This is a genomic window from Paraburkholderia sp. RL18-101-BIB-B, from assembly GCF_046026985.1.
Classification (GTDB): domain Bacteria; phylum Pseudomonadota; class Gammaproteobacteria; order Burkholderiales; family Burkholderiaceae; genus Paraburkholderia.
Genome location: NZ_JARESV010000030.1, coordinates 1 through 57671, shown reverse-complemented (window position 1 = coordinate 57671; position 57671 = coordinate 1). Strand labels below are relative to the sequence as shown.

Below are 57671 nucleotides of genomic sequence, written 5' to 3'. Positions count from 1 at the left end.
CGGTCAAAGAACCGCACGTCGTGCTTGCGCGTCACGTTCACCACGTTGCCGTCGGCGTTCACGATGAACTGGTCAGCGGTGCCGTTGAACTTGTAAAAGCGGCCCTTCTGCTCGCCCGAGCCCATGTGGGCCACATCCGACACCTTCACGTTGCCAACGGTGTCGGCAAACTTGAAGTAAGTCGATCCTTCCTTGTCGAATACGCTTTCAAGGCCCGCGCTGTTTTTCGGCTCGAAGGTGTAGACGAGGCCTGCAACACGTGCGACTTCGACGCTGTCCGTGCCGTTGGACACAACAAAGCGCTCTGCGCGGTTGAATGTCACGACGTTGCTCGAGTCGTCCCATTTTGGCTTGAGCGAATGACCTTCCATGTCCCGAAAGACGATCTCTTTTGACGGCCTTTGCGAAAAGCGGATCTGGATGTGCGTGTCGTCGCCATCGCGAATGGCAAGCGCGCCGAACTTTGCCGCCAGTCCACCGTCCTGCGATTGGAGCTTGTCGCTATCGCTCGACGCTTTTGCCGCCTCCGGTGACGACGTTGCAACCGTCGGTGCGGATACCGTTGCGTCAGCGGGCGCGGCGCTCGCCACATAGTTCACGCCAGTAGACTTGACGGCTGCGCGACGCAGCGTCACGTGATGCGCGTTGAAATCGACGTCCGCGTACAGATCAACCGTCCCAAGCAGCCGGTCGAGGGATTGCATCCAGTTTTCCCCCTCGCGCGTGGCGAAGCTTTGCGCGCTGGTCAGATCTACGTCTTTCTGTGCAGATCCCGTCCAGCCCTGTGGCACCAGCGATTTGACCATCTGTGATAGCGGAAGGGTCGCGCTCATCGGACGCGTCGTCTCAAGCCGGGGGCGTGGGCCGATCAGAGCCAGACGATTCGAAAATCCAGCAAACCCGACAGGCATGTCTCCGTTGCGGTTGCTCGCTTCAGTTGTAAACGTGTTCGCCTTCTTCCATCGCGCTGTAGCGCCTGATCCACCAACTGAGAAGGAGATTGCCTCCGGGGTGCCTGACACTACGATGTAGGGACCTTCCGCATGGCCGCCTTCAACCTTGAGATTCTGGCCCGCGCGCGGCTGCAGATAGGTGTCCGTTCCGTCGTTGAAGATCAGCGCGGGTCGCTCGGTCATGTTGCCGTTGACCTGATAGTCGAAGTCGAGCGGATCGGTGCTCGCTGCCGACGCTGACAACGAGAAAACTGCCAGCGCGATGAGGGTTAGCGTTTGCTTCATAGACCGCGGTCGATTTGAGAAAGATGCTGGATGAAGCGCACGAGGTATTCGCGGCCTGGCTGCGGGTTCGCGCTGTGGTAATACGCCACGGCTTTCACCGCCGAGTTTGTCTTGCGATAGTTCTCGTTGAGAATGTCTTCAGCCACGCGGATATTCGTTGCGGGCGCAAGGGCATCCCACGGCGACGCAAAGCGCTGCCGGTGATAGCACCAGTTCACCTGCAAAATGCCTACATCGAAATCGCACCGACCATTCGAGATCAGAAACCGGACGGCCTTGTACGCATCGGCTCGTGTGCGAAAAAAGAAGCCTCGTCCCGCGACGTTTAACGTCCACGGCCACGCTCGCCCGTTGTAGGCCGATTCGTTAAGCGCGATGCCCGCAAGAATTTTTGCGTCGACACTCGTGTGCATCACATCGAAGGGTGCCTGTGCCGTTGCACACGCCCAGCCACCCCGACGCTCAGTCATCGCGGCTTGCGCGTCGTCGTCAAGGACCGCAGGTAGCAGCCAGCCGCTTCGGACCAGCAGACTCTGGATACTTTCCGGCGCGCCATCAACGAGCACGGATGCGAAGCCGCGTGGTCCAGGAGTGATGCTTTGCCCCTTCAGAGGTTGCGCCCAAGCGAGGAAACGCTGCAGGCCGCACGCGTAGACAGGCTTACCAGGAAGCTCCAGCACGGAGCGCGCGCCGTTTTCATCAACCACGAAGCGAGTCGGACTGATGACGGTGTCGATCACCGCCGCTCCGGCCGACGAGCACACTGCCGTCAGAAGTAACGCGGCGACGGCGCGCCTAGTCATGGTAGGGCTCCATGACAATGTCCTGCGTGACCTGAACGAGGAACTGCTGGCCCGGTGGTACCGTGATCGTCGGAGGAATGTTCTGGTTGCGTTGAAGCACGGCCTGCGCAGTCGTCGCGGCGACCTGCCCCGCTGTGCTTCCTGTGGTCGTAATACCTATGGGGCTTGCCGTCGTGGATGTAGTGGCGCCATTGTCGAAACTCTTCAGCAGGACTGCGGTAATGAAGCCCGCGCCAAAGATCGCCAGGAAGTGGTTGTTGACATCGCCTGAAAAGCCGCTGTACCCATTCTGGTCGGCGCCCTGCATGCCGTTCATCGGCACGCTCTTTCCGTTGGGAAGCCGCAGGCTGGTCGACGCAACCAGCAGACGCTCCTGACCGACCTTCACGTCAGCACTGTATGCGCCGTTGATGAACGAGCCCTTCGGAATCATCAGGCAGTCGCCGCGAAGGCTGTCGTACACATCCTCATCGACCATCAACGCGACGCGACCCGGCTTGTCCGAGTTCAACCCTTCAACCGTTTTGACGTGAATGTTGTGCGGAGGCGTCAAGGTGCAGCCGCCGGCCTGGCCGTTGAACGTGGTCCGCTCGATGCCGCCCTGCCCTGCTGTTTCCTTCAGGAACGCCTTATCGCGGTCCTCCGGTGCCTGCCCCTGCCTGGCGAGCGCGAGAGCCATCCCGTCCGTCGGGTTCTGGGCACCTGCCGTCGCCGCTGCACGGGCTGCGCGGAAATCGTCGAGCGAGGGTACGCCCCCTGGCATCGTCGTCGACTGCTGGCTGGCGTTGCGGGAAGCTCCGGACTGCTTGAACACGGACGACGTATAGATCGCGTCCTGCTTGTTGCTCACGGCAAGCGCGCTCGTGTCACCGCCAGCAGCCCCCACCTCACGCTGGAAGTCATTGCCCGTCAACACCGGCTTGACGCCTGGCCGCTGCGCGGCAGACGCTTCGGACGCGGCACGGGCTGCCGCATCAGCCGCGGCAGCCTCCTGCTGCTGTCTGATCATCTTCTCGATGTCTGAAGTGCCTGCAGCAGGTACCTCGGTGCTGGACTTGAGGGCCGACGCCTTTTTCAGACGCGCTTCCTCTGCCGCCTGATCGCTCGCCTTCAGCTCATAGTAGAAGCCGAGCGCGCCGATGATCAGCGCGGCCAGCAGGCCAATGCTCATGATGGCATTGCGGGGCGTCTTGCCCTTGACGATCGCGGCCTGCTCGGCGTTGGCTGTGGCCTGTTCGGTCTTTTTGGCCACGGTCAGAACACTCCGAACACGCGCCGGCGACCATGCGTTACCGTCACCTCATCCTTGCCGGACACGAGAACAATTTCGTCGGCCAGGCGCTGGAAAACGAGAAAGTCGCCACGACGGATGAAATTGCCGACGACGCGATCGCCGTGATCCTTGTACATCGGCACCGGCCACGTTTGCGCTTTGGCGGGCATACGCATCCAGATCGAGTGACCGTCATCGAAGACGACCTCTGGCTTGAACTCGGCGTTGCCGGCGACCGAGTAGTCCCAGTTGAGCTTGTCAGGCGCCACGCTGATTGCACCCGAATCGCCGCCACGCTCCCCACCGGTTGCGCCCGTCCCCGCCCCGCTGCCTTCATCGCGGGCGTTCACCCTGGCCATCGGGGCGCGCGGGTACTGGAACCGTACGGTTTGGTAGAAGAACCCGCCTGCCGGCGAGGCTATCAGCGTGAAGTCGTACTCCCGCCGGTTCGTCGTCAGGTGCAGCGTATTGACGATGTCCGCCTTGTGCGGCTTGATGAACACATGGTTCATCTTGTCGTCGTCAACTTCCCACTGGATGCTGTCGCCCATTGCAGGATCGGCAATCAGCTTCTCGCCCGGCTCGAGCTCGATGGTCGTGAGCTTTAACGGCGCTGTGAGCACCCGGAAAATCTGGTCGCGGCTGTAGGGAAAGACGCCGATGCGGGCGTCGCCCGGCATCGTGAGCGGATCCGAACCGCTGTTGAACGGGTTGACCGGGCTCATCGGGTCACCCGCTATCATCGCGGCATTAAACGAACCGTTGTCGGTCGGCTTTTTGGCCTTCGCCGCAGTCATCGGCAATGCCGTCGCCGCGAGCAGAAAAAGAAGGCCGAGCGCCGGCCGCTGAGGTCTGGAGATCATGCTGGTCAGGCTCCACCGGTCCGCTCAAGGCGGAAGAACGGGATATAGATGCCGAAGGGATTGGCGGTAAGTGCAGCGTCGGCGGTCGGCGCGACGATCTGGTAGCGTAGGGTCAGCGCATACGACTTCACGTCAGGCTGGCCGGTCGCGCCGGCCTGAGACGTTGTCGTTGTAAATTCGACGAGGACTGTCTGGTCTTCCAGCAGCGCGATGTTGCGGACGGCCACTTCGCGGATCAGCTTGGGATTCGCGGAGATCTGCTGAAACGGTGCGTCGTCGCGCAACCAGCTTTTGAACTGGTCGGCTGCCGCACCAATCATCTGCGCCTTCACTGAATTGATGTTCAGCGACATGCGCGATGTCGTCAGACTGTCAGTCAGGACCGGCTCGATCGTGAACCAGCGCACGGCCATATCGCGCATGCTCGTACGCAGTGCCTGCGAGTCGGGCTTATAGGCGACGAGTTCTGTCACGACCGGATGACCGCTTACGTCGGCCGACACTCCGACCACGCGCGTGACAGATGGAGGCGGCTGACGCGTCCAGACGGCTCCGGCCGCGACCGCCGCACACGCGAACGCGATGAGCATCCAGCGATTGCTCTCAACCTTGAGCCGCGTGCTCGTCTCGAAAATAACTTTCGCTGGATCGTCTTCCTCGGCATACATGCCGGGGGCCGTAGATAGCGCGGCCTGCCGCTTGTTCCTGAAAATGCGCATGGCAACCCTTGATGAATGGCTACCATTGAAACAATTTCTAACAGGCGGTTTGAGGCAAAAGGCACAGAGTTTCTGCCGCCTTTTCGGTGCGGTTCTACCCTTCGTCGTTCGTCGATCTGTGACCTGCCGTGTAACGCGTTACGGGGGTAGACCCGGAAAGACCACCTAAATCTGGGCCCTTTCGAGTACCCAAACGCTGAAAAACGTGACTGGCTTGGACACGTAACGCGTCGTTTATCTGTCTGGTCTATAAACGACGCGGTCGCGCGGCGGTACGGGCTCGTTACAAATCAATAACCTAGACAATGTCGACGAGGGGCTCGCCTTTAACGCCGTTATACGTGTCCACGCAAACTTTCTGAGCTTAAGAACGTGTCTCAACCGGGTAAGTGCTTGTCTCGCAGACTCTGCCCGGAGCGCACGCGTTTCGGCCGCCTTCGATAATGTCGTTCCGGGCTCCGCGATCGTCTGCTCGGCCCGGGAGGCTGTCCACCGACCTGTCACGATTGCCTCAGCCACTTCTTTCGCGAGCGGGTGAGGCACCGAAGCCTTATGACCGATTGCAGTTTGTTTCGACAAAAAATTGGTCTTCGACGGTCCAAATGTCGCCTTGTGGCGACGTGAAGCTCTTGCCGATCCTCGGAACCGAGCCGGACAACCGGGCAGGCGGTCGCCCGCGGGCAGGCCCAGCGATCAGGCGGTGTTGCCGAATTCCCACACGGTCGAAGAAATCGTTTCGGTGCTAACCACTGGAAGAGAAGTTTTGCCGGGAGGCGTGAAGGTGAGGATGGTGCCCGGGCGGAAGTATTTCCGCCTCGATGTACCAAACTTCGACCAGATGATCCCGCGAATAGCGGAACTGGAAGCGGTCGTGGACGCGGTGCTAGCGACCTACAACAGCACGCATTTGTTGGGGATTCTTCCTGCAACCAGAAAAGCAGCCCTTCCGCGCACGGAGGGAAAGTCGGAGAACGCCAAAATCCGACTATCGCGGAAAACTTAGACTCGCTCGTCGTTATTTGGCAATGCCCATGTCGGGCTTATGCCGGCCCTGAGGGTGATTTCGCAGGGCGCAGTTCTATGAAACGGTGAGCGTTGATGCGCCGAAGACTCCTAAGTTTCTGCGATCTTAGCCCTCAGCCAAGACGTGTAAGCGGTTCTCTCCAAGGCATTTTTGAACGTTCCTTTTTCGTGCTGATAGGTGTTCCCTTTCCCGCCTGAATTCATATATTCGGCGGCGAATTGCTGCTTCTCCTCGAGCGACAATGCCTTTATTTTGTCTGATGTCCGACGCGCCCTTTCATCGGCCGCCTCCTCCTCCACTTCTTTCGTCGAGAGTTTAGGTTCGGGTGTTGTGTTACTCGGTGCGAGCTCAATCCGCTCGCCTTTTTCGAAGACCGTCCTCGCATAGCCGCCTGCATTACCGCGAATTTGTTTTCGCTTGGCGCGCTCTTCCACATAGAGCGCCGTTTGTAATGCCCTATCGGGCTCTTGTTGAATCCAGCTGATGGCGAGTCGGTCACCAACACCTAGCTTCGTCAGTTTTTTGAATGCGTCAGAGTCCCGAATCGCCTTCTGTCCTTCATCCTCTTCGTCGTCAAGCATCGACCGCTGAGGATTGTCCTCTACAAGAAATCGAATCTGCACCACCCGTCTCGCCTCTCGTTTGTACTCTGGCGTGACAATGATGTTGGAGACTTGGTTGATTTCCTTTACCGCTTTTTTTATTACTTCACTCGAGAAATGCTTGAATTCGTCGTACATGCTCGCGTCTGCCCCCAGGAGGCGTCGCCAAGTATCGACGGAAATCCAGCCGGTCGAGCCGGTTCTCTTAAAACGAAGGCAATTCTCGTACAAAGCGAGGGCGTATCCGCCGCTGAACTGGCGTTGAACATTGATGTTGATAAGGGTGTAAATATCAGGATTGGCCAATTTTTCCGCGAGCCAATCACTGTATTCGTAAGCACATGTGCCGCTCTTGATACTGGCGTACGCAATTAGCGGTGACGCTTCCCAGTCTGGTTTGCTGCCATCTTGTAGCAGGTCGAAAGAGATTGGCGTCGACATGACCTTGAGCAGGGCACGCTTGAGAGCGTCGTGATTTTTGCTGTCGAATCCGAGCATCGTGCAGAGAATGCCGACGGGCAACGTATGGCGCTTTTTAGTGAGGAGCTCGTCGTATGCGTTCAAAAGCAGCACGTTTACGATTTTCCGCTCGAGCAATGAGAGTTCCCCACTCACGTGGACGGTTGCCACATGTTTCTTTAGTTCGTTCGGGGGCAGGTTGAGCGGCTTTAGGTTCGGCATGAAATCTCCATCTCTGGCGAGATTTTATGAGGAGAAGGTCATGCCGGCAACCGATTTCATTCTGACCTTTGGGGTCGAGCGGCCCGAGGCTAAGAAGGGATGCCCCATAGACCATGACTTTTAAAGCCATTTTTAGAGATGATTGCGAGGGCGTAGCCGAACGAGGTGCAGTTTTGGGGAAATCTCTCGGAGGAACAACGCCTGTTTGTTGTTTCTTTTAAAAAACAAACCACTTTAAAAGCGTTTACAGATGCAAGATCCTTATCTGTCAGGGCTTTCCGGGCGATTAGGTCATGGTCTGTGGGGCGAAAGGTCAGGGTTTGAGGGAAAGTTGCTCGGTTAAGGTCATGTTCTATGGGGCATAAGGTCGGGCTTTATGGGGAAAGTCAGGGTTTATGGGCCGACGGCAGCAAGAGCGCGCAACCCGTTGATTCGCAGGGTAATTCGAGTTTGAACAAAAGCGATAGGTCAGGGTTCGTGGGGACCGGAGCCCCTGGGCATTGATGGGCCGGACCCTTTCCCCACAAACCATTACCTTTGCCGGCTTTCGCGACTGGCTCTGTGGAGTGGTCGACAGCATCTGTCGTCTGTAGGGGGCTCCCGACGGTTCTAGTGCCAGCGGCCAACTTGGACGCACGAGGTTTCAGGCTCGAAGATCACCGATCGGTGGCCGATTTGGGCAGGAACCTATATCGCCCCTTAAACCACTACCTTTCCGAGTACGGATTCAATAGCGCCCCACAAACCATGACCTTTCGCCGAGGCGTCGGCGAAAAGCTCCCCACAAACCCTGACCTTTCGTTTCTGCAGATCCACGGGGGAGAGGTGTTTGTTGACCGTTTGAGAGGAAGCGGGCTCCCTTTTCTCCGGTGCACGCGTCGACAGCCCACAGCCCGACGCAACTCGTGTCGTGCAATTGAGCGATGTTGGCAAATTTTCTTGCACGTCTGCAATTTCATCACTAAGCTTTCGCGGAATTCAACACAAATTGCGGCTTTTTGCTTTCTGTGTTGAAACCATCACGCTGCGCTCAATGACCAGGCATTACCAAAATCTGGAGCCTTTGATGAATACAACAGCGCGTGCGCGCTCTGAGAAGCCAAAAATGTCGATCCAATTAAAACATGCCCCAAAGCCGATGCCGTTGTCGGCAATCAAAGCCATAGCAGAGAACGCGAGCGGGATGCTTGTGGACGTTCGCGAAAGCATGCTTGCTCCGCATCCGCGTAAGAATCCTCCAGTTTTCACAACGGCACAAGTTGGGGATCTCTGCAGGATCGATCGCCAGCGGATGAATTATCTCTCGCGATCCGACTCGAATCTGCCGCAAGGAACACTTCGCCACAGCCGAAGCCGAGAATTTACTCTTGAGGAAACTCGCATTTGGATCGATCAGATCGGTCCGTTTGCGAGGCGGCCGGCTGGAGTCAAAGGAAAGAAAATTGCGATCGGGAATTTTAAGGGTGGCGTCAGCAAGACGACGACTGCTATGACCTTGGCGCAAGGACTATCGTTGTTCGGTCGGCGGGTGCTGCTCGTTGATCTTGACCCACAAGCTTCTTTGTCGGCACTCAACGGGATACTGGCGGATAGCGAAGTCTCCGATGAGGAAACCGTCCTTCCGTTAATTTACGGTGATGTGGACGATTTGCAGTACGCCGTCCAATCTACCTACTGGGATGGTGTCGATCTCATTCCCGCGAGTGCAGCTTTGTTCGGGGCGGAATTCTTCCTCCCCTTCAAACAGTCGAAGGACCAGACATTTCAGTTTTGGAACGTGTTGAACAAGGGGCTCGCCCCCCTTCTGGACGAGTATGACGTAGTCATCATCGACACCCCCCCTGCCCTCTCCTATCTCACGATCAATGCATTCATGGCGGCGGACGGCCTAATCGTGCCGACTCCACCGAGTGCGTTGGACTACGCCTCGTCAACTCAATTCTGGAGTTTGTTTTCGGATCTTTCAGAAAGTATGACGCAGGTGGCGCCCGAGCTTGTAAAGAGCTTCGATTTTATTCACGTGTTGCTTGCGAAGGTCGACCAAAGTCAGGCCGCCACCCCGATCGTTCGTGATTGGATTAACAAAACATATGAAGGCCTTGTGCTTCCGATTGAGATCCCAACGACTGCGGTGACGCAGACGGCTGCAGCCGAGTTCGGAACTGTCTACGATATTTCGCGATATCAGGGGAGCCTCAAGACATATCAGCGTGCGCGTGAAGCCTACGATCGTTTCGCCGAGATTATTGATCAGCAACTGGTAGCGTTGTGGAACGTGAACAAGGAGGCCAAATGAGCATTAAAGACCGACTTGCGGCAAAGGCCGCTTCGATAGGCACGTCCCCACGTCCCCAGAAAGTCAGTGATGATCAGGTGGGACGCCCTAAAACTGCGCCAGGTCAATTGATGGCATCCTTCCCGCTGCTCGCTGAAAAGGAGCGTGAACTTCAGACGGCGATGAGGCGGATCGAGGAACTCGAATCTAGCACTGGGACGGTGGCTGAAGAGGTTGAGATATCAACGCTCGTTGAGGTGCCTGGAAGACGTCGAATTTTATCCAACCAGGAGTATGGCGAGCTACGCGCTAACTTGGAGGCTAACCCTCTGGTCCATCCGATCGTTTATCGACCGCTCGGCGATGGTCGGAACGAGATCATTTCTGGAAATAACCGAGTCGCGATTTATCGTGATGACCTGAAGCGGGCGAAGATTCGCGGCGTACCGTTTGAAGGCACAGACACAGAGGTTGAGCTGGGCGCAGCGTTTTCGAACCTGCTAGCCCCGGCATTGCCCGATTTCGAAAAATATCGGCAATTTCAGAGAATCCAACAGAACTTGGGGTTGAGTCAGGCGGACATAATACGAACATCCGGGTTAGCGCAAAGCCATGTGGCCCGAATCCTGTCGTTCGACCACCTTCCGCCGGAGGCCAAGCAAGTTCTCGCTACCAACCCGCATCGCCTTGGTGGCACCGCCGCGGCGAAGTTTGCTGCTTTGGCGGAGCAAGGGCATGGAAGTCAAGTAACGGAAGCCATCAAGCTACTGGTTGAATCGGATCAAATGACACAGGAGCGGGCGCTAACACTCGCGACACCGTCTCGGCCAAAACTTGCGCGACCCGCAGTGAAAACGATCACGGTCGGGAAACGAAAATTCTGTGACGTCTCCGTACGAAACGGGGTGATAGGTCTGCGATTCGGGGGTAAAGATGGCGAGGCAAAAGCCGAAGAATGGAGCGAGCGGATCGCGCAATTCATTGAGAGCGAACTTGGTGGGCAAGATATCTCATAGTCATCCAATTTGGATATTCAATAAAAACAAAGACTTAGCTAAATGAAGGCTGGTATCGGCGAAGTTATCCAAGTTGGAAGTCGATAAAAATCAATAACTTAGAATGCAAAGGGCGGGCGTCCTTAGTGTTCCCGCGGAGCCTGCGCAGGAGGGAGAGCGTATCGTACACACGGTCTTTCATCTTCGAGATTGCGACAAGAGATCCGATTGAGCTCGGCTTCTGCGCGCGCCGAGTGGACCAAATTACTGGGGAAAAGAGAGGGCGGTCAATCGCCAATGGCATGCCGTCAGGAACCGATACATCGCTCAACGGACGCTCAAGTAGTCTATCTCGCTGCGGCATCCATCGCGGCGTCAAAAAACCGCTCCACCGCCCGGTACTGGCGCACCGCGTCGCCCTTGGTGTAAAGGGTCGTCGTGCCGAGGCTGGCGTGGCCAAGGCCGGTCTGCACGTCCCGCAGGTCACCGCCGGCATCGAGCGCGTGGTTCGCATGGGTGTGCCGCAGCCAGTGCGTGCTCGCGCGCTCCAGATCCGCCGCGGCGCCTGGGTAGGCGGGCCGGAGCAGGGCGGCGGCCCGCGTGAAAATGGCCTTGTAAAGCCGCGCGAGCGCATCGGGCGACAGCGGCCGGCCGGTTTTCAGGTGGGCGATCAACGGCGTGTTGCCGGGCGCGGTCTCGAGCGTGCACGGCACAGGCCTGAGCTGCAGACAGGCGGCCAGCTCATCCATCAGCCGCGGCGGCATCGGCACCCGCCGCTCGCGCCGGCCTTTGCCCATCACCTTCAGGGTCCAGGCGTCCCCTAGCGCGGCATCGAGCGCCTTGCGCGACAGGGCGCCGGTCGTGGCGCCGGCGAGTTCGGCGCGGCGCAGCCCCGTGGCGTACGCGAAGAGCAGGGCGAAGTAGTCGCGCTGCTGGGCCGGCGTGAAGCCGGGTACGTCGAGGGGCCGGCGGGCGGCCTGCAGCACGAACCGCCACTGGGCATGCGTGAGCGTGCGCCCGGTCACGTCGACCAGCGGCTTTGCGCTGTCCACCTTCTGCAGCCCGTGAAACGGGTTGACCTGCAGGTACTGTCCTCAACCAGCCAGCTGCACAGGGCCGACAGGATCTTGCGGGCAGTCTCCCGGCTCGCGGGCGGCAGTTATTTCGCGAACGGCCGCCAGGCCGGGTCGAACCGCTCGGCCTTGCCGTTGCCGATCCAGCGTTCAGCGGGCTGCGGGTCGGCCAGAAAGCCATTGATGTAGTCGCGGCAGTCTAGCGTATTGAGCGACGACAGCGGTTTGCGCCGCACGATAACCGCCCAGAGCAGCAGCCGCTCGGCTTCGCGCCGGTACGCGCGGGAAGTGTGTCCGCTGCGTTCGCCGCGGATCGCGATCCACGCGTTGAGGGCGTCCAGATCCGTGTTCAGCGCGGCCTGGTGGGCCGGCACCGGCGCGCGGTTCAGGCCCTGCGAGCCGTCCGGGCCGTCCGGCACACGCAACGATTCCATCGGCGCGACGTCGGCGGTGACGGCGGGGCGGGTCAGTGCCGGATGGCCCGGGTCCAGTTGCCGGCGCGGGATCACGGCCAGCGGGGAGAGGATGGCGTGCAGGGAGCCCGCGTGCAGGTCCAGCCAGTCGGTAATGCGCTGGGCACCCTTCGGGCCCAGCCGCGTCACGGCGGTGTACCAGCGTTGCCGGCGGCGCTGAATCAGGGCCAGCAGGTCGACGAGGGTAACCACCCCAGCCGCATGCAGGCGCGTGGCGATCGCCGGCGCGAACCAGCCGTCGACCGGGTGATGCGGAGCCGGGTCTTCGGCGAGTGCCCGTTCCATGCGGGCGAGCGCCGCGGCCTGGCGGGCTCGCAGACGGGCGTTGCGGGCGATTTTCCGGTCGACGCGCGGCGACTTTTCGGGCGGGAAATCGGCGCGGTAGAGGTCCAGCAGTTCGGCCTCCCCATACACCCCGCCCGGATCGACCTGCGTGCGGTAGTCCTCGAGCGACGGCGGGTCGTCGCGGCCGTGCAGCTCGGCCAGCGGAATGCTGCCCGGTTTCAGCCGCAGCAGGTGGGCCGCCTCCGTGTCGCGCGCTCGGCGCGCGGCGATCACGAGCGCGTCGCGCAGCGTCGCGACCAGCCGGCGCGTGACGCGGACGTCGGTGCCCGGTTCGCCATACGCGCCATGAAGGCCGTCGATCGCGGCCCCTTCGAGGTAGCCGCGATACAGCGCGAAGTGTTGACGGGTCAGCCGGCGGGCGGGCTGCTTCACGACCGATCCCATCTCATGCTTCCGTTGGCGCCATAGCGCCCGCGTCAGAGCCGGCACGCTTCGCCCGCGGCTTTGTGGCGGCCCGATCGTCGCCCCGAAGGGCTTTGCGCGATTGCCGGTCGATGTCGTTCGGCCACATCTTCATCCGCCACCGCTGTACCCAGCGCGGCCAGCCGGAAAACACGAGTCGGTCGAACAAGTAAGCGGCCAGTCGCGCATGCACCGCACACCGCTGCCAGTCTTCAAAGATAGGGGGAATGGGCGGACGGCTTCCGTTTGCCAGGTCAGACATCGATTCCTCGAACCTCCGATGCGCCACCTCACACTGAAATAGCTGGCCGTAGAGCCGGGAATCGATGTCCGTGAGTTGGCCAATCACGGGAGTGTGCAGCGCGAAGAGGGCAGGCCGGCGGTCGGCCAGGCTCTTGACCGCGTTCGTGACGTGCTGGCTTTTCAGGTTATCCAACTGCTGGCGACTGACGAACGGGCGGGGATCGACGTCGCTGCGTTGGGGGAGGGGGTGCGCCGCTTCGAGGTGTTCGGCGGCGGTGATGAGATGGTGGAGGTCGGGCAGCGCCAGGCCGGCGGCGACACGCTGCTCCCGGCGGCGCTGCGCGCGGGCAACGATCAGGGCACCGCCCACACCCACGACACCACCAACGGCGGCACCGACGAGCGTCTGCCAGTGGTCGAGACGGTCGATCAAGCCATCGGGTGCGGCGGTTGGCACGGGCACCGGCAAGCACATCCGTGCGGCATGCGCCGTGAGTTCGTAGAGCAGATTGCCTTCCATTCACGTCGAGTGAAGCAAAAGTGATAGCACCGCCGGAAGCGCAACTCCATGAATTCTCGGCCTCCGCCGCCCGACCGCTTCCAGATTCACTTCCGACCTCGGAGAAGTGAAAGTTGGAATCTTCGGACTACTGAACTGAATGTTGGAAACTTCGATGATGGCCATGCTGCGAGTCCTGCATTCGAGCTTTGCGACGGCCTGTTATTGGCGCAGGGAGGCGAGACGACCGTGAAACATCCGGCGTTGAACTGGCCTCGCCCGGAAGTCCATATGTGGTATGGACTTCCGGCAATTTAAAAGGGAATGTTTCACGAAAATGCGCGGGTTCCGCCGGCGAGACGCGTTTCACGAGCACATTTTTCGTCAGCAGCAGGCGACTCACTGAGCTCAACACATAGTTTGTATTGATTGGAATGTAAAACGTATCAATTGCTACGAGACGTATTGGACCCGTCACTGGCTTTGGCATCAAGCGGAGGTCCGCTGAGGATGCTCCACCCGGTCATGTGCTCCCAGCGCTGAACCGGCGCGACCCTCGCCGGGCCACTGGCCGCATCGTGTCTTCCGTTTTTGTACTACAACTGGGTAATTGTGTTGGAAGACTGAGGGCGGCGATGGTCAACCTGCGATTCGTCCGTGCGATCGACGATGTGCGCCCTTATGGGACGCATCGCTACGATGTCTATGGACCCAAGGTCGACCGGCGGATCACCCTGTTTGGTCTTCGGGCTTTGAACACCTGGTTGCAACTCGAGTTCAATCCCGATGTCGTCGCTTACTGCGAACGACCACTTCGCGTTCCTGACATCCGGCCCGCACGGATGGTCGATTTCTGGGTGCGCGGGCTTGACGGCGAACGCTTCCTGATCGTACTGCGCGGTTCAGAACTGCAGGCGGTCGCGGCGCAACCCCGGCGGTTCGTGGCATTCGACGCGTGGGCACGAAAGACCGGGATACAGGTTTGCGTGATCGGCGCGGACGAACGTGCGGCAGTGGATGTCCTGCAGCGGAATCAGGCCACCATACTTCACCACGTTGCAGCCGATCACACCTTTGTAACCGACGAAATCAAGCAGCGCGCGCTGGCCGCATGCGGGAAGGGCGCAACGGTGGGCGAACTCGAATGCCGGTTATCGCCCGTGGACGGTACGCTGGTGCGGTCTGCCGCCTTCATGCTGGTGCTGGATGGCAGCCTACGGTGTCCGACACTTGCTCGCGAGCCACTCAGCCGACAGACCCGGTTGGTGTGCTCATGAAGATGATGGCCTTCGGCGAACTCCGGTTCGACCGGGAATCGATCCCGGCCGAACTGCGCGATGTCGCGAGCTGGCCGGGCGCCGATGACGGTGCGTTGTCGAGCGAGGCTCGTCATGTGTTGCAGCGACGTATTCAGGCCATGGCGCTGTTTGTCGACGGACACTTGTCCTTACGCGAAATCGGTCGCGTGACAGGACTGCGGTTCAAAGACCTGTACAGGCTGTTCGACCGGTGCGTCACGATGCACGAGGACGGTCGGATCTTCGGCGTGCGTGCGCTGATACCGTACGCGCACACGCGCGCGTATCAGCGTAGCGCTGCCGTCACGCTCTCACGTGACGGCGTCAAAGGTGGGACAAGCGGTGCGTTCACCCAGCTTCTGCTCCGCTATCCGGAGATCGCGCGCTGGATCGAACGAAAGGTTGACGAGCGGCGGCGAAAAAACGGTGGACAACGCGAGGTATTGCGCGGCCTGCGACGCCTGCATCGCGACTTCCTCGATCAATGCCGGCGGGCCGGCGTCGAGGCGCACAACTATCCGTTCAACCAGCAGCATCTGGGTGAGCGATCGCTGGCGACGCATGTGCGGCGTCTTGCAAACCGGCACTTTGATGCGGCGGCGCAGGCAGCCGGCGCCACGCAGATAGCGCATCCGTGGGAAGACGCCGGCGAACATGTGCGCAAGCCTGCCGTCGATCCATTCGACGTCATCGAATTCGACGGACACAAGATCGACCTGCGCGTCACGCTCAGGGTCGACGATCCGCTTGGCTTCGAAACCCTGCTCGCGTTGCACCGGATCTGGATATTGGTGCTGCTGGATGTTGCGACGCGCGCAGTGATTGGCTACAGCCTGGCATTGGGCCGGGAATACAGCAAGGACGATATCGCCGAAGCATTGACTGACGCCGCCCGCGACGCGCGCTTTCCGGATTCCCGGACTGCGCGTGCGTTCGGGCGGTGGGTTCCCGTCAGTGGAGCAGGCGCTTGCGCGTGTGAGGCGGCAAGAACAGTTGCAGGCGGCACGCATCGAGGAGGTTTCGCGGCGTAGCGAAGTACTGAGGAAAACCATGCGGCAGTACGAGGTCGGTGATATTGGGCGCATCAATATCGATCAGGCGCGCGTGGCTCTGCTCGAAAGCCAGACGTCTTTGGTGAGGGAGCAGGTCGGCCTGCTCCAGGGGCAGGTTGCGTTGTTCCGGGCGATGGGAGGGGGCTGGCAAAGGACAGGCGCAGGTTCTGGGGTGGCTCGTTTGCACTAACGAGAGGTGCACCTCTCGTTAGTCTCGAAGGCTAAGATACAGGTCCTCCAAGCTGATTTTCCAAATGTCCGCCACCTGTGAGCTGACGGCTGTGAGTTGGAAGGTCGAATGTCTCGTCAGGGTCGAGTGCGGAAATCGGTGCAGGCCGACGATCGCGGAGCCCGGCCAGATCAGCACCTGCGAACTCGGCCATTAACGCCCGTTGCTCGACTCCAGAGTAGTCGCGACGTGGAAAAACCGATTGCACACAGGCACGGGCTGATCCATAAGCGAACGCCTATGATGTTTCAAGCAATGTCTAACTATCGTGAAAGTACGTGCGGCCCTATGCTTGCTTCTTGCAGTCAGAAGGTTTGGGGCGGGGTGATGAGGCGCGCCACTACCGCGTTATGCACTCTGGCAGCGCTGCGAGTGCACCGGCAATAAGGAGACGACGCGGTCTGCGCCGCGTATCAATGTAAATGACGACTACCATTATTTTTTCCCATGCTGCGTGTCTGGATCATCGCCCGGGCCCTGACCATCCGGAATCGCCGGAACGTCTGAAGGTCGTGCTGCGCGCGTTGCAGTCGCCGGAATTTGCGGCGCTGGAATGGCGCGATGCGCCGATGGGCACACTCGATCAGGTGCAATTGATCCACGACCAGGCCTTCGTCGATGCGGTCGCGGAGATCGCCCCGCAGCGGGGTTATGTGCCGCTCGATGCGGGCGACACGGTGATGTCGCCGGGCTCGTGGGAAGCCGTGATGCGCTGCGTCGGCGCGGCTTGTGCCGGCGTCGATGCGGTGATCAACGCGCAGGCGCGCAACGCGTTTTGCGCCACGCGTCCGTGTGGTCATCACGCCGAGCCAGCGAGGGCAATGGGTTTTTGCATTTTCAATCAGGCTGCAATCGCTGCGGCTTACGCTCATGAAGTACACAAGCTGGAGCGCGTCGCGGTCGTCGACTTCGACGTCCATCACGGCAACGGCACCCAGGCAGCATTTTTCAGCCGCCCGGAACTGTTTTACGCCTCCAGCCACCAGTCGCCCTTGTATCCCGGTACGGGCGCCGCATCCGAGACCGGCGTGAACCACAACATTGTCAATGTCCCGTTGCCCCGTGGATGTGATTCGGCACTCTTCCGTGCACGGATCGAGTCCGACATGTTGCCGGCGGTACGCCAGTTCAGCCCCCAACTCATCGTCATTTCGGCAGGCTTCGACGCGCATCGCCTGCACCCGCTCGCAAGCCTGAACCTCGAGGACAGCGATTTTCGTTGGATTACCAGTGAGTTGATGCGTATTGCCGATGCGACGTGCGAGGGGCGCATCGTTTCGATTCTGGAAGGGGGTTATAGCCTGGAGGCCCTGGCCACTGGCACGATGGCACATGTCCGTGCCTTAATGAATGTCGAGGTCGACCGATCAGACTCACAGGTTACCGGGTCTACGCAGTGACTTCCGGCCGTGACCGGCCATGAACGGACCTTCGCCGGACGCGTCGCCTAGTCATTCAGGAGGCGGCTCTGTCTCAGCAAACGGTCATTCGATCGCGGAAAGCTGTCCGAACATACGAACAACCAAGCGCCATTTCATGTAGACATTGCATATTGAGCGAGTTGGGCCTCAACTTGCGCCGCAAGGGTTCTAAGAGTAAGCGAGTACGGCGTACCGTCTAGACGCTCCAATCAGAAGTCGCCAGAGTAGCCCCCGCCACATCGAGTAGAGGGACTACTTTGACAACAGAAGCACCGACGAGAACTGGCCGTAAAGGCGTACCGAATCATCCGCTCGCATTCCGGCGCGAGATAGCCCGACCGGCGAGCGAACTCACACCCGGAGGACCGAACGATGACGAAGTACCTTAAAGGTCAAGAACCCGCTCAGGTCCATATCGTGAAGCAGGCCGATATGGGCCATAACGTGCAGGTCAATAACGGCGTGGCTCCTGTTGAGCAAGCATCGCACGCGGAGCAAAACAGGAACGCGCCAAACGAACTATTGGAGGCGAGCAATGGCGAAAGGCTGGACACCGGAGCGCAGGGCAAGGCAGGCCGAGCTAATCGGCCGCTGGAAACCGTGGGGGCGGTCAACCGGACCTAAATCGGCGGAAGGCAAGGCTAACGCGTCCCAGAACGCATACGAGGGCGGTCACCGTGAGTATTTGCGGGAGCTGTCGCGGCAGGTAAATGCCGAGCTCCGAGCAGCGCGCGATCTAATTCGTCAGGTCCGTCTCCCGAACGAGTGAGTCAGGTCGCGGGCATCGAGGCGCCCCGTGCATCACTGCGTCCTTGGTTGCCGCGCCTAAATGATCCTATAACGTGGGAAGCCAGCCTCTGAGTTTTGGCCGGGCAGCACTTGCCGATCCATCGGCATAACAAGCAAGAACAGGGCTGTGTGGTTAGCAGGGGAGGGCCGTGGCGGACACGTTCGATGTTTTCCTGAGTTACCACTGGCGCGACCATGCGCAGGTCGAGGCGCTCGCAACGCGCCTGCGCGAAGCCGGTGTCCGCCCGTTTCTCGACGGCTGGTACCTGGTGCCCGGCACCAACTGGCTTAGCGCACTGGAAAATAACCTCACGCGCTGCAACTCTGCGGCATATGCTGTCTTTGATACTCAATCCTCATTGGCTCTACGCTGGGTGTGGTTGCAACGTTGATCGCCGCGTACTGGCTCGGATTTCCGGCCTGTTGGTACGTCGCACTGCCTATCGTTATAGGATTTATCGCACTAGGAATTGGTATGGCGGCTAGGTGCGGTTGGACAATTAGGTAGCTATGTGATGACGCGAGTTCGTAGCGAAATGACGCCCAACCCGTCGTTGCGCCTTGCGCAAAACGTAACTGGGGGTGCGATATGCGATCCTTGAGGGCGTCATTTGTCATCGCGGTCTGCGTTCTTCTGCTATTTGTGGGTTTAGCTGAGACAGCCAGCGCGCAGACCGTCAACCGATACATCGTGATGCGGGTTGATTTCCAGGACTCCGGCACCACTCCACCGAGATACTCACGTCAACAGGTCGAGCAGCAGCTCGCCAACGTCACCAATCTCTTCAAACAGAATTCCAACAACACCATGGGGGTGGAGTTTGTCGTTACGGACATCTTTCGTTTGCCGAAAAACCAGGCAGCCTATAGCAGCACCGCGTCTATGGAAACGACATTGCAGGACGCGTTAGCCAGCGCTCCTGCGGCCGTCACGGCGCTGTGGGCAAACGATGTCCATGCAATCGTGGTAGTGCTCTCACAGAAATCGGATCCGGGTGGAAGCTACTACGCGACCCGCAACGTAGGGGCTGGTGGCAATCAGATATTCGTGGGAAATGCGGTGGTTGGAGAGAACCCCGGCGACACGGACCGGCAAGTCTGGGGTCGCTGGGCACATGAGGTAGGTCACAATCTGCAATCAGGAGCCGCTGCCGCCGACACTCCCCTTCAGGTCGGGATTGGGGGACATCCAAGTGGCTACCAAAGCGAGTTTGACCTGATGGACACGAATTATCCTGGGCGCATTGGAGCAGTGTCCATCCAACCGGATAATCAGTTCCGAAATGTGCTTTCTGTTTCTCCACCGATACGTCAACCGTGGCTCTCCCCAGGAAAGTATCAAACGTTCACTCGCGCACTGGGCGGTGGCAACGCCGCGATCTGGGCGATCGAGTACGATCAAAACGCCCAGCCCAATGTCCAGGCAGTCAAGGTCGAGATCGCACCCCACGTTTACTACATGGTGAGCGTTCGTCGAAGAGTGCGGGGCGATGATCTCAACGACAAGCGTGCCCCACAAGGAATTCCGGACGAAGGTGTTCTCATCGAGCGAGTGGACGAGGTTACGAACCCTCAGGCTATTTCAAAGGTAATCGGGCGAAATAAGGGCCCAACTTGCTTGACCGGTCCGAGTAACGACTGCAATCGTCGGGAACTTTGGAAAGCGGGGGACACTTTCCGCGCCCCGAACGAAGTGACGATCGAGGTCACAAATAAAGTCGACGACGATAATTATCTGGTCAGAGTCATCTACAACGATGTCGGGGCGCAGCCCGATGTGATGATCAAGCCGTGGATATCGCCCCCCGGAAACACATGGGAGACCACTGACATCTGGGTGGACAGCCCAGTGAACGGTTTCGGAGTGTTTCGCTATGGCATGTGGGACGACGGAAACGGACAGATGGTGCCGATCGGAAACGGAGATGATCCGGCAGTTGGCCTGACGAACCGTGTCTACGCGCGAATACGCAACATCGGCAACGCAATCGCATCGAATGTCGTCGCGACGTTCGAGGTCACCGACCCCCTCGGAATGGGGATCACCGGCCCTACCGGTTGGGTCCTTATCGGAAAGGCCGATGCCACAACGTTCCCTCAACTTGCGAGCATTCCGGCCGGCGGCACCGTGGATGTCTACGTCGATTGGAAGCCGACCTTCACGTTGACGCCAGCGCAATTGACCGCGGGCGTGTTCTATTTCCATTCGTGCTTGCGCCTCAGGATGAATGCGATTCCAGGAGAAACGGTTCTTGCGAACCAGGACGGTGACCGGGAACAGGAAAACATTAGCTATTTCCAGGTGCCGCCCAAGGGAACTAAGAGTCACCACAAGCAATCGGTATCGATCCGAAACGACGATCTCACGCACAAAAAGAACCTCATTCTCGGATATCGACTGACGATTCCACGAAACGGATCGAACGATTGGCGTGTCCAGCTCAACAACGGCGTGACTGATGTGACTCTTGCTCCCGGCGAGCTACGCGAAATTCCGGTGGAAATCATCCGAGGTCCCTCGGCCAATCGGCCCGGTCAGCGCTACTCGGTGGATGTCTTCGGCCTCTCGCATCATGAGCTGGTAAATGATCTCAACAAGAAGGATCTGCACAACGAATTTCGCTACACTGGCGGTGCCCGCATTGAAGCTCTGATCGTCGTGCCGACTAGGCTGAGCTGCAAAGCCTCTGTCACTTCCACCGGTCTCATCTCAGTCGTTGGTCGACTTGGTTTCGCAGAGCGGGTCGAAACGCCCCATCGCGGTTTGCGAATCATGGCCGTCGGGTGGAATTCAAGGCGCGGCTTCCTCGAATCGTCCCGGGTGCTCATGACGTCAGATCGGAACGGAGAATTTCGCGGATCGATTAAGGAAAATCGGGACGACGCAATTGAGCGCGTGGACTGCATGTTTTCTGGAACTACAGAAGTCTCGAGTGCTTGGCAGAGAATACCGATGACTAACGCGCGCCGCTGAGCTTGGGCGTTAGCCGGCACGGATCTCTCGTCACCGCACGCGCTCCGATCCCGCCTCGGCCCTTCCCGGACAGTCGCCATGAACCATGCTCTCGCGGCCGACCTGCACATCCGCCTCGCGCGCCGCGCCGACGTGCCGGCCATCGTGCGACTCCTGGCGGACGACCCTCGCGGGGCCGCCCGGGAGCATCCGGTGAGCCGCTCGCGCCGGGGTATTGGGACGCGTTCGACGCCATCGCGGCTCAGGGCGGGAACGACGTGCTCGTCGCGGAGGCCGCGGGCGAGGTCGTGGGATGCGTGCAGGTCGGTAGCCCTCAAGAAACGGATCTTTTTGTACGTTTAGGCCGCGTTCTGGGATTTGTGCTGGCTCAACTCTTCGGTGTAGGTGCAGCCATCGGCTTGGCGCTGCAAACGCTTCTTTGCCGCCGCGGGCTTTCGCCGGCCACTCAAACGTCATCGAATCTTCCGGCGAGTCGTTGACCTGAATTCTGACGACTGTCGGTCGTAACGGCACTGATATGGTCGCTGCGTGTCAATAGAACAGTTGTTGAATCCAGAAGGCCTGCGGGCAACCTGCGTCACTAGAGCGAGGCAGGCCTCGGGATCAAGGCCGTTCAATTTGGCGGTTTATGCCGTGTACCGAACTATGCCGCGCGGGTGCCTTTTTGGGTAAGCATCTGATTTGTACCGTTCCCCGCCTTGCGTAGAAGATGCAATCATCGGCTGCGACGGACACGAGTGACCGACTCTGTCCACAAACAGCCCGAGAATGGACACAGTGCCTCAGACAGTCGCGTTACCTGCCAAGCGCCAGAACCGACGGCATCCATTGGAATGGAAACGATCGGTCGTCGAGCAGACGTTTGAAGCCGGCGCGTCAGTCGCCAGGGTCGCTCGCGACAACAACATCAACGCCAATCAGGTGTGGGCCTGGCGCAAACTGTACGCCCAGGGTCTGCTGGTCGAAGATGCCCAGGCGGAGATCATGTTGCCCGTCGTTGTCGATAGACGGTCCGATCGTCCGGCGGCCCATGCGCCGGAGGCGAACGAACGCGCCGGCACCTCCGCAGGCTGCAAACGGCAGCATTCAGCTTCAGCATGGCAATACGTCGGTCCGGATAGAAGGCGTGCCCGACGCGACGATATTGCGCCTGGTCCTCGAGCGGATTCTGCGATGATCGGGCCGCCTGCAAACACACGGATCTGGATCGCTGCCGGCGTCACTGACATGCGTGCCGGCTTCAATTCCCTTGCGGCGAAGGTACAGATGGTGCTTGAGAAGGATCCATACGGCGGCCATGTTTTTATCTTCAGGGGCCGCCGTGGTGATCTGCTGAAGGCGTTGTACTGGAGCGATGGCGGCCTATGTGTAGCGGTAGAGAGCTGCGGCGAGAGCGGCGTTCTCGGCAGGACTGGGCGCGCCACCGATTGGGACGAACGGCTCCTCAAGCAGATGGGACTGGGAAATGTCTTGAGCGGTCGGACTGGATGACAACATGGAGAAGTCACCTGATGGGAAGGCCGGCGTCATTGTATGGAGGACAGTGCATCTCCGAGGCAGCCTTGACGTCGTCCGAGTTGGATGGATTGCAGCTCTAAAAGCATCACGGCCACGCCCATTATCCGACCGTCCATTCAGAATACTCCGACTGCACCTGCGCGGAACTACTCGCATCGCTTGCGTGCCAATGCCGTATACCGTTTTTGTGGCCAATATGTTCCGGGGTTTGCGAGCAAATTTTGCTCGGTGAAGAGCCGTGTTATCTGGTGAAAGTGCTCGTTAGGTGGCGCGTTACTTGCAGTTTCGAACCGCTGGCCGCGTGCTTTATCGGGAGACACGGATAGCGACTTTAAGATTACCTCCGTGGAACGGGACCGGTGGCTTGCTCCAAGCAGGGCAACGGCCGTTATACCTTGGAAGCCGTCGTTACCGTTCCGCGAGTTCGAACGTCGCCGATGGGTCGCCTGCGGCCCATCGCGCAACGATAGCGCCTATCCAGATGGCTCCTCCAATGGCTCCTCGATGTACGTCTGCAAGGGTGGCGTGAGCGCGCTTTTCTTGCCGACACGCTGTATCAGTTGACCGCACCTTCGCATGGCACTGTGAAGTTCATCTCCCGTAAAGGCTCACCCTGGAGATCCGTGTCGATCGCAATCATGCAACTAACCGTCTGGCACGTCTGCGTCCCCGTCAACCGCAAACCCGTCTCCAGCAGGGCTGGGCAGCATCCACGCCGCCTGTATCTGCGGCGCGCGCCTGTTCTCCCTCTGTTCTGTAAAATTGAAGACGGGCGACAGGACGTTAACAGTTCTCAGCTGATTCAGGAGGTAGAAATCATGGACGTGATTGAGCTGATGCCCGATGTCGCGGCGGACCGGCATGAAATTTTCGTTTCGCCTGACCGGGCGTCGCAGCGAGGTCGCCTGTGCGATTACGCGCGAGGCGCGCGAAGCACAATTTTGGTTGTCGCCAGGCGCTGACTAGGTCCGGATGCTCAAGGCGTTTGCTGATGGACGGCGCCGTATCATCGCGGTCGCCGAAAGGAAAGTCCGCCTGCGTCCGGGTGAACCCGTCAGGCTCACGCCCGACGATTTCCAGATCAGGCGGTAGGGCCGGGCTGCCGTCTGTTACCAGTCAATACGGTGCTTCTCGTCGGTCTCGCGGTGCCGGCGATCGTCGTCGACGTGAAGATACTGACTGGTCGTCGTCAGTGACGCATGCCCGAGGTTATCGCGCACGAGTCGCAGATCGACCTGCTGGTCCGCCATGTGGGACCCTGCGCTGTGACGCAGCCAGTGTGCCGATGCCTGCCCGAGGCGGTCCGCGCGCTGTGACTGGTCTTCACCACGCGCACGCAGGGATTGCGCCGCACCGCTAAAAACATCCTTCACGATCCGGTGCAACGCTGCGCGCGTGAGTGGTTTGAGCGACTGGCCAATTGGCAGCACGAGCGGCGTGTGCTCGCCCGGCAAGGGCAGGGCGGGCAGTCCGCGTGCCCGCCGGTAGGTACCCAGTTCCGTCATCATTTCCGCGGTGGCGGGCACCAGCCGCTCCTTGCCACCTTTGCCCATCACGTCGAGCCACCAGCGGTCCGTGCCGTTTTCGTCAGCGCGCCGGAAAAACCGTCCCATCGTGTTCGTGCCGACCTCCGTGATCCGCAGACCGCCCAGATAGAGCAGGGTAAAGAGCCAGCGCACGCGCGCGTGATGTTCGCGCTCGCGAGCTGTCTGCACGGGCATGCCCTGAATCCAGGTCTTGACCTCGAGCCACAGCTCCGGCGACAGATACCGGACGATGCGCGGCCTGGCCCTCCGGGCGCGCTGACGCGACAGCGACAGCGGATTGCCGGCCAGATAACCGGCCTGCACGAGCCACGCAAACATGACGTTGACAATCACCATGGCCTGCCGCTGGCTCGATGCCGACAGCGGGCCGTAGAACGGCCGCCAGCGCGCATCGTCGCGGGGATGCTTGCGTCCGCCGTCAGCGGTCCACCGCGCGGCGGGCTGGGGATCGGCGAGAAAGTGCTGGTAGACGAGCAGGTCTTCGTGCGTGAGCGAGGAGAGCGGCTTGCCCATCTGCAGGACCGACCACAGCAGCAGCCGTTCGGCTTCCTTGCGGTAGTTGTCAAACGTGGTTTTCGTCCCGGCGAAGCGGGCGAGCCAGGCGCGAAGCGCGTCGAGATCGGTGTCAGCGGCGACCTGCATGCGTCCGTCTGCGCGATTCGTGCCGTGACGGCCATCGAGGTCGGGCGGCAGGTCAAGCGCATCGATCGGACGCGGGGCGGGCAGGGCGGTTTTCATGGCGTGGCGGACCGGTGCGGGCGTGAGGGAGGTGTGACGCAAGAATTGTCGCACATCGCCACGAAAATTCAACATTATAGGATTAATGTCAAAATATGGGTGAGCGAGAATTAGATATATGCCGGTTTACGTAGTAATATTTATCCCAATTCTCTGATTGTGATCTCATGAGCGACGTCCTGTCCCCCGATGCGGCGCTGGCCGCCGATATCGCGCGCCTGAAGGCCGAATTCCCCAAGACCCGCGAGTTGTACCGCGAGGTCTGCGCACTGCTGTTCTTCCGTCATGGCATCACGCCGACTGCGAACCGGCTTTACCAGCTCGTGAAGCGGGGCAGCATGGTTACGCCGACTGCGGTGCTCGGCGAGTTCTGGACGGAACTACGCGAAAAGAGCCGCGTGCGCATCGCGCATCCCGACCTGCCCGCCGATCTCGGTGCGGCTGCCGGCGAACTGGTCGCGACCCTCTGGACGCGCGCCACCGCGTCAGCCGCAACGGCGCTCGACGGGCTGCGTGACGAAGTCGAGGCGCAGCGGGCCGAGGCGCAGCAGTTGGTGATCGCCGCCCACGACGAACTGGGTCGCGTCGAGACGGCGCTCGAACAGCGCACCGCGGCGCTGCTGGCCGCGCAGGTCGAGGTCCGGGAGCTGGACAGGGCGCAGGCCCAAGGCCACGCGCAGCGACAGGCGCTCGAGAAGGAACTGGCGCGGATCAGCGCGGCGCTGGCTGCGCGCGATAGCGAGTTCCGGGAGGTTAGGGAAGGGTTTTCGCGGGACCTGGCGAAGCAGCGGGAATCGGCTGAGCGCGCGGAGGAGCGTCTGCGCGCGTCCGAGAAGCGGGCGCTGCTCGAGATCGACCGCGAGCGCGGCGCCGCCGCGAAGCTGCAGAAGGAACTGGACGAGACGACCAAGCGGGCCGACCGGCGCGAGGCGGACCATCGCCGCGCGGTCGAGACGCTGCAGGCGCAACTGGGTGACGCCCGTCATCAGGCGGGCGTGCTGCAGGGGCGGCTCGATGCCGTTCAGGCCACGAACGCGACGCTGCAGGAACAACTGGCGGCACGGCGCGAGGCCGATGCCCACGAAACGCGACCCGTTCGCGCGAAGGCCGCCACGGCACGCCCAGCCGCGGCCCGTCCAGCACGGACACCGGGCCCGCCGCGCAAGGCGCCGGCCGCCTCCATGCCGTCCGGCAAGACGGCGGCACGCCGCAAGCGGGGGTAGTCAGCATGGCAGGCAGCAGCCGCCCGCGGAAAGAGGGGATGGGACGAACCGGGCGGAGCCGTCGCAAGGCACCGGCCTGCCCGCCGATCGGCGCGCTGATGCGCTACGGCGAGCGTACGGTGCGCGTGATCGCCGAAGCAAGCGGCCAGCGCGTGATCATCGAGTCAGTCGGCGAAGACGGCCGCACCTTCCGCAGCACGGTGAAGTGGGCTAATCTGGCCCATCCTGAAAGGCAACTTTTCTGAGCGCGATGGCCATACAGCAGACCGTGAAGCAACTGGATATCTTCGCCGACAGCCGCGACGTGATGTTGCGCAACGACGTGCTGGAGCAACTGCAGCGGCGCGATGCGGTGTCCGCTCGCACCGCACTGGAACTGCTGGCTGCCGGATACCCGGACGATGACGCGCTGCCCGCGATGAGCGTGCTGGTGAGCGAACTCGAACGCGCACCGGCGGCGCCCTTTGCGGATCACGCAGCGCTCGCCATCGCCCGGCGTCACCTGGAGGACGAGGTGGTGCCCGCCGCCCGGCGGGTGCTGCCCGCGCAGACCGGTCACGCATGGCTCGCACCCTGCTGGCGAGCGCTCGCGGACCGGGCCGCGACCCTGGCTTTTCTCCGTGCCGATGCCGACAGCCATTCTGCACCGCTGTGGCTGCTGGCGGGCGACTGGGCGGCCGCGAGTGAGGCGGTCCAGAGCATTGAATCGTGGTGGCGCATCCCGGCGCCCCTCGCGTGGATGACCGAGGCGCGCTACCGGGCAGTTGGACTGGACGCCGCATGGCCGCTGCTCGCGGAACTGGCGTGGCTGGCGCCGGCACGGTTTGCGGCATTGCTGCCGGTACTGGGCGACGCGTCGCTCGACGCGTTACGCCGGCGCTTCGATGCGGAATTTCCCGGCACGGGCGAGGTCGACGATGACGCGTGGTTCCCGGCGTGGCTGCTGGTGATCAAGCCGGCGCTGGCGGGCCGGCTGGCCGAGGCGCGCGTCCAGCGTGAGCAGGCGGCGTCCCGCGCGACGGCCCTGCTGGGGGAGATCCTGCGCCGCGAGCATGAGGGCGACCAGCACGAACTGGTCAGCCTGCGCGAGGAACTGAGCCGCCTGCATGCGGGTCTGTTCGACGCGTATATGGCGACGCGCAGAGTGCTGCACCGGTGAGGCGGTCAACCCGACAATGCTTTGTGGCACGTCGCGGTGCTACCGGCATTGCGTCGTTCACGGCACCAGACACGCGGTGAGATTTCGAATTGGTGTCCCACTGAACCGCCGCATCCGAACAGGCCTCCCCGCCTCTTCATAGGGCACGGCCCCGGACGAAGCAAGGCGTGTGTACTACTTGATCGCTGCCGCATCGGTCGCAGTGCGGCATGACCCAATCTGCCCAATATGCGGGACGACCCGAATTGCCGCGCTGCAGTGGCGACTGAAGCAACGGGCTCTTCGACGGGAAGGGGTGGTCGCAGTGCGATGATTGTGGTTTGTGGCTGCGGAAATCATGGATCGAAGATTATGGAAACCGTCGCGTTTATCTCGACCGAGAACGGGGACGACTTGATTCTGTCCTTTGCAGTCGTCGACCCCGCGGATCCGAGTGGGATCGAAAGTCTCACCCTTCTGCGCACGCCGAAATATGAACACCTGCTGGAAGATTGGGAGCGAGGCGTCAGCGTTTCGTTTGAGCGGTACGTGGAAGACGATGAGGAAATGCTGGAAGAACTCCGCCTTGATCGGAAATCAGCCGTAGTACGCCTGACAACCAGCCTGCGCACATATGAGCTGGATCTTCGAAAGGTCGACGGGAAGGAGGTGTCGGCCATGAGAAAGGTGCTCGGCCAGATGAACTATGATCGTCGGATCAGGCTAGTGGGCGTCTAACGATTTCTTCGATCCGACGACCGCACGAACCCGGAAATTCGCCGCAGGGGCGCGACACTCAACGAAACGCCGCTGCCTCTGCCGCCCGACAGTGACACAATTATTTCGTTCACGTCGCAGTCTTTGTGCAACAAGGATGTCACGGCGTCGGTAGGCTGGATCTGCGCGAAGTGCTACTTTTACTTCCGAGACGCCTCTACTTTTAGTTCATTGCACGCCGGCGCCGGTAGTATGACGGAAATCATCTGACGAAAGGTAGCGGATTGAGGCGTGTTTTCATCCCCTTTCTCCAAATTGGCGAACGATGTTTCCGTCGACAATCGGCCACATTGAATGACACATGACTAACGTGAACACCGCCGGGACAATACGCATTGGTGACAACCCGCTTGCGCTTGCCGCGCTATACCGGGCAGGGCTGGGGGAAAAATGGGAGAACACGACGGAGGCGGTTGGCTGTTTCCGAGCACTTGGAGTAAAAGTCACTCATGACCGTATCCGTGAGGCCGTTGCTGTTGCAGAATTCCCGGGCGAGTTATTAGCGCTTTTTGCCGGGGTTGGCATGGTCAGCTGGACTGCCCGAGGCCTACTCAGAGCGAGGAACGAACATGGTCTGGCTACGTTGGTTGAGCGCGCACGCCTACTCGATCCGACAGGAAAATCTCGATCGGAGATATTGGCGCATTTAAGCGGTGCAGATCGCTCCGGGAAAATCCGCGGAACGTACAAGAGAGAGAGTCCTCTGGCACTCCACGATCGTTTTGTCGAAGGCCGTCGATTGAATGCATGGTCGACGACGCGTCAAGCTGCAGAGGCGATGGGGATAGCGCATTCCCGGCTGGTAACGGCGTCAGATGTTGCTTCATTACCGCAGGAACTGAGAAAACTTCTACCAAACGAAAGCCTTACATTTGAGCTTGGTCGCTCCCTCTGTGACCTCGTCGCGTTGAGGGGTGCGGAAGCGGTACGCAAAACGGCCATTGCTGCACAAAAAATGCAACCACGGTTGAGCCCCGAACGGTTGCTTGCACGAATCATTGGACTAGACGGCGAACAGTTCTATGCCAAGGTGCGGCGGGGCGCTAAGAAGGGCGGAAAGCAGGGTGCGGTGTTCTTGGAGCTACGTCTTCACCCGGCCGGGCCAGACACCGAGTCTCAACTCGAGACGATTGCCGAGTTGCTGAACTATCAGTTTGCACTCAAGCTTAACGGTTCCGGTGAAAGCATTACTCCTGCATCGCAGGACGAACAGGGGCGGCAAGCTCCTATTCGGCGGCGCTTGCGCGGACCCTGTCCCCTTGAGCGCCTTTCGCTCCCACTGAATCTGGACGGATCCGCCGGTGAAAACCGCAATACGTCCGGGAACGCTCTCGGCATTGACGACGATCGTGCCGCCTTGGAACACTGGTTATCCAGTTATAGCCCCGTGACATACGACCGCTATAGGAGCGAGACGGAGCGCCTGATGTTGTGGGCTGTTTTCCGCAAGAACAAACCGTTGTCCAGCCTTAATAGCGACGATGCGAACGAATACATCAACGCGTTTGCCTTAAATCCTCAGCCTTCATCCGTTTGGGTGATGAAGGGGAAGCGATTTCGCGACGAACCGGCGTGGCGCCCCTTTCGCGGGCCGCTTTCACATGAGAGCCGGCGGAAAGGGTTGAGGACGCTCCGAAAGTGCTTTGCCGATCTGGTTTCTGCCCAATACTTGATAGCAAACCCTTTCGATACCGTCGAAGTGGATGGCGAAAGTGGTGATCTCGCCGAAACTGAATATACTGAATTAGCCTAGATCCGTGGCAGGCCGGCGTCCCTGGATACGACGTCAAGGTACTGATCGCCCAGCTCTGCCAGGTCAAGCCCTTCGAGGTAGCCACGAAAAAAGGCGTGGTGCTGTAGGCCGATGCGCCGCTCACGGGCCAGGCGCGGTTTGGTGACAAAAAGTGAAGGGGGGAAAGTAAGAGCTTTCCACCCCTTCGTTTGCGGACAGGCGCCCTGTTTCGGGAAAGTGCGTGGCCGGACGGCACCGGGAGTGGCGCCGCGGCACGGGTCGGTCGATCCGGGCGCGAGGCCGGATGCGGGCGGATACGGAGCAGCGGGCACGCGCAACTGAGGCGCGGAGCTAGGCGACCCAGGACGCCCGGATGTCTGCGGAGTCTGCGGCCCACAACCAGACCGCTGACCTGTCGTTGAATATCCGAACTTTGCACCTGCGAAGCTCTTTAGCGACGCCAATCGCTGGGCATCCGATCCACGGAAGACGGGAGCCGATATTGAAGGCGGGTATCGCGAAGCACGTTAGCTGCGTGCCGATTGCGCGGAGGCGCGCCGATCGGGTAGGGTGACGACATCTTCACAACCAGAACAGGGACAAAACCATGAACAAGCAGGAACTGGTCGATGCAGTCGCCGCGAAGACCGGCGACAGCAAGGCCGCCACGGGCGAGGCGATTGACGCGGTGATCGCGGCCATCACCGGTGAGCTGACGAAGGGCAAAACGGTGCAGCTGATCGGCTTTGGTTCGTTTTCGACGGGCGCGCGCGCCGCGCGGGTCGGCCGCAATCCGGCGACCGGCGCCGAGATCCAGATTCCTGCCGCGAAGACGGTCAAATTCACCGCGGGCAAGGCATTCAAGGATGCGGTGAACGGCGCCTGAAGTCGTGCACAAGTCAATGGGCGGGTCCCGTCGGCGGTTTGGCCGCCGACCACGTCGCCGCGGCGGGTTCGCCACGATGGGGAACGGACTTATCTGTGCGCAGGGCCTGGACCGGGCTATGTCTGCCTGGTAGCATCGGTGGCGAGATGCTGCGATGTGCCGCGGCCCCTGCAAGTCGCTGGATAGCTATATCGATACCCGTATGGAAAAGAAACGATCCCGGAGCAGGCGGGACCCGCTGTGTCCACCGATCGGCGCGCTGTTGCGCTACCGGACGCGCATCGTGCGGGTCATCGCGGAAGCGCGTGGGCAACGGGCGATGATCGAATCGCTCGACACGACGGGCAGGACCTTCGTGAGCACGGTGAAGTGGGGCAGCCTGCGCGAGCTCGGCACCCAGCCCTTCTGAATCTGGCCTGCATCGCAAGGCGACAGACGACCATCCCGCAATGTCGCGGATTAAAATCTGCGTGAAGCCCACGACTCAAGTGCGTCTGGCGGGCGCTGAACGTCATGGCAACGATATCTTCCTTCCATCAATAGTGGCTGAACTGGCCGCTTCATACTTGCGCATAGACCACAGTCAGGGGCAACACGATGCAACGCATCACCGTCCGGAGATCGCCGGTGCACGCCAAGGGGGTATTTGCGATGCTGCCGCCTGCGGCGGGCGAGCGCGTGCTTGAGTACAGGGGCGAAATCACGACGTGGCGAAACGCGTTGCGCCGGCACCGGCGTGAAGGCGTCGCGGGACATACCTTCCTGTTCGGTCTGTTCGGACGGACGCGTCATTGATGGCAGCCGGGGCGGCAACAGCGCCCGCTGGCTGAACCACGCCTGCTGTCGGTGTTCACAAATGCCGCTAGCCATGTTCACAGGGATGCTAGCGGCCACGACGTTGCCACTGGCGCGTTAGTTCAGGTGGACATTCCGAGGTCGGCTCCACTCAGACCCCGGACAATCGCCGCGCCAATCGCGTTCGTCGTGTTATCGGCCAACTAGCTCGCAGACGACAAGCTACTGATCTCCTGCAACACCGCGTCGATTCCCGTTGTCAGCAATGGAAACACACAAACGAGAATACGTGAACCGCCTCCGATTTTTCTGGACACGAATTTGGGGTAAAACCTGTGTCTGGAAATGGAGTCGAAGATGCTGAACAAGTCGAAGTTGCTGAGGTTGTGCCGGGGGCGGTGGAAGGAGCGCGTAGCGCGACTGGAAGCGCCCCCGGCGCGGCCGCCGAAGTGAAACGGTGGTCGGCCAACCGGAAGAAGGAAGTCGTCTTGCGCCTGTTGCGCGGCGAGCCGGTGGACGCCATTTCGCGCGAGGTTTCGGTGCCGATCTACAGGCTCGAAGAATGGCGCGAGCGTGCCCTGGCCGGTATCGATGCCGGCCTCAAGGAGCGCGAGAACGATCCGCTGGAGGCGAAGCTTGGCGAGGCCACCCGGCGCATTGGCGAGCTGGTGATGGAAGTCGAGATCCTGCGCAAGGAAAGGCAGGCCCGACACCCTTTAGGCAACCGGAGGTCGCCGAAATGAGCCGCGCGACCTCCACTGGCACCGGCAAGCCTTATGGGCTGCAGCGGGTCTGCCGGGTGCTCGGATTCCCGCGTTCGACGATCTATGCCGGTCGTGCGCGCGCGTCGAGCAACGTGGTGCCACTCGTGGCGCAGCGGCGCGGCCCGAAACCAAAGATGCCGGACGCTGACCTTCTGGAGGCCATCCGGGCCGATCTGGCGGCCTCGCCCTTTACCGGCGAGGGACATCGCAAGGTATGGGCGCGGCTGCGCATCCTGCGCGACATCCGGGTCTCCCGCACCCGTGTGCTGCGTCTGATGCGGGAGAACGCCTTGCTGTCGCCACATCGGCGCCCCCAGGGCAAGTCTGCCCAGCACGCCGGCACAATCACGACCAGCCGCCCGAACGAGATGTGGGGCACCGACGGCGTGCGCATCGAGACCGTGGATGACGGCTGGGTCTGGGTGTTCTCGGCGGTTGATCATTGCGACGCCTGCTGCGTCGGCATCCATGCGGTCAAGACGGGCAACCGGTTCGCCGCCTTGCAGCCGATCGCACAGGGACTGCTGGGCGAATTCGGCGGCACGGGTGCCGAGATCGGTCGGGGCCTGACGCTGCGCATGGATAGTTCGCAATACACGGCCGATGACTTCCTCAACCAGGTCAGGTTCTGGGGTGTCACGCCGAGCTTTGCCTTCGTTGCCGAGCCACAAACGAATGGCGTCGCCGAGCGCTTCAACCGGACGCTGAAGGAACAGGCCATTCACGGTCGCATCTTCAGGAATCTGGAGGAAGTCCGGGCTGCGGTCGTCGAGTTCAAGGATCGTTACAATCGCCACTGGCGTCTCGAAAAACTGGGCTTCATCTCACCCCATGAAGCCCGTCAGGCAGCCACCCTCAAAGAGGCCGCCTGAGTTGCAAAACCGTGTCCAGACAATCCGAGCCGGTACACAAACGAGAATACGCATGCGAACAACAGCTCAAGGGCCTCAACACCATGGTAACTCTTAGACTGGCGGAACTTCAGAAGGAAGCGGAAGAGACGCGCTCGCGTTTGCTAATCGGGGATTGGGGCGCCGCAAACCCAGACGTCGCCTTCCGGCTTGCAAGCCTCCGAGAACTTCTGAAACGATCTGAAGACGACCAAGTCAACCCACACGTCGTAGTGGCGACCGTCGCCGCCTTGCAAACCGACATTCGAGGTGTGATAGTCTCCCTATGCAAGCTCGATAACACTTACCGCGGTCGCGCGGCCGAGCTGCTACAAGAAAAGATCTCCATCAAAGATGCGCTAGGATGGATCGGCGGCGCATCAGTGATGCTTTGGCGAACTAGTCGCCCATTCGGCCACATGCAACTCAATCACCGACTACGCCACTTGGATGAATGCACTGCTCGCCGGCAATTTCCACGACCATGCTGGGCGCTGATGGGCGTGTTGTTCGTCGCGGGCGTGATGAACCTTGTCTGGGTGGCGACGCTGGCGCTGTTTGTCTTCCTGGAAAAGACGGGACCCGCGGGCACCGTTGTGGCGCGCGTGGCTGGCGCCGCCATGATTGTGGTCGGGGTTCTGTTCTTCACCGGCATTCGGTGAATCTCCTGTTCTTCCTTTTGAGTTGCCGCGAATGGCTGCAATGGGGTCGCGCGGTGCCAGTCGCGACAGGCAGGGATCGGCCACAACCAGCCGTTCGGTGACCGGGGAAACCGGCCGTTGGAACGACCGGATTACTTCGGCGGACGAAACCGCTCGCGCGGTAATGGGGCTCCGGTTGAGCTCTGGTGGCAGGTGAGAGGAAACCGGCTCTGTTTCCATGTTGGGTACGAGGCAATCCGCCTCGTTCCTCAACAGGAGCAGAGCCATGACTCACACCAGCCAGGATATCAGTCCGCTGCGCCAGCGCCTGATCGACGACATGCGCATGCGCAAGCTCGCACCGAAGACGCAAGCCGGTTATGTCCGCGTGGTCCGTCAGTTCACCGCTTTCCTCGGACGCCGGCCCGACACCGCCACGGTCGAGGACCTGCGGCGCTACCAGCTGCATCTGGTCGACCACGGCATCTCGCCCGTGTCGCTGAATGCCGCCATCACCGGACTGAAGTTCTTCTTCGACATCACGCTTGAGCGACCGGAACTGATGGCCCGCATGCAGCCGGTGCGCGTGCCCCGCACGCTACCGGTCGTGCTCAGCCCTGACGAGGTGGCCCGGCTGATCGCCGCCGCCGGCAACCTGAAGCACCAGACGGCACTGTCGGTCGCCTACGGTGCCGGGCTGCGTGCCAGCGAAGTGGTGGCGCTGAAGGTCGGCGACGTTGACAGCCAGCGCATGACGCTGCGCATCGAGCAGGGCAAGGGCCGCCGCGACCGCTACGCGATGCTCTCGCCAGTCCTGCTCGAGCGCCTGCGCGTCTGGTGGCGGGTGGCCCATGCGCAGGGCCGCATGCTCGAGGGCGGATGGCTGTTTCCCGGCCTCGATCCGGTGGACCCGCTGAGCACGCGGCAACTGAACCGCGCCATCCATGCCGCCGCAGAAGAGGCACACCTCGGCAAGCGCGTATCCATGCATACGCTGCGCCACTATGTACCCTTCCGGATTATGTCTTGTAGCCTCCTGATAGCCCATTTTTCTGGGCAAATGGACAACGCTGGATAGAGATAATCTTGACTCCTCCACCCACGTAGGGAAGGAGTTCGTCGTGAAGTACACCATTCATGATCAGGTCGTTCTCTCGCGAGAACCTGAAGGTCCACTGGCAGCCCATCTATCATCCTTTGCCAACGCCATCTGCGCGCAGGGTTACAACGTATGGTCCCTGAAGCGGAAGGTCCGGATCGCCGCATGTTTCAGTCGATGGCTTAAACAGAGAGGTGTGGGGGTACGGGATATCTGCTTCGATCACGCAACACGATACTTGCGCTATCGTGCCCGGCATTTCCGGCCTCGCAACGATGATCGGGCAGCGCTCAGACAGCTTATTGGTTTCCTTCGCGGCGAAGGCGTGATTCCGCCTGAGCAGATGGCAACAATTCGGATTTCGGCGGCTGAGCGCTGTGTACAGGAGTACGAGGCGTACTTGCGCGATATTCAAGCTCTTGCCAGAGCCACGATCATTAACTACGTGCCGTTCGTCCGCGAGTTTCTCAAACATCGGTTCGGGAATGGGAGGGTCACGCTATCGAAACTACGTGCGGCCGATGTCGTGCGCTTTGTGCAGGTCCAGGCGCCACGACTGCATCTAAAGCAGGCGAAGCTTATGACCACTGCTCTGCGATCCTTTCTGCGCTATATGCGCTATCGCGGCGACATCACGCTGGACCTCGCTGCCGCCGTTCCGGTGGTCGCCAACTGGTCGAGCCCGTCAATTCCCCGGGGAATCTCAGCAGACCAGACTCGGGAGTTGCTGGCTAGTATCGATCGACGGACTACAGTCGGTCGTCGCGACTACGCGATCCTGTTGATGCTCGCGCGATTGGGATTGCGATCCAGTGAAGTGGTTTTCCTCGAACTCGATGATATCGACTGGGACGCAGGTCAACTGAGCGTTCACACCAAGGGTGGACAACGCATCGAGCTACCCTTACCTGCGGACGTCGGCGAAGCCATCGCCGCCTACTTGCAGCACGGGCGGCCGAAGAGCGCCAGTCGCCGCGTATTTTTACGTGCACGCGCGGGCATCACCGGTTTTCGTGGGCCAAGTAGCCTCGGCTGCGTCGTTCGGCGTGCACTTCAGCGTGCCAGCATTGACGCGCCCACAACCGGTGCCCATCAGTTCCGCTACGGACTGGCTACCCAGATGCTGAGTCATGGAGCTTCGCTCACGGAGATTGGCGAGGTGCTGGGTCATCGTCACCCACAGACCACGATGATCTACACTCGGGTCGACATCAAGGCATTGCGCGCACTCGCGTTGCCTTGGCCCGGAGGTGTACGATGAATACGCTTCGGCAGGCTGTTCAGGATTACCTCGACCTGCGGCGCAGCCTGGGATTCAAATTGAGGGAGGAGAGCACAGCGCTACCCGATTTCGTCGCGTTCATGGAACAGCATCGTGCTTCTTACGTTACGCAGGCGTTGGCGCTCGCCTGGGCTCGGCAACCCACAAATGTCCAGCCCGACCGATGGGCGCAACGAATGCGCTGGTTGCGTGGGTTCGCGCGATATCGCAGTGCTACCGATCCCCGCACGGAAATACCAGCACCAGGCTTGTTGCCATTTCGACCGAAGCGGGCCCGACCATACCTATACTCGGCCGACGAGATCCGTAGCCTGCTACAGGCGGCGCTGCAGATGCCATACCACGATGAACGGGCTGCACTGCTGCCATGGACCTATCACTGCCTGTTCGGGCTGTTGAGCGTCACGGGCATGCGCCTGGGTGAAGCGCGCAATCTCGAGCTTCAGGACGTGGATCTGACGGGGGCGATATTAACGATCCGCGGCGCGAAGCTCGGAAAGACGAGACTCATTCCTTTGCATGCCTCAACATGCAAGGTGCTCGCAGCCTACATCACGCGGCGTGAGCATCACTGGGCGGGTCGACCGGTATCTTCCTATCTCTTTGTTTCCAGCTGGGGTAACCGGATGGATGCCGGTACAATTCATCGCACTTTCTATTCATTGTCGCGGCAGATTGGCTTACGCGGGGCATCCGACAGTCACGGGCCGCGTCTGCACGACATGAGGCATTATTCCGAGTCCCGGATTATTCCGCATACGGATCTCCGGGGCCTGCAATTCATGGAGGATGCGCGGGCTGGGGCCGCGCCAATACGGAATAATCAGAGGGTCTTCGAGAAGGCCAGCAGGCGATCATTGGGACGGAAGCGCGGTGCTCGGACATCGGTGGTCGCGGCCTTCGCCAGCGTTTTTACGGGATGGTGAATCAATACAGATTTTGTGTAAGTGATCTGCGCTACGGTGGGCGCTTGAGTTTTCGACGTTATTGGAGTGTCGTCTTCCTGGGGATTTCCCCCCGATTCAGGGAGACTCACGATGAAGATCACTCGCAACGGTGCCGTCACGGCACTCCCCGGTTGCTCCGGTGGTGGCCCGCTGACATCCCACCTCGATAGATTTGCAACGTTCCTCGCCAGCGAGGGTTACGCCGCGACGACTGTTCACGTCAAATGTAAGCTGGTGGCGGAACTCAGTCTCTGGCTCAAGCGGCACAAGGTTCCAGTGGCAAAGCTGGATGACCAGGGGCTCTGGCAATTTCACGTGGGTCGCCGCCGTCGCGGTGTCGCGCAACGCGGAGACGTCGCGACGACGCAACAACTGCTCACGTTCTTACGCGACATCGGCTGCGCTCGGGCAGTGTCACCACCGATCGATCGGAGCGCGGTGGGCAAGCTAACGCGAGATTTTGAGCTATTCCTCAGGTCGGAACGCGGCCTCTCGCCGTCGACGTTGATCAACTATCTGCCTATCGTGCGACGTTTTTTGACTGAGCGGTTCCCCTGCAACGCGCCACGTGTTGCGCAATTGTGCCCGCAAGATCTCCATCACTTCATCCTTGGTCAAGTCCAGCGGGTCAGCCGTACTTACGCCAAACTGACCGTCACGGCGCTGCGCTCGTTCCTGCGTTTTCTACTCCAACGCGGAGCTATCAACACGGATCTGGCCGCCGCCGTGCCGGGCGTTGCGCACTGGCGCTTATCGCACCTGCCCAAGTCGCTGCCACCCGAACAAGTGGAGCGACTGCTCGAGTCCTGCGATCGCGACACACCGGCAGGCCAACGGGATTATGCGATCTTGCTGCTCCTGGCGCGGCTGGGGTTGCGTGCCGGAGAAGTGGTCGAGATGAATTTGGAGGATCTGGACTGGGAGGCCGGCGAGATTCTCGTGCGCGGCAAGGGCCAACGACTGGCACGATTGCCACTGCCCAGGGACGTCGGCGTCGCCTTGGCGCACTATCTGCGTCACGTTCGTCCCACGTGCTCGACGCGTCGCGTGTTTATCCGCTCGAGAGCTCCGCAGCGTGGCTTTGCCAGCCCTGTTGCCGTTTGCGATGTCGTGCGCCGCGCACTGCGACGCGCCGGGTTGAACCCCGAGTTCAAAGGGGCGCATTTGCTGCGGCATTCGCTGGCCACCGAACTGCTGCGTCGGGGCGCCTCCCTCGATGAGATTGGTCAATTGCTCCGGCATCAGCAACCGACGACGACGCAGATTTACGCGAAGGTGGATATCGCTGCGCTACGGCGCATCGCCCCGCCGTGGCCGGGGAGTGCATCATGAGCAAATCACCCGTCACCCCGTCGTTACAGGTTTCCCTCGATCAGTATCTGGCGCTGCGTCGTGCCCTCGGCGTCAAGTTGCGGCTGCCCGGACGCTTGCTGCAACGTTTCGTCGACTTCGCCGACGCCGCAGGCGCCACGTACATCACCACCGATCTCGCTCTGGCGTGGGCGACCCAACCTGCCGATGTGCAGCCGGCGCAATGGGCGAACCGTTTAGGCATGGTGCGTCGGTTTGCGCAATACTGCAGCGCGAGCGATCCACGCACTCTCGTGCCATCACCGGACTTGCTGCCGTATCAGTTACAACGTCCGGAACCCTACATTTATCGCGACGAAGACATCGACCACTTGCTTGAGCTGGCACGGCAGCTACCATCGGCGACCGGTCTGCGACCGCATACATATGCCACGCTATTCGGCTTATATGTTGCAACCGGTCTGCGGACCAATGAAGCCTTGCATCTGGATCGCGATGATGTCGATCTCGTCAATGGCGTGCTGACGATTCGCGAGAGCAAATTCGGTAACTCGCGCTATGTGCCGGTGCATCCCACCACGCAATCTGCGTTGCAACGCTATGCAAAGCGCCGGGATCGTTTGTGTCGATACCCTGATAGTGCGAGCTTCTTCCTCTCTGAGCGTGGCACTCGCCTGACGGAATGGGCAGTACGGTGGACTTTCGTCAAATTGTCTCGCCAACTCGGCCTGCGCGGCCCGGTTGATTCACGCGGACCTCGTCTGCTGGACTTTCGGCATCGTCTGGCCATCAACACACTGACCGGGTGGCATCGCCGCGGCGTCGATGTCGAACGGCATCTGCCGGAACTTTCCACCTATCTCGGACATGCCCACATTACCGATACCTACTGGTATCTCACCGCGACGCCGCAGTTAATGCACTACGTAATGCGCCGGGTAGCACGCTCCGAGCGAGGAATGCGGTCATGAACACAACTCAAAGTGTCAGCACTTTCTCGTCGCTTCTGGAGTCGTTCTTCCTGAATCGACTCCTGCGTCAGCGACAGGTCAGTTCACACACCGTCGCAAGTTACCGCGATACCTTTCGCTTGCTCCTGCAGTTTGCGCAGCAGCGCCTGCGCAAATCACCCTCAGCGCTGGCGGTGCCCGACTTGAATGCAGCCTTCATCGGTATGTTCCTCGATCATCTCGAGCAGGACCGTGACAACAGTGCCCGCAGCCGTAATGTGCGCCTGGCCGCCATTCATTCCTTCTTCCGCTATGTCGCCCTGCACGCACCGGAGTACAGCGCCGTGGCGCAATGCGTTCTCGCGATGCCGAGCAAACGCTATGTGCGCCGACCAATTGCTTACCTGACGCCGGATGAAGCGGACGCGCTACTCGCCGCGCCTGACCTCACGACGTGGCTCGGGCGGCGGGATAGAACCCTGCTACTATTGGCCTTGCGAACAGGCCTGCGCGCATCGGAACTCCTCGGCCTGCGCGGTCAAGACTTTGTACTGGGCACCGGTGCGTATGTACGCTGTATGGGGAAGGGCCGAAAGGAGCGCTGTACGCCGCTGCGCAAAAATACGGTGGCGGTGCTGCGCAGTTGGCTGCGCGAATGCCACTACCCACCGTCCAACCCGATCTTTCAATCGCTGCGTGGTACGGCGTTAAGCCATGACAGTCTGCAATATCTGCTGGACAAGCATCTCGCGGTAGCGCGCCTTCACTGCCCCTCACTCATCGGTAAGAAAGTAACGCCGCACAGTTTGAGACATTCGCTGGCGATGAATTTGCTGCACCATGGCGCAGATCGCGTCGTGATCGCCCTCTGGCTCGGTCACGAATCGGTGGAAACCACTGCCATTTATTTCCAGGCGGATATGCAACTAAAAGAACAGGCGCTGGCGAAGGCTGCGACCACCGATGTGCGAGCACCGCGTTTCCGTCCCAATGATCGCCTGCTGGCTTTCTTGAAGACCCTCTGATTATTCCGTATTGGCGCCGCCCCCAGGCCGCGTATTCTCCGTGGATTGCAGGCCCCGGAGATCCGTATGCGGAATAATCCGGGACTCGGAATAATGCCGAAGATCATGTAAGCGCGGCCCCTTGCCTCTGCCGGCATGCGGGACCCCGGAGCGCAACAGCAGCTCCCGGTACAGCCAGTAGATGGCCGGGTGGCTCAACGGGCCGTCGGATGGCGAAGGGAAGAAGTAGGCATCGGACGGGCGATCGCTCATGACTTGTGCGTAGGTTCGAAGGCGCTGTACCAGCGGCAAAGCTGGTGGGACGAGCCTGTCCTTTCGAAATTTGCCATCACGCACCGTCAGGATCCCCCGTTCGAGGTCCACATCGGCCACCCGCAGGTGCAGCACTTCGCCAATCCTCAGCCCGCAGCCATACAGGAGCCGGAGCACTTCCGGCATGATGAGATGCCGCATTGGGGATCGTGCGGTCGGTATAAGCTGGTCAGCCGCCTGGAACAGCCGCTGGATCTCGGCGTGTGTCAGGATACGCGGAGAGAAGCTGCTCGCTCCCCTTGCCGTCAGCCATCGATCCGGCACATCAGCGGCATATCCCAACCGGCACATGAACAGGGCAAATTGGCGAACTGCACAGATACGATGATCGTGGGTGACCTTGCTCTCGTGGGGCCGTTTGGCGAGCCACTTGCGGCTGGTCGAGCGGGGCAGCTTGCATTCTATTAGCGCTTCATCGCTCAGGAAGCGGTCAAAGCATCCCAGCAAGCGGGCTTGCTCATCATATCGGTACCCACACGCCCGTTTCTCCTGGACGAACTGTTCCATGAGTGAGCCGACAGCGCTTCGGAACTGGCCCTTGAATTTGCTACTAGACATGGCGCATCTCCTCGGTGTTCAACGCGGCAGTGCGCAGGGTTTCCACGTCGGTCTTGGCGTAGATCAACGTCGATGCTGTCGTCGCGTGCCCCAGGATATCGCTGATGACTTGAAACGGCGTCTGTTCATGGAGCAATCGTGTCGCGAGTGTGTGGCGTAGCGAGTGCAAACCATAGCGCTGTGGAGTCCTAAAATAAATCCCGGCCATGGCCTTCCAATGGCGGACGATCCAATGTAGGCTGTCCGCTTCGCGGAAGGGTAGGAAAGGCGCGTTCAATGTGAGGAACACTTCTCGATGATCCGAGTGAGGACGGCCCGATCTCAGATAGTCAATCAGCGCTTCGCCAACTTCCTCCGTCAATGGCAAACAAAGAGGTGCGAGGGTCTTCGACTGCCTAACCTCTATTGTGGCCGTTTCCCACTTCAGATCGTCGAGGGATAGTGCGCGAATATCGCCCACTCTCAATCCGAGGCGACAGGCAAGTAGAAAGATCGCGTAATCGCGCTTGCCTTTGGGCGAGGTTCTATCAACGGCTTCGAGCAGCCTGGTCAGGACTTCCGGGTCCCAGACCGATGGAATAGTCGCATCGCGGGGAACGTGGACCACCGGCAATACACGGCTGAGATCCTGCTTCAGAATTCCTCGCATCAGAAGAAAGCGCAGAAAACAACGCACATCGGAAACGATGCGCGAGACTGACTTCGCCGACAGACGATGTTGCGCGGTCACAAATGCGCAGAGATCGGCCGGCTGCATCTGATCAAAAAACGTGATGTTCCTTGAACCAAGGAAATCCGCGAATATCGCTATCTCCCGCGTCCGCTCGCGAAGGGTCGTTGTACGAAGATGACGGCGATCCCGGCAGTACAGTTCATAGTCGCGCAATGCCGTGCTCATGGGTGCGGGGACCTGTATCTTCTGCATGTCGGTGACGATGCGCTCAATGTGCCCGTCATGCGCAAAGCGCTCGAGAACCTTGAGGGAAACCACGATATTCCGGCGCCACCCCTGGCCAGAGTTCAGGCATTCGTCAGCACGAATTTGATACGTAGAGCAAAACCGTTTCGCCAGCTCCAGGGAGTACTCATCTCCCAGGCTCATCTCTTGACAAAACGCAATGAAATGACCCCAGACTACGCGATAGCGCCAGAGCGATTTCCTGCTGTAGCCTAGCCTCTCCAGCTCGCTCACGGCACCGGCGACGAGTTGCTGCAAAGGCAAGTGGCTTGAAACTTGATGGGTTGACTTCTCCATGATCGAACTCCTCACAAAGGCGATCCCGATGGCCGCCAGCAGCCCATCATGAAACTTTATGTGCAGTAGTTCAAACAAGACGCCTTGCTCACGAAGCGTTTGACGTTGCTACTCTACATAAAGATCTACGGCCGGTAATACCGGGACGTTGTCGATAGGGACCTATGACCCATCAGCAACTGGATCCGGCGCACGTCAGTACCGGCTTCCAGCAGATGCGTGGCGAACGCATGTCTCAAAGAATGGGGTGTCACGGGTTTGGTGATGCCGCTGCGCTTGCGTGCAAGCTCGCATGCGTCGCCCACGGCATGGCGGGTGATGGGCCGCCCCGGAATGTTGCCTGGAAAGAGCCATTCCTTCGGATGGGCGTCCTGCCAGTACAGCCTCAGGATCTCGAGCAGCCTCGGCGAGAGCATTACATAGCGATCCTTACGGTTCTTCCCCTGGTTTACACGGATAACCATGCGCTGGCTGTCGATATCGGTGACCTTCAGATGCACGACTTCCGACACCCGCAGTCCGGCGGCGTACGCGGTCATCAGGATGGTGCGGTGCTTGAGACTGGCGACCGACTCGAAGAAGGTGGTGATCTCCTCCAGGCTGAGGACGACTGGCAGTCGGAACGGCTTCCTCGGCAAGGGAAAATCCTCGTCGCTCCAGTCGCGCTTAAGCGTCACACGGTAGAGAAACCGGAGTGCGCCGATCGTTGCGCCAAGACTGGCGGGTGCCAGCCTGCGCTCTTCGCGGAGGTAGACGAGCCAGGCCCGGATATCCTCGGGACCCAGCAGTTCGGGCGAACGTCGGAAGTGGCGGGCGAAACTGGATACCTGAATCAGATAGGACTTCTGGGTATTCTCCGCAAGGTTGCGGATCTGCATGTCCTGCAACATGCGTTGGCGCAATAGCGTCATGGCGAGCCTCCTGGAAACAGTGGGTGGAATGCCCAACCGGGCGTTCACATACTGCTCCTGTCGATACCGCTCACCACCTCGCCGGGGTTCAGCGCCAGACAGCCATCTTCATGAAACGTCAGCCATAGGCCCCTGCCTACCTCCCGCTACCGCGTCAGCGGTTTAGTACTAGACAGGTAATGGAGTGCACTCCATTACGTGCCGGAACCGCCATTGCCCGAAGTGCCAGGCGAGCGCCGCACACCGGTGGCTCGAGGCACGTCAGGCCGACCTGCTGCCCGTGGACTATTACCACGTGGTCTTCACGCTGCCCGCCACCATCAGCGCGATCGCCTGGTACAACAAGGCGGTACTCTACGGCCTGCTGTTCGATGTTGCCGCCGAGACCCTGCGTACCATCGCCGCCGATCCGAAGCATCTGGGCGCGCAGATTGGCGCGACGCTGGTGCTCCATACGTGGGGCTCGTCACTCACACACCATCCCCACGTCCACGGCATCGTCCCCGGTGGTGGCCTGTCACCCGACGGTGAGCGGTGGGTCGCCTGCCGGCCCGGTTTCTTCCTGCCCGTGCGCGTGCTCTCACGGCTGTTCCGGCGACGTTTCCTGGAAGAACTCACAGCAGTGCATCGTCGTGGCCAGTTGCGGTTCTTCGGCGAGTACGCCGCGCTCGCCGATCCGGCCGTCTTCGCCCAGTGGCTCGCGCCGCTACGCGCATGTGAATGGGTCGTGTATGCGAAGCGCCCGTTCGCGGGACCCGAGGCGGTGCTCGCCTACCTGTCACGCTACACGCATCGCGTGGCCATCTCCAACCAGCGGCTGGTTGCGCTCGACGAGCGCGGCGTCACCTTCCGCTGGAAGGACTATCGTGCGAAGGGGCGCACCCGCTACAAGACCATGACCCTGAGCGCGCACGAGTTCATGCGCCGCTTCCTGCTGCACGTGCTGCCCGGCGGCTTCCACCGCATCCGCCACTATGGCCTGCTGGCCAATCCCATGCGCCGGCAGAATCTCGCAAAGGTGCGTGGGCTGTTGCACGTCATGCCCGCAGCCAGCACGCAACCCGAGGACACCGGTCCCGCTGTGCGTCCCGCCTTCATCTGCCGGCATTGCGGCGCGCCGATGATCGTCATCGAGGTCCTCCAGCGCAGCGCACCGATCCGCGCACCACCCGCACAGCGAGCCCCAGCATGAGCACAGGTGTTTCGGGACGTCCAAGGCGACCGTCGGCTCTCCGGCAACGGGACCCGACAGCGGACGCTTGCGCCCCTCACACGGACCACGCGGCTGTGCGCCCGGCCTCCCGTCACAAACGCGGGCCGCACAGCCTCACTAAAGTCCATCCCGTCGACATCAACCCGCCTTGCCCCAGCGCTGCGTCAGTCCAACATCGCACGCAACCTCTTCAATCCCCATAGCGCTAAAGGTTCAGGCCGCGCCGGAACACTCCGCGGTTTCCTCCCTTGGGGTTTGTACGACGCCTGCCCGCATGCGCCTGTGGCGCGCGCTCATGTCCGTGGTCGAGGGCAGGCATCCTACAAACCTACACAAAACTTGACGGACGAGCTACACGCACAATCCGGTCTTTGCGGACGCTGGAGCGGCTCGGTTTCTTAGTCAGCGATGGAGCCAATTGCCGACGGTCACACCACCCGCCAGCCGAACGGCGGCTCCCTGCGATTGGTGAACTCCTAGTTCCGAGCCCAACTCGCTTTTCACACTCGTCTTTAACGATCGTTGGGTGCCGACGGGACTCTCAGCATACTGTCGCCAAGCAATTCAATTACAAGTACTTTCGGCATATAATTTGCGACGCGGTGCGGTGCATGCCTTCAAACTCGCGGTGGCCGCAAGCATCTCTAATATCGGGGACCTGAGTGGATAATAACATTTACGATAGACCAAATTTTCGCCGCAGCGCAGATATATTTCGCTTGATCGCCAAGATCAGAAACGAAAACAAAAGAAATGTTCTTCGTGGCCACTACTCAAAAGCTAATGTCAGTCCCGACGAAATAGCGATAATTCGTCAGGGAAATTCTCTTTTCGACAGTATGACTGTTGGGGCCATACTCAAGGGCCCTGGTGGTTTGTTGGAGCGCACGCTTATAAAGAAGAAATCCAGTAAAGATCTATATCGCTTCACGAGTTTCCCGCCAATCGACTGGCAAAACGAACTCTGCTACACCATTGGATACCTGAACGCGTGGACCGAACCCGTTGTTGAAATAATTGGCTACGTCAGAAAGCTCAGATTTCTGGAAAAGATGGACCCGGACGAGACATTGAGTATCTTGCACGATCTATCAAAAGATTTTGGTGCTTCGAACTATTTGTCCTACAAGTTGGCATACCTGCGAAGTGCTTTTTCTTTGACCGCCAGTCAATTGAGGGTTGTAGCGGAAATTGAGCGCGAAATGGAGCATCGTAGCAGCGTTGGCATGCATTTTAGCGCGCTCGAAAATATAAGCTCCAAAATCTCGCTCTTTGTGGTTGCTCAGCGTCGCGTCAGCGGACTCGTTGCCAAGGTAAAAGGGGAATTTAGGCGTTCCTTGGCTTTAAGCAATTTCATTCCAACGCCCCTGAGCAGTGAGGACTTGGCGGCATTCTTGCTCCGTGCGACTGAATCATCGCTAATCGATACTGTTTATGCGACTCTCACCATTCTAAATCTTGGTGAAATTTTTACGACGGTACAACGTGAGATTTATAGTCGTCTCGATCCGAAGCTAGCAGCGACAATGGAAGATTTCGCTCAGTACACCGAGACGCAGAACAGTGGCGACGTGGTGACAGAATACTATCGCGAGCAAAATCCAGAAAATGAGTCCTCGCTAAATCTTTATCGCGTCGCATCTGCGTTTCTGGAGCGCCCTAAATTCGCACAATTGAGAAATAAATTAGATCGAGTTTTCGGTGCAAGGTTGCTTGCTGAAATCATCGGAGAAAAATCTCGTAAACAAGCCGCGTCATTTGATAACAAAGCATTATTGTTAATGGCGAATGACACTCGCGTCGAAGAACTGAGCGATGTGACCCTTGACGCATTCTCTCGAACGTACCTGTTTTTGCGATTTGTCGGAGACAAATTAAACATTTTGCAATTATCAAAAACGGACATTAAAATAATTTTAGAAAAGACGCTTGCCTTGCAGACCTTGCTGGCGGAAGACGAAATTCGCGCGCTCTACCTTACGGCACCGTCGGAAGCGCAAAGTCTAGTGACTGTTTTGGCCTTGGCGTTATTTAAGGCAAAGTCTATCGACCCAGACGTAGATTTTGAATTTAGAACTGACTTTATTTCTCATGTAAAGACGGAGCATGGCGGTTCAATTCTTAGTTTTATCGAAGACTTGCTCACAGATTCGCCGCACGTTGCTATTTATATAGTTAGCTCGTTGGATGAGGTAACGTTAGAAAAGATGTACACGTTGGTGGCTAATGCATCACAGGCTGCACAAACCAGAGGTGACATTCTTCGAGCGGTAGGAAATAAACTCGGCATGCTCGAATATATCATCGAGGCCGACGCTATTACGACAAGAACGCAGTTGTCGAAGTTGCAAAAATACTTTGATAGTAGCCGAATGTATGTCGATAGTGTGGCCATGAAAAAATGGCTTGACAGTAACCCTACTGTGGCGACGGAGCAATATCGCTCACTGTATCCAGAATGGAAAGCACGCATATCCTCACTGGACAGTACGGATCCAGACCGTACCATATTGCTCATCGAGTTGTTCGATGAGTATGACTACCTAATTGAGCAGATCGCTAAAGATGCATTCGAGCAGTTTTGTTTAAACGCCGAATTTGGAATTCAATCTTACTTAGGCCGTCGAATTCGTCATAATACACTCGACGGCGTGACTACTGATACCGTAGATGCGGTCCTCCGAAAGACCGAATTTTCGGTAATTATGTCGAATCCATATATGCGAAAGATTACCGCATCTTGGATGAATGCTTATAAGGGGTTGGTTGATAAATTACGAAGAGAGCACTTACAATTTAGATCCAATGGATCACTTTTCAGTGCTGATTTGGATACAGACGACATCGCCACCCAAGAAAATCTTCGAAATCTGTCAAGTGCCTTGCGCGCGGCGGGCGGAAGCGAACTGCTTAACGATCTTGTCGTGGCTTTTTGCTGGAAGCAGATCACGCCACAGTTGGAAAGTGCTGCGCGGTTCATCAGAACGAAGATGCTCCAAGAAGCCACCTCGTTGCTCGACAAATGTTTTTCCGGCACACTTAGTATTATCGAAACACAAATGAAACTCGAATTGCATGATGCTGTCAACGAGGTGTTCAAGAAGGTAGCGGACTGGTTTCAGGTTCCGCAGACAGGTTTCGTGTCCGCGTCTGTACCCGATCTATGCCAAATCATCGCTCTTGAGTTAAATCGTCACAACGACATGAAGTTCTCAGGGAATGCTCTCGATCATAAGTTCACCGGAATCTCGGTTCACAGGATATACGACTGCTTAGCTGCACTTCTTAAGAATGCTCAAAAACACGGAGAAAAGGATAGTGAGGTCACTGTGAACGTTTGCTCGGAACACTCAAGTCTATCTTCTGTTCTCGAATATCTCTCCGTTGACATTACATCGACAGTCCCGGGCGGTGAGTTTATTCGATGTAAAGAGCGAATTCAAAAGGCTATTGAATCTGCCGAGGCGGGGATCGATATGGTGACGGAAGGGTATACCGGAATTAAGAAAGTAAAATTTATAACACGGGTATCAGAGGGAATGCATACGGTCCAATACCAATCGGACAGCGATAAACGTCAACTTACATTGAGCTTTTCTATGCACGTTGAGATTGCGCAAGAGGTTTCCACCGGAGTCAATTCTTGAATATCCTGCTTGTGGAAGACGAAACTCACAAGCGCGATGAGATTCTGACTTGCGTTCGAGAGGTCTTTAAGGCTGATCCAGAGATCGTAGATGGCGTGAATAGCGCAGTGCTAAGTGTTTTGGAAAATGACTATGATCTTATCATTTTAGACATGGCGCTCTCCACTTTCGGAGAAAGCGCAGAGGATATGCAAAAAGGCCATGATCAAGCTCAAGGGGGGATCGAAGTTCTTCGAGCGTTGAAACGCAAAGGTCAATCGCCTAACATTGTCATAGTCACGCAGTATCCGGATTTTTACATAGGCAGCACCAAGGTGAAACTCAAAAAATCTCCTGAGATAATTCGGGAAAAATACAATCAAAATGTGATCGGCGCAGTCCTTTACCACTACAAATCGAAGCAAACGCTTCAAGTGATTACATCGATCTTGAGGAAATGCCGATGAAAGTCATGCTTATTGAAGACAATGATTCAAAGGCAAAGGCTATCAATTCTTACCTTCAAAAGAAGGGAGTCGTCGCATCAAACATCGTTCGTGCGAAAAACATGACGGATTTTGCTGCGGGACTTCAGTTTGACATAGGCTTGTTTATAATCGACCTCCAGTTGCCGAGCGTAGATAAGGGCGCTGCGACGCAAAACGGGAAGGCAATCCTCGAAACTATAGTCAAAGCGGGAAAAGCAAATGCATTTTTGTTGGCGATAAGCTCATATCCAAATGATTTTCCCGAGCTGAGAGAATTTTACGAGGCACGCGGATGCATTTTGGCCAATTATGCAAACACAAAGGGATGGCAGTCGACGCTTGATTCGATTCTTATTCAACTTAATCGAAGCGTCGATTTCGACTTCGTCGTGTTTTGTGCGCTGCAAGAAGAAAGAAATCCATACGTGGCTCTACTTGAAGGGCGGCAGGTTACGCGAGCAGGCATCGATTGTTTCGATGTTTCGATCGGAGCGCAGAACGGTACAGTCGTGCTAATGCCTAAAATGGGGTTGGTTAATGCTGCAATTACCGCGTCACTTTGTATCGAGCGCTTCAAACCGACTATAGTAGGTATGAGTGGGATTTGCGGAGGCTTCAACGGTCGTGCGGAAATGGGCCAGCTGCTGGTGTCCAGCATGGCATATGAGTACCAGTCTGGGAAGTGGACAGCCGACGGTTTCAGGCATGAGCCCTATCAAGTAGGAACCGATCCACAGTTACTACCCAAACTGCGAGCATTGCTCAATACCGACCAACTCCTTGATGAATTGGAAGCCGGATTCCGTGGCGGGAAGCGCCCCACCAGTCAGGTCAAACCTGATTTAAGCGTATTTACAAGCGGATCTGCTGTTATAGCTGACCAAAGATATTTAGACCAAATTCAGGTCATCCATAGAAAAGTTGGCGCTTTGGATATGGAGATTTTTGCCGTGCACCAAGCGGCAGAGTTATCACCGCGGAGGCCACCATGCATTTGCGCCAAGACAGTAGTGGATCTATGCAATTCCGGCAAAGATGATGACCTTCACTCTTACGGGTCATACATTTCCGCTAAGTTCATGCTAAAAGCAATCCACGATTTCTTTTCGATAAAGTGAAAGGTATCGAGGCGAGACTTCGCTGTCGATCTTACTCCGTTTGCTCGAAGGCACTAATCTTCGAGGTGCAGATACATGGTTCGTAGGCTATTGTGCGGCAGGGTCGCAGTGCCATAGTGCTCCTACGCTTCACGCGTAGGCGTTTTGGGCGATCCAGTCGATCACGTTGTTGTGAATGGGTGGCTACTCGCCAACGGATTCGCCTCGCGGATGGCCGCTGTACTCCGAAATGCGCCGCACCAGTCGCAAGATGGCGACTGGCAGCAACGGGTCGATCAGAGACATTGAACCGCACACCTCGCGGTCGCGTGGCGTGCGTAAATTTCCCTTTCTTGATGTGCCACCTACAAGAGCGGGATTTTTGGCGTGAGCGTTGGCCCGCCATCAGGCACACAACCTCACACACCAGGCGGAATCGATAATCAACTAAGCTCTATTTGCGGAAGCGCGAGCAGATTGTCCGTTTTTCGGCCGTCCACAACGGTTTGCACGTAATTGCTGTGGCCTTTGCTACTGGCTCATGGCTGCGGCCGCCGCCGCTAGACGGCTAGACCGGATGCAGTACAGGGTTCGTTTCGATGATTCGAGGCGCCTCGCCAAGTGTCACACCGGCATGGAGCCGCCACCATTTGCCCGTATGCCGCATCCAGTAGATATCGAAATGGTCCCGTCCCTTGCGATCGATACGGGCGAAGGGCGCATCGAACTCCTCGCCGCGATTGTGCTCCATGCCCGACCTGTAGCGCTGCATGAAACAAAATCGCCCGGCCGCCCAGGCGCCATGGATGTCGACTATATAATTCCATTCAGTCGGTCTGACCTCTGGCAGAAAGCGCGACTTCAAGACGTCGCGAATGAGCTCTCGCAACCCGCGATGATCGTCCGCTTCTCCACCTCGTCCGCCGGCGCCGGCCGGGGCGCGCGAGTTGTCGGTATCCACTGCTTCTGTCGAACCATATCCTTGATCCGTGCCTGCCAATCTTTTGAGTGCAAGAACTAAGCATCTGTTTTGCATACGCGCGTTCGGGACGCTCGTTCGGTCAAGCGGCGGCGTACAGGGGGGACGAGCAAAAGCGCTTTCTTGAATACGGGGCCGGCGGATATGCGGGCACTGCCCGAAGAGCGCCCAAAACTCCATAGGTCGGCATACTCTACCGGTCCTCTCTAGCCGGGTACAATACCGGCATTTCTGCACGTGGTTTCGCTGTCGGCGCGCAATCCGGACCCCAAATGAATAAAAAATCGCTTTCGGAACGGGACATCTGCAGCAAATTCATTTCACCGGCACTGGTGGATGCGGGCTGGGACCTGCAAACCCAGCTGCGCGAGGAAGTTGCCCTGACCAGTGGTCGGGTCGTAGTCCGGGGCAACCGGGCGAAACGCGACGAAAAGACCATCCGGCGCGCGGACTACGTGCTGTACTTCAAGCCCGGCATCCCGCTTGCGATCGTGGAAGCGAAGGACAACAACCACACGGTACGCGACGGCATCCAGCAGGCGCTCGCCTATGCCGACATGCTTGACGTCCCGTTTGCCTTTTCGAGCAACGGGGACGGCTTCATCTGGCATGACAGGACCCTGCATGACGGCGTGCTCGAGCGCGAGATCGGGATGGACCAGTTTCCGTCGCCGGCGGACCTGTGGCAGCGCTACCTCACGTGGAAGGGCATCGGGCCGGAGGCGGAGCTGGTCTATGCGCAGGACTACTATCCCGGCAAGCCGGCGCGCTATTACCAGCTGAACGCGGTGAACCGCGCGATCGAGGCGGTCACGAAGGGGCAGTCGCGGATCCTGCTGGTGATGGCAACGGGCACCGGCAAGACCTATACGGCGTTCCAGATCATCTGGCGGCTGTGGAAGGCGCGGGCGGCGAAGCGCATCCTGTTCCTCGCCGACCGCAACATCCTGGTGGACCAGACCAGGACCAACGACTTCAAGCCGTTCGCCGGCGCGATGACCAAGATCGAAAATCGCGAGGTCGACAAGTCCTACGAGATCTACCTGTCGCTGTATCAGGCAGTGACGGGGACGGAGGAGGCGCAGAACATCTACCGTCAGTTCAGCCGCGACTTCTTCGACCTCGTGGTGATCGACGAATGTCATCGCGGCAGTGCGGCCGAGGATTCGGCCTGGCGCGAGATCCTCGACTATTTCAGCTCCGCCACCCATCTCGGGCTGACCGCGACGCCAAAGGAAACCGCCGAGGTGTCGAACATCACCTACTTCGGCGAGCCGGTCTATACGTATTCGTTGCGGCAAGGCATCGAGGACGGTTTTCTGGCGCCGTACAAGGTGATCCGGGTCGATCTCGACAAGGACCTGGGCTGGCGGCCCACGGCCGGGATGGTCGACAGGCTGGGACAGCTGGTCGAAGACCGGATCTACAACCAGTCCGACATGAACCGGTCGCTGGTGCTGACGCGCCGCGACGAAGCGGTCGCGAAACGCATCACCGAATTCCTGCATGCGACCGACCGGATGGCGAAGACCATTGTGTTCTGCGAGGACATCGACCACGCGGCCCGGATGCGTCAGGCGCTGGTCAACGCGAACCCCGACCTGGCGGGCGCCAATCCGAAATACGTGATGCAGATCACCGGCGACAACCTGGAAGGCAAGCTCGAGCTCGACAACTTCATCAATCCCCGCAAGGCCTATCCGGTGATTGCGACCACGTCGCGCCTGATGACGACCGGCGTCGATGCGAAAACCTGCAAGCTCGTCGTACTCGATCGTACGATCAGGTCGATGACCGAGTTCAAGCAGATCATCGGCCGCGGCACGCGGATCGACGAGGAGTACGGCAAGCTGTGGTTTACCATTCTGGACTTCAAGAAGGCCACCGAACTGTTTGCCGACCCGGCCTTTGACGGCGATCCGGTCGTGGTGTTCGAACCGGAGCCTGGCGCACCCGTTGTTCCGCCGGAAGAGGAGGGCGATCCGATGAGTGACCCCACTGGCGGTCTCGACGGAGACGCCGGCGGCATGCAAGTGACTACCGGTGGGCCTGACTTGGCAGGTACTGGCCGGACCAGGTACGTGATTGACGAAGTGCCCGTGTATGTCGTCAATGAACGGGTCCAGTATCTGGGCCCCGACGGCAGGCTGATCACCGAGTCGCTGCGCGACTTCACGCGGATCCAGATCGGCAAGCGTTTCGTGTCGCTCGACGCGTTCCTGCAGGCCTGGAACGATGCCGACAGGAAGCAGGCGATCGTCGCCGAGCTCGAGGAACAGGGCATCCTGTTCGACGAACTGGCGAAAGAGGCCGGCAAGGACCTCGACCCGTTCGACCTGGTTTGCCATATCGCGTTTGGCCAGAAGCCGCTGACCCGCCGGGAACGCGCCGAGAACGTCAGGAAGCGCGACTATTTCGGCAGGTACGGCGAGACCGCGCGGCAGGTGCTGCAGGCGCTGCTCGACAAATATGCCGACGACGGCATTGAAAACCTCGAACGCCCCGAGGTACTGCGGCTCGCGCCGCTCGACCAGCTCGGCTCGCCGGTCGAACTGGTTCAGGCGTTCGGCGGCCGGGCCCAATATCAGGCTGCGATCCGCGAGCTCGAACGCTCGCTCTATCAATAAGGTTTCACCAGTTCACTCATGACGATCAGCTCTACCTTTATCAAGTCCGTGCAGGACATCATGCGCCAGGACGCCGGCGTCGACGGCGACGCGCAGCGGATCTCGCAGCTGACCTGGCTGCTGTTTCTGAAGATTTTCGACGACCAGGAAACCGAGCTCGAACTGATGCGCGACGCCTACCGGTCGCCACTGCCCGAGCGGCTGCGCTGGCGCAACTGGGCGGCCGACCCGGAGGGCATCACCGGCGATGAACTGCTGACGTTCGTGAACACCGATCTGTTTCCGTCGATCAAGGCGCTCAATGCGGATCCGCAGCGCAATGCGCGCGGCTTCGTGGCCCGCGAGGTGTTCAGCGACGCGTACAACTACATGAAGTCCGGCCAGCTGCTGCGCCAGGTGATCAACCGGATCAACGAGATTGACTTCAACAATCGCGCGGACCGTCACCTGTTCAACGACCTGTATGAGCGGATCCTGAAGGACCTGCAGAGCGCCGGCAACGCGGGCGAGTTCTATACGCCGCGGGCCGTCACGCAGTTCATGGTTGACCAGGTCAACCCGCAGCTCGGCGAGCGCATCCTGGATCCGGCGTGCGGCACGGGTGGTTTTCTGGCGTGCGCGCTCGAGCATCTGAAAGCGCAGCGCAGGAGCGTCGAGGACGACATCGTGGTGCAGAACGCGATTAATGGCGTCGAAAAGAAGCAGCTGCCGCACCTGCTGTGCGTCACGAACATGATGCTGCACGGCATCGAGGTCCCATCGCTGATCCGCCACGACAACACCCTGGCGCGACCGCTCGCGGACTATGGCACGCGCGACATGGTCAATGTGATCCTGACCAATCCGCCGTTTGGCGGCACCGAAGAACCGGGCATCGAAGGGAATTTTCCGGGGGACGTTCGCACCCGGGAAACGGCTGACCTGTTCCTCGTGCTGATCATCGAACTGCTGAAGCACAACGGCCGGGCGGCGGTCGTGCTGCCAGATGGCACGCTGTTCGGCGAAGGCGTGAAGAGCCGCATCAAGGAAAGGCTGCTCACCGAGTGCAACCTGCACACGATCGTGCGGCTGCCGAACGGCGTGTTCGCGCCGTACACGGGTATCAAGACCAACCTGCTGTTCTTCACCAAGGGCACGCCGACGCGCGAGGTCTGGTACTACGAGCATCCGTATCCGACCGGGTACAAGAGCTATTCGAAAACCAAGCCAGTCCGCATCGAGGAATTTGCGGCCGAGAAGGCGTGGTGGGGCAGCGAGGTAGACGGCTTCGCGAGTCGCGTGGAGAGCGAATTCGCCTGGAAAGTGGATATCGCGACCCTGAAGGCGAATGGCTACAACCTCGACCTCAAGAACCCGCATAAGGACGACGAGGTCACGCATGATCCGGATGAGCTGCTGGTCCAGTATCAGCGCCTGACAGCTGACGCACAAGCTCTGCGTAGTCAACTCAAGAGCATGCTGGCGGATGCGCTGGAGGGGCAGGCATGAAACGGAGGAATGGCTTTGAACTGCTGGCGACAGCGCCGGATGGGGTCCCACGTCTGCGCGAGCTGATTTTGTCGCTTGCCGTGCAAGGCAAGCTAGTGCAGCAGGACTCAACCGATGAGCCGGCGAGCAAGATACTGGACCAACTTGGTGCGGACAGATTGACCAGCCGTGGCCCAAAGGCTTCGCGAACAGGCGAGGTCCTGAAGGATGCCGGGAACGAAGCCTTTCACGCTCCCGTTGGTTGGGAATGGGCACCTTTCGACTTGGTCGTCGAATGCCTCAACGGCTATGCGTTCAAGAGCGAATGGTTTAGGTCAGAAGGCGTTCGGTTGGTACGTAACGCGAACGTTTCGCACGGTCACATCAATTGGGAGCAGGTAGCGTGTCTAGATACAGAAACGGCGGCTGAGTTCGAGCGCTTTGCGCTGGAGGCCGGCGATATTGTACTTTCGCTGGACCGCCCAATCATTTCGTCGGGGCTGAAGTGCGCTGAGATTAAAGCGGACGATCTGCCGTGCCTTCTTCTACAACGAGTGGCGAAGCTGACGCCTCGCGCGGGATCAATCACCCGGCCGTTCCTCAAAATGTGGCTTGCGTCGCCGTACTTCACAGAGCTTCTTGATCCCGGGCGCAGCAACGGGGTACCGCACATTTCTACGAAGCAAATAGGTGCGATTCGTATTGCCCTGCCGCCGCTCGCGGAGCAGGCCCGTATCGTCGCCAAAGTCGACCAGCTGATGCAGCTCTGCGACGAGCTGGAAACCCGTGGCCGGCTGGAATCGGCGCAACACGCGCGGCTCACTGCGACGCTGTTCGATGCGCTGGGCTCAAGCGAGTCAGCCCACGCGCTCGCAGAAAACTGGGCCCGCGTCGCCGCGCATTTCGACCTGCTGCTCGACCGGCCCGAGGCGGTCGATGTGCTCGAACAAACCATTCTGCAACTGGCAGTACGCGGCTTGCTCCTTCCGCAGGAATCGAATGATGAGCCAGCTAGCGATCTGCTTCAACAAATCCGTACAGAGAAGGATCGGTTGATTGCAGAAGGCAAGGTAAAGCGGGACAAACCGTTGCCGGCAATCACGGAAGACGACAAGCCTTTCGAGTTGCCTGAGCAGTGGGAGTGGGTTCGGACGCAGGACATTTGCGCGGTCATCACCGACGGGGATCATCAGGCACCACCAAAGGCGGCGGCGGGCGTGCCTTTCCTCGTTATCGGTGACGTCCGTTGGGGCAGTCTGGATGTGGCATCAGCGAGCCGTTTCGTTCCGGACTCATACTTCGACGGGCTGGACTGGTCGAAAAAGCCCATTGCCGGCGACATTTTGTATACGACCGTTGGCAGTTTCGGTATTCCGGTGTTAGTCACGGAAGAAATGCGATTTTGCTTCCAGCGCCACATTGGATTGTTCCGCCCCGCGCATATCACGCTTCAGCCGTTCCTAAATCTGGTCTTGGCAAGTGCCTTGGTTTTGCAGCAGGCAAGCGCGCGCGCTACAGGCATTGCGCAGAAGACGGTGCCTTTGTCGGCTCTCCGAGATTTTAAAATTCCACTCCCGCCTCTTGCCGAACAGCATCGCATCGTCGTACGTGTCGAAGACCTGAGCCGCCTGTGCGCCGACCTACGCGCGCGCCTGGCCGCACGCCAGACCTGTCAGACGCGTTTCGCTGAAGCGCTGGTCGGGCAGATGGCGCCCACCGCTTCGTTGGCGACACGCAAGGACGACCTGGCAGCGGCCGCCTGAGGACGTGGTCACCGACCGGATGCGCGTCGCGGCAGGTGGCGGGCGCGGGCCGGTTGGCATCCGCCCGCCGGGCCTTGGCCGGGTCGCTCCGGCATGGTCCATTGCTATTGATAAAAGCGGTTACCAAGAGTACGGTGCCCCCCTCGAACGGTGAGCTTTTGCAGGTACCATCGGTGAGCCTTTTCAGGAGCCTCGCCCAATGACATCCGCCCACAATGGCGCGCACGGCGCCGTCCATCTGCTGACTGACAGCGACGCGCTGACCGCGAGCGTGCGGCGCACTGTGCGACTCGAAGCCACGCCCGACGGCAAGAGCGTGCTGCTGATCGACGTCGACCAGCGCAAAGCCGGGACTCGGCGCGAGGTGCGCTACGAGATCACGCCCGCCGAACTGATCGCCGCGATCCGTGCGCACGGCGCCGAGCTGCCCGGAGAGAGCCATGGCGAGGCCGGCAAGTGAAAGCGATCAAATATTACTGAACTGCGGGTGCCGGTATTTGTGACCCGTGCGCCGGAAAAGGATGGTCGCGGCTGCGAGCTCTGGCCAATGTCCCAGTCCGGCCACGAAGAGTCATTCGGCAAGACCGCCGCATGGACATTCGTGCGACTGATCCGCCTCCGTGAGCGGCCGCTCCAGCGCCAAGGACGTGGTTCGCGTCATCGGCCTTTATAGGTGGTCTGTGTACCGCCACTGTCCGACAGGCAGCAAGCTGCCGGTCGGACAGTGGCGAGACGTGCATCTGTAAGCTATAAATAAGTCGGCCAGTCGCCTAGATTATCGCGCGTCAATCAAGATGAGAACAGCGCGTCAATCAGGATGAGAACTGGCGTGGGGGGGGGG

47 protein-coding genes and 2 pseudogenes (1 of these 49 running past the window's edge) are annotated in these 57671 nt (G+C 59.5%); 35 read left to right on the top strand and 14 right to left on the bottom strand.

The features are described 5' to 3' along the window. From P0D73_RS31325 to P0D73_RS31300, 6 genes are all read right to left on the bottom strand, one after another. Positions 1-1238: the 5' portion of a TrbG/VirB9 family P-type conjugative transfer protein gene (locus tag P0D73_RS31325; protein WP_408256145.1), read on the bottom strand. It extends 13 nt beyond the left edge of the window; 1238 of the gene's 1251 nt are visible here — the first part of the coding sequence; the start codon lies at positions 1236-1238; the stop codon falls past the left edge of the window. Further along, entirely contained in the window at positions 1235-2041 is an 807-nt protein-coding gene (locus P0D73_RS31320; RefSeq protein ID WP_408256147.1) for a transglycosylase SLT domain-containing protein, read from the bottom strand. The genes P0D73_RS31325 and P0D73_RS31320 overlap by 4 nt, the downstream gene beginning before the upstream one ends. After that, entirely contained in the window at positions 2034-3293 is a 1260-nt protein-coding gene (locus tag P0D73_RS31315) for a TraB/TrbI/VirB10 family type IV secretion system protein (RefSeq protein WP_408256148.1), read from the bottom strand. Before P0D73_RS31315 ends, P0D73_RS31320 begins: the two co-directional genes overlap by 8 nt. Positions 3294-3295: 2 nt before the next feature. Further along, on the bottom strand, positions 3296-4111 hold the full coding sequence (locus tag P0D73_RS31310; protein ID WP_408256150.1) for a TrbG/VirB9 family P-type conjugative transfer protein: 816 nt from the start codon (positions 4109-4111) through the stop codon (positions 3296-3298). Between the two features lie 71 nt (positions 4112-4182). After that, positions 4183-4896 carry a VirB8 family type IV secretion system protein gene (locus P0D73_RS31305; RefSeq protein ID WP_408434427.1) on the bottom strand — a complete coding sequence of 238 codons (714 nt, stop codon included), beginning with the start codon at positions 4894-4896 and terminating at the stop codon, positions 4183-4185. Positions 4897-6009: 1113 nt separating this feature from the next. Then, positions 6010-7203 (bottom strand): replication initiation protein, encoded by a 1194-nt coding sequence (locus P0D73_RS31300; RefSeq protein ID WP_408256152.1) that lies wholly within the window; start codon positions 7201-7203, stop codon positions 6010-6012. Between the two features lie 910 nt (positions 7204-8113). Between P0D73_RS31300 and P0D73_RS31295 the strand changes: the two genes are divergently transcribed. Together P0D73_RS31295 and P0D73_RS31290 are read left to right on the top strand one after the other, a co-directional pair. Next, complete coding sequence (locus P0D73_RS31295) at positions 8114-9499, top strand: ParA family protein (protein ID WP_408256153.1); 1386 nt, start codon at positions 8114-8116, stop codon at positions 9497-9499. After that, positions 9496-10494, top strand: coding sequence for a ParB/RepB/Spo0J family partition protein (locus P0D73_RS31290; protein WP_408256154.1), 999 nt, complete (start codon positions 9496-9498; stop codon positions 10492-10494). The genes P0D73_RS31295 and P0D73_RS31290 overlap by 4 nt, the downstream gene beginning before the upstream one ends. A gap of 326 nt (positions 10495-10820) precedes the next feature. Here the strand turns inward: P0D73_RS31290 and P0D73_RS31285 are convergent, their stop codons facing one another. The 3 genes from P0D73_RS31285 to P0D73_RS31275 all read right to left on the bottom strand — a co-directional run bounded on the left by P0D73_RS31285 (position 10821) and on the right by P0D73_RS31275 (position 13529). Next, on the bottom strand, positions 10821-11525 hold the full coding sequence (locus P0D73_RS31285; protein ID WP_408256156.1) for a tyrosine-type recombinase/integrase: 705 nt from the start codon (positions 11523-11525) through the stop codon (positions 10821-10823). A gap of 107 nt (positions 11526-11632) precedes the next feature. Beyond that, positions 11633-12748, bottom strand: coding sequence for a phage integrase family protein (locus P0D73_RS31280; RefSeq protein WP_408434424.1), 1116 nt, complete (start codon positions 12746-12748; stop codon positions 11633-11635). 1 nt (position 12749) lies between these two features. Then, the gene (locus P0D73_RS31275; RefSeq protein ID WP_408261497.1) at positions 12750-13529 is read right to left on the bottom strand and encodes a hypothetical protein; all 780 of its coding nucleotides are present in this window, start codon (positions 13527-13529) and stop codon (positions 12750-12752) included. A gap of 614 nt (positions 13530-14143) precedes the next feature. Here P0D73_RS31275 and P0D73_RS31270 point away from each other — a divergent pair. From P0D73_RS31270 to P0D73_RS31235, 8 genes are all read left to right on the top strand, one after another. Then, positions 14144-14785 carry a hypothetical protein gene (locus tag P0D73_RS31270; protein WP_408434421.1) on the top strand — a complete coding sequence of 214 codons (642 nt, stop codon included), beginning with the start codon at positions 14144-14146 and terminating at the stop codon, positions 14783-14785. Continuing rightward, complete coding sequence (locus tag P0D73_RS31265; protein WP_408434418.1) at positions 14782-15837, top strand: hypothetical protein; 1056 nt, start codon at positions 14782-14784, stop codon at positions 15835-15837. Before P0D73_RS31270 ends, P0D73_RS31265 begins: the two co-directional genes overlap by 4 nt. Before the next feature lie 672 nt (positions 15838-16509). Then, positions 16510-17487: a histone deacetylase family protein gene (locus P0D73_RS31260; RefSeq protein ID WP_408434415.1), complete on the top strand. Its 978-nt coding sequence runs from the start codon at positions 16510-16512 to the stop codon at positions 17485-17487. Between the two features lie 393 nt (positions 17488-17880). Then, positions 17881-18132, top strand: a complete 252-nt coding sequence (locus P0D73_RS31255) for a hypothetical protein (RefSeq protein WP_408260264.1) — start codon at positions 17881-17883, stop codon at positions 18130-18132. A gap of 314 nt (positions 18133-18446) precedes the next feature. Beyond that, positions 18447-18689 (top strand): toll/interleukin-1 receptor domain-containing protein, encoded by a 243-nt coding sequence (locus tag P0D73_RS31250; RefSeq protein WP_408260261.1) that lies wholly within the window; start codon positions 18447-18449, stop codon positions 18687-18689. Positions 18690-18895: 206 nt separating this feature from the next. Next, positions 18896-21271 (top strand): M12 family metallo-peptidase, encoded by a 2376-nt coding sequence (locus P0D73_RS31245; RefSeq protein ID WP_408434412.1) that lies wholly within the window; start codon positions 18896-18898, stop codon positions 21269-21271. A gap of 768 nt (positions 21272-22039) precedes the next feature. Further along, positions 22040-22762 (top strand): IS66 family insertion sequence element accessory protein TnpB, encoded by a 723-nt coding sequence (gene tnpB, locus P0D73_RS31240; protein WP_408434409.1) that lies wholly within the window; start codon positions 22040-22042, stop codon positions 22760-22762. A gap of 650 nt (positions 22763-23412) precedes the next feature. Continuing rightward, positions 23413-23751 carry a hypothetical protein gene (locus P0D73_RS31235; protein ID WP_408434406.1) on the top strand — a complete coding sequence of 113 codons (339 nt, stop codon included), beginning with the start codon at positions 23413-23415 and terminating at the stop codon, positions 23749-23751. A gap of 147 nt (positions 23752-23898) precedes the next feature. On the opposite strand, the gene P0D73_RS31230 is transcribed toward P0D73_RS31235, so the two are convergent. Next, entirely contained in the window at positions 23899-25074 is a 1176-nt protein-coding gene (locus P0D73_RS31230) for a tyrosine-type recombinase/integrase (RefSeq protein ID WP_408261550.1), read from the bottom strand. A 167-nt stretch (positions 25075-25241) separates the two neighbouring features. Between P0D73_RS31230 and P0D73_RS31225 the strand changes: the two genes are divergently transcribed. The 17 genes and pseudogenes from P0D73_RS31225 (at position 25242) to P0D73_RS31145 (ending at position 40534) form a co-directional block, all read left to right on the top strand. Next, positions 25242-26297: a DNA-binding protein gene (locus P0D73_RS31225; RefSeq protein WP_408261552.1), complete on the top strand. Its 1056-nt coding sequence runs from the start codon at positions 25242-25244 to the stop codon at positions 26295-26297. A 38-nt stretch (positions 26298-26335) separates the two neighbouring features. Next, positions 26336-26542: a hypothetical protein gene (locus tag P0D73_RS31220; RefSeq protein WP_408261553.1), complete on the top strand. Its 207-nt coding sequence runs from the start codon at positions 26336-26338 to the stop codon at positions 26540-26542. Between the two features lie 23 nt (positions 26543-26565). Next, positions 26566-27456, top strand: a complete 891-nt coding sequence (locus P0D73_RS31215) for a hypothetical protein (protein ID WP_408434403.1) — start codon at positions 26566-26568, stop codon at positions 27454-27456. A gap of 351 nt (positions 27457-27807) precedes the next feature. Further along, positions 27808-28173 (top strand): hypothetical protein, encoded by a 366-nt coding sequence (locus P0D73_RS31210; RefSeq protein ID WP_408261384.1) that lies wholly within the window; start codon positions 27808-27810, stop codon positions 28171-28173. A gap of 340 nt (positions 28174-28513) precedes the next feature. Further along, positions 28514-29965, top strand: a complete 1452-nt coding sequence (locus P0D73_RS31205) for a site-specific integrase (RefSeq protein ID WP_408261383.1) — start codon at positions 28514-28516, stop codon at positions 29963-29965. A gap of 586 nt (positions 29966-30551) precedes the next feature. After that, the gene (locus tag P0D73_RS31200; RefSeq protein ID WP_408261381.1) at positions 30552-30830 is read left to right on the top strand and encodes an HU family DNA-binding protein; all 279 of its coding nucleotides are present in this window, start codon (positions 30552-30554) and stop codon (positions 30828-30830) included. A 202-nt stretch (positions 30831-31032) separates the two neighbouring features. Continuing rightward, positions 31033-31239 (top strand): hypothetical protein, encoded by a 207-nt coding sequence (locus tag P0D73_RS31195; RefSeq protein WP_408261379.1) that lies wholly within the window; start codon positions 31033-31035, stop codon positions 31237-31239. A gap of 188 nt (positions 31240-31427) precedes the next feature. Continuing rightward, positions 31428-31671, top strand: a pseudogene (locus P0D73_RS31190) (SET domain-containing protein); the annotation flags it as partial. Between the two features lie 403 nt (positions 31672-32074). Continuing rightward, the gene (locus P0D73_RS31185) at positions 32075-32368 is read left to right on the top strand and encodes a hypothetical protein (protein WP_408434400.1); all 294 of its coding nucleotides are present in this window, start codon (positions 32075-32077) and stop codon (positions 32366-32368) included. Next, positions 32365-33261: an integrase core domain-containing protein gene (locus P0D73_RS31180; protein WP_408261376.1), complete on the top strand. Its 897-nt coding sequence runs from the start codon at positions 32365-32367 to the stop codon at positions 33259-33261. The genes P0D73_RS31185 and P0D73_RS31180 overlap by 4 nt, the downstream gene beginning before the upstream one ends. Before the next feature lie 11 nt (positions 33262-33272). Continuing rightward, on the top strand, positions 33273-33941 hold the full coding sequence (locus P0D73_RS31175) for a copper chaperone (RefSeq protein ID WP_408261374.1): 669 nt from the start codon (positions 33273-33275) through the stop codon (positions 33939-33941). Between the two features lie 265 nt (positions 33942-34206). Beyond that, the gene (locus tag P0D73_RS31170; RefSeq protein WP_408434397.1) at positions 34207-34998 is read left to right on the top strand and encodes a tyrosine-type recombinase/integrase; all 792 of its coding nucleotides are present in this window, start codon (positions 34207-34209) and stop codon (positions 34996-34998) included. Positions 34999-35041: 43 nt separating this feature from the next. Continuing rightward, complete coding sequence (locus tag P0D73_RS31165) at positions 35042-36280, top strand: site-specific integrase (protein ID WP_408243204.1); 1239 nt, start codon at positions 35042-35044, stop codon at positions 36278-36280. Next, positions 36277-37227, top strand: a complete 951-nt coding sequence (locus P0D73_RS31160; RefSeq protein ID WP_408261233.1) for a tyrosine-type recombinase/integrase — start codon at positions 36277-36279, stop codon at positions 37225-37227. The genes P0D73_RS31165 and P0D73_RS31160 overlap by 4 nt, the downstream gene beginning before the upstream one ends. Positions 37228-37338: 111 nt before the next feature. After that, positions 37339-38580, top strand: coding sequence for a site-specific integrase (locus P0D73_RS31155; RefSeq protein ID WP_408261231.1), 1242 nt, complete (start codon positions 37339-37341; stop codon positions 38578-38580). Then, a complete protein-coding gene (locus P0D73_RS31150; RefSeq protein ID WP_408261229.1) occupies positions 38577-39530 on the top strand; it encodes a tyrosine-type recombinase/integrase in 954 nt (317 codons plus the stop codon). The genes P0D73_RS31155 and P0D73_RS31150 overlap by 4 nt, the downstream gene beginning before the upstream one ends. Continuing rightward, positions 39527-40534 (top strand): tyrosine-type recombinase/integrase, encoded by a 1008-nt coding sequence (locus P0D73_RS31145; protein ID WP_408261227.1) that lies wholly within the window; start codon positions 39527-39529, stop codon positions 40532-40534. The genes P0D73_RS31150 and P0D73_RS31145 overlap by 4 nt, the downstream gene beginning before the upstream one ends. On the opposite strand, the gene P0D73_RS31140 is transcribed toward P0D73_RS31145, so the two are convergent. From P0D73_RS31140 to P0D73_RS31130, 3 genes are read right to left on the bottom strand one after another with little or no spacing between them, the layout of a single operon-like run. After that, positions 40535-41404 (bottom strand): tyrosine-type recombinase/integrase, encoded by an 870-nt coding sequence (locus P0D73_RS31140; RefSeq protein WP_408261225.1) that lies wholly within the window; start codon positions 41402-41404, stop codon positions 40535-40537. Next, positions 41397-42737 (bottom strand): site-specific integrase, encoded by a 1341-nt coding sequence (locus P0D73_RS31135; protein WP_408434394.1) that lies wholly within the window; start codon positions 42735-42737, stop codon positions 41397-41399. Before P0D73_RS31135 ends, P0D73_RS31140 begins: the two co-directional genes overlap by 8 nt. A 47-nt stretch (positions 42738-42784) precedes the next feature. Beyond that, positions 42785-43570: a tyrosine-type recombinase/integrase gene (locus P0D73_RS31130; RefSeq protein WP_408261220.1), complete on the bottom strand. Its 786-nt coding sequence runs from the start codon at positions 43568-43570 to the stop codon at positions 42785-42787. 184 nt (positions 43571-43754) lie between these two features. Between P0D73_RS31130 and P0D73_RS31125 the strand changes: the two are divergent. The 4 genes and pseudogenes from P0D73_RS31125 to P0D73_RS31110 form a co-directional block, all read left to right on the top strand. Then, positions 43755-44762 (top strand): annotated as a pseudogene (locus tag P0D73_RS31125) (IS91 family transposase); the annotation flags it as partial. Positions 44763-45445: 683 nt separating this feature from the next. Then, entirely contained in the window at positions 45446-48430 is a 2985-nt protein-coding gene (locus P0D73_RS31120; protein WP_408260289.1) for a hypothetical protein, read from the top strand. Next, positions 48427-48876 (top strand): response regulator, encoded by a 450-nt coding sequence (locus P0D73_RS31115; RefSeq protein WP_408260286.1) that lies wholly within the window; start codon positions 48427-48429, stop codon positions 48874-48876. Before P0D73_RS31120 ends, P0D73_RS31115 begins: the two co-directional genes overlap by 4 nt. Next, entirely contained in the window at positions 48873-50015 is a 1143-nt protein-coding gene (locus P0D73_RS31110; protein WP_408260283.1) for a phosphorylase family protein, read from the top strand. The genes P0D73_RS31115 and P0D73_RS31110 overlap by 4 nt, the downstream gene beginning before the upstream one ends. A 547-nt stretch (positions 50016-50562) precedes the next feature. Here P0D73_RS31110 and P0D73_RS31105 read toward each other — a convergent pair. Beyond that, positions 50563-50955: a DUF3024 domain-containing protein gene (locus P0D73_RS31105; protein WP_408260280.1), complete on the bottom strand. Its 393-nt coding sequence runs from the start codon at positions 50953-50955 to the stop codon at positions 50563-50565. A gap of 290 nt (positions 50956-51245) precedes the next feature. On the opposite strand from P0D73_RS31105, the gene hsdR reads away from it, so the two are divergent. The 4 genes from hsdR to P0D73_RS31085 all read left to right on the top strand — a co-directional run bounded on the left by hsdR (position 51246) and on the right by P0D73_RS31085 (position 57290). Next, entirely contained in the window at positions 51246-53600 is a 2355-nt protein-coding gene (gene hsdR / locus P0D73_RS31100) for an EcoAI/FtnUII family type I restriction enzme subunit R (protein WP_408260277.1), read from the top strand. An 18-nt stretch (positions 53601-53618) separates the two neighbouring features. Beyond that, positions 53619-55088 carry a type I restriction-modification system subunit M gene (locus P0D73_RS31095; protein ID WP_408260274.1) on the top strand — a complete coding sequence of 490 codons (1470 nt, stop codon included), beginning with the start codon at positions 53619-53621 and terminating at the stop codon, positions 55086-55088. Beyond that, positions 55085-56830, top strand: coding sequence for a restriction endonuclease subunit S (locus tag P0D73_RS31090; protein WP_408434390.1), 1746 nt, complete (start codon positions 55085-55087; stop codon positions 56828-56830). Before P0D73_RS31095 ends, P0D73_RS31090 begins: the two co-directional genes overlap by 4 nt. Positions 56831-57029: 199 nt before the next feature. Next, entirely contained in the window at positions 57030-57290 is a 261-nt protein-coding gene (locus P0D73_RS31085) for a hypothetical protein (RefSeq protein ID WP_408260267.1), read from the top strand. The last annotated feature ends 381 nt before the right edge of the window (positions 57291-57671 follow it).

Bases quoted from the DNA above. Each gene is read 5' to 3' on its own strand.
- P0D73_RS31320 (WP_408256147.1), bottom strand. From the start codon at position 2,041: ATGACTAGGCGCGCCGTCGCCGCGTTACTTCTGACGGCAGTGTGCTCG.
- P0D73_RS31310 (WP_408256150.1), bottom strand. From the start codon at position 4,111: ATGACTGCGGCGAAGGCCAAAAAGCCGACCGACAACGGTTCGTTTAAT.
- P0D73_RS31305 (WP_408434427.1), bottom strand. From the start codon at position 4,896: ATGCGCATTTTCAGGAACAAGCGGCAGGCCGCGCTATCTACGGCCCCC.
- P0D73_RS31300 (WP_408256152.1), bottom strand. From the start codon at position 7,203: ATGCCGAACCTAAAGCCGCTCAACCTGCCCCCGAACGAACTAAAGAAA.
- P0D73_RS31290 (WP_408256154.1), top strand. From the start codon at position 9,496: ATGAGCATTAAAGACCGACTTGCGGCAAAGGCCGCTTCGATAGGCACG.
- P0D73_RS31280 (WP_408434424.1), bottom strand. From the start codon at position 12,748: ATGGGATCGGTCGTGAAGCAGCCCGCCCGCCGGCTGACCCGTCAACAC.
- P0D73_RS31275 (WP_408261497.1), bottom strand. From the start codon at position 13,529: ATGGAAGGCAATCTGCTCTACGAACTCACGGCGCATGCCGCACGGATG.
- P0D73_RS31270 (WP_408434421.1), top strand. From the start codon at position 14,144: ATGGTCAACCTGCGATTCGTCCGTGCGATCGACGATGTGCGCCCTTAT.
- P0D73_RS31265 (WP_408434418.1), top strand. From the start codon at position 14,782: ATGAAGATGATGGCCTTCGGCGAACTCCGGTTCGACCGGGAATCGATC.
- P0D73_RS31260 (WP_408434415.1), top strand. From the start codon at position 16,510: ATGACGACTACCATTATTTTTTCCCATGCTGCGTGTCTGGATCATCGC.
- P0D73_RS31255 (WP_408260264.1), top strand. From the start codon at position 17,881: ATGACGAAGTACCTTAAAGGTCAAGAACCCGCTCAGGTCCATATCGTG.
- tnpB (WP_408434409.1), top strand. From the start codon at position 22,040: ATGGACACAGTGCCTCAGACAGTCGCGTTACCTGCCAAGCGCCAGAAC.
- P0D73_RS31230 (WP_408261550.1), bottom strand. From the start codon at position 25,074: ATGAAAACCGCCCTGCCCGCCCCGCGTCCGATCGATGCGCTTGACCTG.
- P0D73_RS31225 (WP_408261552.1), top strand. From the start codon at position 25,242: ATGAGCGACGTCCTGTCCCCCGATGCGGCGCTGGCCGCCGATATCGCG.
- P0D73_RS31220 (WP_408261553.1), top strand. From the start codon at position 26,336: ATGGGACGAACCGGGCGGAGCCGTCGCAAGGCACCGGCCTGCCCGCCG.
- P0D73_RS31210 (WP_408261384.1), top strand. From the start codon at position 27,808: ATGGAAACCGTCGCGTTTATCTCGACCGAGAACGGGGACGACTTGATT.
- P0D73_RS31205 (WP_408261383.1), top strand. From the start codon at position 28,514: ATGACTAACGTGAACACCGCCGGGACAATACGCATTGGTGACAACCCG.
- P0D73_RS31200 (WP_408261381.1), top strand. From the start codon at position 30,552: ATGAACAAGCAGGAACTGGTCGATGCAGTCGCCGCGAAGACCGGCGAC.
- P0D73_RS31195 (WP_408261379.1), top strand. From the start codon at position 31,033: ATGGAAAAGAAACGATCCCGGAGCAGGCGGGACCCGCTGTGTCCACCG.
- P0D73_RS31180 (WP_408261376.1), top strand. From the start codon at position 32,365: ATGAGCCGCGCGACCTCCACTGGCACCGGCAAGCCTTATGGGCTGCAG.
- P0D73_RS31170 (WP_408434397.1), top strand. From the start codon at position 34,207: ATGACTCACACCAGCCAGGATATCAGTCCGCTGCGCCAGCGCCTGATC.
- P0D73_RS31160 (WP_408261233.1), top strand. From the start codon at position 36,277: ATGAATACGCTTCGGCAGGCTGTTCAGGATTACCTCGACCTGCGGCGC.
- P0D73_RS31155 (WP_408261231.1), top strand. From the start codon at position 37,339: ATGAAGATCACTCGCAACGGTGCCGTCACGGCACTCCCCGGTTGCTCC.
- P0D73_RS31150 (WP_408261229.1), top strand. From the start codon at position 38,577: ATGAGCAAATCACCCGTCACCCCGTCGTTACAGGTTTCCCTCGATCAG.
- P0D73_RS31145 (WP_408261227.1), top strand. From the start codon at position 39,527: ATGAACACAACTCAAAGTGTCAGCACTTTCTCGTCGCTTCTGGAGTCG.
- P0D73_RS31140 (WP_408261225.1), bottom strand. From the start codon at position 41,404: ATGTCTAGTAGCAAATTCAAGGGCCAGTTCCGAAGCGCTGTCGGCTCA.
- P0D73_RS31130 (WP_408261220.1), bottom strand. From the start codon at position 43,570: ATGACGCTATTGCGCCAACGCATGTTGCAGGACATGCAGATCCGCAAC.
- P0D73_RS31110 (WP_408260283.1), top strand. From the start codon at position 48,873: ATGAAAGTCATGCTTATTGAAGACAATGATTCAAAGGCAAAGGCTATC.
- hsdR (WP_408260277.1), top strand. From the start codon at position 51,246: ATGAATAAAAAATCGCTTTCGGAACGGGACATCTGCAGCAAATTCATT.
- P0D73_RS31095 (WP_408260274.1), top strand. From the start codon at position 53,619: ATGACGATCAGCTCTACCTTTATCAAGTCCGTGCAGGACATCATGCGC.
- P0D73_RS31090 (WP_408434390.1), top strand. From the start codon at position 55,085: ATGAAACGGAGGAATGGCTTTGAACTGCTGGCGACAGCGCCGGATGGG.
- P0D73_RS31085 (WP_408260267.1), top strand. From the start codon at position 57,030: ATGACATCCGCCCACAATGGCGCGCACGGCGCCGTCCATCTGCTGACT.